The sequence below is a fragment of the Cupriavidus sp. UGS-1 genome, from assembly GCF_021213615.1.
GTDB lineage: Bacteria > Pseudomonadota > Gammaproteobacteria > Burkholderiales > Burkholderiaceae > Cupriavidus.
Map to the genome: position 1 here is coordinate 57,466 of NZ_JAJQJF010000007.1, position 57,671 is coordinate 115,136.

Sequence of the window (57,671 nt, forward strand, 5' to 3'; positions counted from 1 at the left end):
GCATGTGCTGGCGACACCGTACCAGGCCTTTCCGACGCAGGACGGCCACATCATCGTCGGGGGCGCCAACGAGAAGAACTGGGAACGGATCGCGCAGGTGCTGGGCCGGCCCGAGTGGCTGACCGATCCGCGCTATCGGCTGAACTCGGACCGCATGCGCCACCGCGACACCTTGCTGCCCGCGATGGCCGAGATCCTGCGCACGAAGCCGTCGGCCGAATGGCTGGCGGCGTTCGATGCCGCGGGCGTGCCGGCCGGACCGGTGCATTCGATCGGCGAGGCGCTGTCGCACCCGCAGACGCTGGCGCGCGAGATGGTGGTCGAGCAGCAGCATCCCGAGGCCGGGCCCGTAAAGAGCATCGGGCTGCCGATCAAGCTGTCGGAGACGCCGGCGCGGTACGTGCGGCCTTCGCCGCGGCTGGGGGAGGACACGCGGGCGTTGCTGGCGGAATGCGGGTATGGCGAAAAGCAGATCGCGGAGATGCTGCGGGCCGGCGTAGTGAGGGACGTTGCGGGGGCCGAGGGATAACGGGCGTTGTTTGCCCTCTCCCCCGCCCCTCTCCCGCGAGCGGGAGAGGGGAGCAGACCGCAGGGATTCGACACGCTCGAGTTCTCCCTCTTCCCCGCCCCGCTCCCGCAAGCGGTAGAGGGGAACAGACCGCGGGCGTTCGACATGCTCAAGGGGTTGGGGAGAGGGAGGTGGTGTTACAACGACCGTTCAAACCACCGCCGCGTCATCCCGCCGAACCTCCACGGCTTCCCCCTCCTCCTCCGCCGCCTCATCCGGCCAACTGCGGCCAACCATCCATTCGTACAGCGTCGGCAGCACGATCAGCGTCAGCACGGTCGCGGTAATCAGCCCGCCGATGATCACGATCGCCAGCGGCCGCTGCGTCTCCGAGCCGATCGCCCGCGAGACCGCCATCGGGAACAGGCCCAGCATCGCCAGCAGCGCGGTCATCAGCACGGTCCTCAGGCGGTCCATCGACCCGGCCAGCACCGCCTGGCGCAGCGGCAGCCCCTGCTCGCGCAGCTGGTTGAAGTAGGTCACCATCACCACGCCATTGAGCACCGCCTGGCCGAACAGCGCGATAAAGCCGATCGCCGCCGACACCGACAGCGGAATGCCGGTCAGGAACAGCGCGAACACGCCGCCGACCAGCGCGAAGGGGATGTTCGACAGGATCAGCGTCGCGCTCTTGAACGACTTGAATGCCTGGAACAGCAGCAGGAAGATCAGCAGCACCGACAGCGGCACGACGATCGACAGCCGCGCCATCGCGCGCTGCTGGTTCTCGAACTCGCCGGACCAGCCGATCTTGACGTCGTCGGCGCGCACGTTCTTCGCCACCAGCGCCTGCATGTCCTTGACCACGCTGCCCATGTCGCGGTCATGGATGAACACGCCGATCGATGTGGTGCGCTGCCCGTTCTCGCGGCTGATGTTCATCGCACCGGACGCCGCATGGAAATGCACCAGCTGCGACAGCGGCACCTGCGCCCCCTCGGCGGTCTGCATCAGGATGTTCGGCAGGTTCGGCAGCGCGCGTTCGCCGGGCGCCAGCCGTACCACCACGCTGAAGTGCTTCTCGCCCTCCCACAGCTCGGTGGCCGCCTTGCCGGCCAGCGCGGTCTCCATCAGGTCCTGCACGTCGGCCACATTGATGCCGTAGCGCGCCGCCTGGGCCCGGTCGAAGTCGAGCAGATACTGCGGCAGCTCGCCGTCGCGGTCGATGAAGGCGCGCATCACGCCCGGGACGGTCTGCACGTTGGCCAGGATCTGGTCGGCGACGCGCTTGTTCTGTTCGAGGCTGTCGCTCTGCACCTTGATGACGATCTGGCCCTTGATCTGCGAGATGCTCTCGAGGATGTTGTCGCGCACCGGCTGCGAGAAGTTCGGCTCGATGCCGGGCAGCTTGCGCAGGTTCGCGTTGATCTCGCCGATGATGCGCCGCTTGTCGAAGCCGCGCCGCCACTGCGCTTCGGGCTTCAGGTCGACCAGGATCTCGACCGTATTGATCAGCTTCGGATCGGTGCCGTCGTCCGGCCGGCCGACCTTCGAGATGGTCGACTTGACCTCGGGCGTCTGCCGGATCGTCCGGCGCAGCCGCGCCGCCTGCTCGCGCGCCTCGTCGGTCGATACCGAAGCCGGCAGGTCGAAGCTGACCCACATCGCGCCCTCGTCGAGCTCGGGCAGGAACTCGCTGCCGAGCAGCTTGCCGACGCCGGCGGTGACGACCAGCAGCGCCACCGCGCTGGCCACCACCGCCCGCTTGTGGTCCAGCGCCCATGCCAGCATCGGCGCATAGGCGCGCTTGCACAGCCGCACCACCGCGTTGTCGTGGTGCGCGATGTCCTTCTTCAGCAGCAGGTAGCACAGCAGCGGCACCAGCGTCAGCGACACGATCAGCGAGCCGACCAGCGCGCCCGTCACCGTGTACGCCATCGGCGCGAAGATCTTTCCTTCGTGGCGCTGCAGCGTGAAGATCGGCAAGTGCGCGGCGATGATGATCACCATCGAGAACACCGTGGGCCGGCCCACCTCGGTGACGGCGCGCGCGATCGCCTGCAGCCGCGCGCGGCTGTCGCGGATCTTCTGCTCCTTCAGCTCGCCGAGGCGCTTGAAGATGTTCTCGACCACGATCACCGCGCCGTCGACGATGATGCCGAAGTCCATCGCCCCCAGCGACAGCAGGTTGGCCGGAATGCCGACCCAGGTCAGGCCGAGGAACGTCGACAGCAGCGCCAGCGGAATCACCAGCGCAACGATCGCCGCGGCACGGACGTTGGCCAGGAACAGGTACAGCACCGCCATCACCAGCAGCGCGCCCTCGACCAGGTTGCCGAACACCGTGTGCAGCGTCTTGTCGATCAGGTCGGCACGGTCGTAGTACGGCACGATCTCGACGCCGCGCGGCAGGATCTGCTCGTTGAGCTGCGCGATCTTCGCCTTCAGCGCCGTCAGCACCTCGGAGGGATTCTCCCCCTTGCGCATCACCACGATGCCGGAGACGATGTCCTCTTCGTCGTCCTGCGCCATCAGGCCCTGCCGCGGCGCGGCGCCGACGCGCACCTCGGCGATGTCCTTGACGAGGATCGGCGTGCCGTTGACCTCGGACACGACCACGTTGGCGATATCGGCCGAGCTGCGGAAGCTCCCCAGCGAGCGCAGCAGGAACTGCTGCCGCCCTTGCGCGACCGCGCCGCCGCCGGCGTTCGAGTTGCCGCGCTGCAGCGCCTCGAACAGCTGCGCCAGCGAGACATGCGCGTCGCGCATGCGCGCCAGGTTCGGGTTGACCTCGTACTGCTTGATGGTGCCGCCGATCGTCACCAGGTCCGCGACGCCGGGCACCTGGCGCAGGTTCTTCTCGACCACCCAGTCCTGCAGCGTGCGCAGCTCCTGCGGCGTATGGCCCTTGCCCTTCAGGCGGAAGCGGTAGATCTCGCCGATCGCGGTCGACAGCGGGGCCAGGTCGGGCTGCACGCCGTCGGGCAGATCGACGCCGCGCAGGCGCTCGATCACCTGCTGGCGCGCGGTGACATCGGTGGCCTTGTCGTTGAAGGTCACCATCAGATAGGACAGGCCGAACTGCGTGTGCGAGAACACCCGCACCGAATTGGGCGTGCCGGCCAGCGCGGTCTCGATCGGGATCGTGACCTGGCGCTCGACCTCTTCGGCCGCGCGGCCCGGATACAGCGTGATCACGTTGACCTGCACGTCCGAGACATCGGGAAAGGCCTCGATCGGCAGGTTCTTGAAGGCCGCCAGGCCGCCGGCGACGAACAGCGCCAGCCCCATCCAGACGAACAGCTTCTGGTGCAGCGCGAAATGGACGATGCGGGAGATCATGACGCGGCCGGCCTCATCGAGCTTGCTGGCGCAGCGCGGCCTGCGCCGCGCTGGCATCGCGCAGGATGTCCTGCAGATAGAGATTGCCTTCGGTCACCACCTGCATGCCGGGCTCGAGCCCCGACACCACCTCGGTGAGGCCGGGCAGGCTCGCGCCCACCTTGACCTCGTGCCGCTCGAAGCGATGGGCATCGGCGCGCACGAACACATAGTGATGGTTGTCGGCGAGGAACACAGCGCGGGCCGGCACCGCGATGCCGTCGAAGCCCGCCGCCTCGATCCGCGCGGTGACGAACATTTCGGCCTTCAGCTTGCGCTCGGCGTTCGGCACCGACAGACGGACCTTGATGCTGCGCGCGGCCGGATCGACATAGTCGGCGATCTTGACCACCTTGGCGGGGAAGGACTCGCCCGGATAGGCGGCCGAAGTCAGCGTCACGCTGCCGTTCGGGCGGAACAGCGCCAGATCCGCCTCGGCCGCATCGAGCTGCGCCCACAGATCGGACGGGTCGGTCAGCAGGAACAACGGCGCGGCAGGCGGCTGGTCCGGCCGCAGCTGCATGCCGGGGTTCAGGTTGCGTTCGACCACCAGGCCGGAGATCGGCGCGCGCAGCGCGAAGCGATCCGGCGCGCCAACGCCCACGCTCCCCGGCTTGCCCAGTTCGCCGCCGACCTGCCGCAGCGCCGCCTGCGCGCGCTGCAGTTCGGCACTGGCGCGCGCGGCTTCGGCCTGGGCCTGCTCCAGGTCCTTCTGCGCGACGATGCCGGCGCCATACAGCTCGCGTTGCCGCGCCAGCCCCTTGGACGCCAGCGCGGCATCGGCGGCCGCCTTGCGCGCGTCGGCCTGCGCCGCGCCGAAGTCGGGCGAGGACAGCAGCGCCAGCGGCTGGCCCGCGGCGACGGTGGTACCGGGCTGCACCAGGATCTCGGCGACGCGGCCGGCGAACGGGCTGGTCACGCGCACGGTACGGTCCTCGTTCCAGACCAGCCGGCCGGGCAGCGTCAGCACGCGCTCGGCGCCGCGCCGCACCGGCTCGGCGGAAACGCCGGGCAACGACTTGACCGTATCGGGGAAGATGATGGCCGCACCTTCGACGCGCGGCGACTCGGACTCCGGTTCGGCCTTGCGGCCGCATGCGTTCAGGCCCAGCAGTGTGCCAAGCAGGACGATCGTCAACAGGGAACGGAGGGTCATGGCGACGGGGATCGGAAAGCCGGAAGGTGTCCGGCTAGTGGACGGAAAGGTAGGGAGCGACGTCTTGCAGCGGCAGATCGGCGGGGCCGGCCGCGGGCCCGGCGACCAGGTCATCCGCGGTGCGCGTGGCGGCCAGATAGGCGGACAGCGCCTTGGCATAGGTTCCCCGCGCCTGCGCGGCGTCGAGTCGCGTCTGCCGCAGCGCGCGGCGAGCATCGAGCAGTTCGAGCACGCCGATCGCGCCCTTGCCGAACGCGAACTCGGCGTCGGCGGCGACCCGCTCCGCCGCGGGCAGCACCGCCTCGTCGATCTGGCGCAGCGAGTCGCGCGCGGCATCGAGCGCGGTGCGCAGCCGGCCGACCTCGTTGCCCGCTGCCAGCAGCACGCGGTTGCGCTCGTCCAGCGCCGCGTAGTAATCGACCTCGGCGCGCTGCGCCTCGCCGCCATAGCTGTGGCGGACATACAGCGGGATGCTGACGAACACGCCGAAGCTGTTGCCGCTGCCCTGCTGGTTGGTGGCCGACGCCGGATAGCGCTCGGCCTGCGCGCCGACCGTCACGTCGGGCACCCGCTCCGCGCGCGCCAGCTCGCGCGCGGCTGCGGCGGCCTGCAGACGCGCCTGCGCCGCGGCGACATCGGGCCGCGCCTGCAGCGCCTGCTCGTCGAGCGTGGGCACCGGCTCGGCAAGGCCCGGCCACTGCGGCGACAGCGCGACGTCCTGCAGCGTGCCGGGGACGCCGATGCGCTGCGCCAGCTCGGCCATGTCGCGCTGATGATCGGCCCGCGCGTCGCGCCAGTCGGCGCGGGCGCGCAAGGCATCGAGCTCGAGCCGGGTCACGTCGGCGCGCGCCAGGTCGCCGGCCTTGTAGCGGGTCTGGTTGGCCTGCTGGGTGCGCTCGTACAACGCCAGCGTCTGCGTCAGCACGTCGACGCGCTGCTGGCTGACCGCCGCGTCGATGAAGGCCTGCTCCAGCGCGGCGATCTGCTGGACGGTGGCCGCCTGCATCTGGCGGCCCGCGGCCACGTTGGCGGCTTGCGCCGTCTTGACGCGCAGGCCGGCCTTGTTGGCGGTCTCGATGACCTGGTCGATGCGCACCGTCGAATCGACAGTCTTGTTGCGCCAGCTGCCGGCACCGACGCCGGCGTGCGGGTTGATGTTCTCCACGCCCACGCTCAGCACCGGGTTCGGACGCTGCCCGGCGATCTGGATGTCGGCCTCGCTGGCCTGCACGGCGCGGCGTGCCGCGATCAGCTCCGGATTGCAACGCAGCGCAAGCGCGCGCGCCTCGGACAACGTCAGCGTCGCGCCGGCGCCGGGCGCGCGGCATTCGCCGTCCGGCTGCGTTGCGACGGCAGTGGACGGCGGCGCCGCGGCGGCGAAACGGGCCGGCGCGGCCAGCAGCAGCGAGGCAGCGATCGGCGCGAGCAACTGGCGGAGGTGGGTACAGCGATGACGACGGACATGCACGATGACAGGCTCGGTTCAGGCAACGCAGACACGAAGCGCGCCGGCAATGCCGGCGCGACGCGACCGTGCGGCCGCCGCGCTTCGCTCTGTTGGCGTTGTTCGGCGCTATATCGGCGGGCCTGGCACGATCTCCGGCGGCATTGGAGCGAAACGGGATTTCAATCGGCTTTCAAGATCTTGACGATTAGCTTGCAGCGCGCGATTCCGAGGGAATGCCCTGACATCGGCCGTGTGCGCGGTGCGCCCATGTTTTATGATCGATACCTTTGCGCGAGGCGCCGCGGTGGCGCCCGCCACGCCAACCTCGACCGACGATGCCCGATATTCCGCTGCTCCCCGCGCTGTTGACCTTCCTTCTCGGCGGTGCGCTCGGCGCAGTCGGCGGACTGTTCGGCATCGGCGGCGGCCTGATCGCAATCCCCGCGCTGGGGCTGCTCTATGGCATGGACCAGCAACTGGCGCAGGGCACCGCGCTGGTGATGATCGCCCCCAATGTGCTGATCGGCTTCTGGCAGTACCGGCGCCGCGCCGATATCGCGCTGCGTACCGCGCTGGTGCTCGGCCTGTCCGCGGTGCTCGCCACCTATGTCGGCGCGCGGCTGGCGACGGAGATGGACGCGGTGCTGCTGCGGCGGATCTTCGCGCTGTTCATGATCGGCATGGCCGTCTATTTCCTGTGGCGGCTGTTGCCCGGACGCGCGGTCACGGCGCAGCAGCAGCGGCTGTCGCCGCGCTGGATTCCGGCGGTCGGCGTGGTCGGCGGCGCGATGTCCGGGTTCTTTGGCGTGGGCGGCGGCGTGGTCGCGGCGCCGGCGCTGGTCGGCCTGTTCGGCTTTCGCCAGGCGGCGGCGCAAGGGCTGGCACTGGCTCTGGTCACGCCCGGCGCGGTGGTCGCGCTGGCGACCTATGCGCAGGCGCGCCACGTCGACTGGGCCAGCGGTATCCCGCTGTCGCTGGGCGGCATGCTGACGATCTCGTGGGGCGTCGCGCTGGCGCACCGGATGCCCGAACGCCGGCTGCGCGCGTGGTTCTCGGCCTGCCTGATCGCGATCGCGGTGGTGATGCTGGTGCGGGGCTGACGGCCTGGCGCTGCCGGTGCGGTGCTCGGCGAGAGGCCCGGCCGCGTTCGCGCTAGGTCTTGCGGAACACCACGCTGAAGTTGTTCGCCGGCATCGGCACCGCTTCCTCGAAGCGCAGCCCGGCGCTGTCGCCCAGCGCGATCACCGCCTCCATCTCGCGCACGCCCCAGGAGGCATCGCTCGCGCGCAACTGCTGGTCGAAGATCGCGTTGCTCGGCGACGTGTGCTCGCCGTCGCGGCGGTAGGGCCCGTACAGATAAAGCACGCCGCCGTCCGGCAACAACCGCGCGGCGCCCGCGAACAGCGCTTCGGCGGCCCGCCACGGCGCGATATGGATCATGTTGATGCAGACCACGGCATCGGCATGATCGATGCCCCAGTCGGCCTGGCCCACGTCCAGCGCCAGCGGGTCGCGCAGATTCGGCAAACCCGCCTCCGCTTTCCACGCCGCAATCGAACGGCGCGCCGCCGGATCCGGGTCGCTGGGCTGCCAGACCCATTCCGGATTGGCCGCGGCGAAGTGCCTGGCGTGCTGGCCGGTGCCGCTGGCGATCTCGAGAATGGTGCCGGCCGGTGGCAGGACGCGCCGCAGCACCTCGAGAATCGGCTCGCGGTTGCGCTCGGCGGCGGGGGCGATGCGGCGGTGGTTGGGATGGACGTGGTCAGGCGACATGGGTATCAGTCGATCAGGCAGCCGGTTCGAACGGCGAGGCTGACAGCCTACCAGCAACGGTCTCTCCGTCGAGCCGAATCGCCACTGCGATACACTGGCCCCGCCGTTGCCATTTCCCCGCTGTCGCCGCCTTGCCCACGTACACCCTCTCCTCACCCGTCCACGCCGAGCTCGATATCCGCAAGAGCCGCTTTCTCGCCGTTGCCGTGCCGGTCGCCGATCGCGACGAAGCGATGCGGGTCGTGCAGACGCTGCGTGCCGAGCATCCCACCGCCACGCATGTCTGCTGGGCGCTGCTGGCGGGCGGGCAATCCGGCATGTCGGACGACGGCGAGCCGTCGGGCACCGCGGGGCGGCCGATTCTCGAAGTGCTGCGCCATCACGAGCTCGATGGCGTGCTGGCCGCGGTAGTGCGCTACTACGGCGGCATCAAGCTCGGCGCGGGGGGACTGGTGCGCGCCTATACCGATGCGATCGCCGCCGCGCTGAAGACCGCCGAGCGGGTCGAGCGCATCGCGTATGCGAGCTTCGCCGTCGAGGTCGACTATGCCGACGAGGCACGGGTGCGACGCTGGCTCGAACAGACCGGTCACACGTTGGCCGACAGCGCCTATGGTTCGACGGCCCGGCTGATCCTCAGGCTGCCCGCCAGCGAAGTCGAAGCCGCGCAGGCGGCGCTGCGCGATGCCACCCATGGCCGCGCGCAGTTTCCGCGGGTGGATCACGACAACGAGGCGCGCCGATGAGCGAGGTGTCCAGCGAGCCGATGAGCGAGCCGAACAACGCGCCGATGAGCGAGCCGAACGACGCGCCGCCGCTGCGCGTGCGTATCGCCCCCTCGGGGCTCGAGTTCGCCGCCGAGCCGACGCAATCGATCCTGGAGGCCGCCTTGCGCGCCGGCATTCGCCTGCCCAGTTCCTGCCGCAACGGCACCTGCCGCGCCTGCCTGTGCCGGCTGGCGTCCGGCAGCATCCGCTATCGGATCGAATGGCCGGGATTGAGTCCCGACGAGAAGGACGACGGCTATCTGCTGCCTTGCGTGGCCTGCGCGCAATCCGATGTCGAAATCGTCGCGCCCGGTGCGCGGCGGCAGGACTGAGCGAGCCACGCTCAGGCGACCGCGCGCCTTCGTACGGGTGCCGGCGCGACCGCGGCAAAGAACGCCCACGCGATCCGCAGCGCATCGGGTCCCTCCGGATCGGCATAGGCCTGGCTGGCCGCGCCACCGCTCCACGCATGGCCCAGGCCTTCGACACGTACCAGCCGGATATAGAGCCCGCCGTCGCGGCGCCAGTCATGCACCACGACCGGTCGGCGCTCGCCCCGCCGCAGCACGCGCACCGACGGTTGGGCCGCCGCGGCCGGCAACGCGCCGGGCGTCGACAGCGACAGCCATAGCGTCGCGCTGGCAATCGCGTTGTCGTAGGCGACCACACGATCGGCATCGCCATGGATCAACAGCAGCGGCGGCGGTGTCCTGCCGCGCAACTGCAGCCGCAGCGCCTGCAGCTGCGCGGCCGTGTGTCCGTTCAGCGAGCCGCGCATCACGCGGCCTGCCTGGGTCGCATTGCGGGCCAGATGCGGGGCCGCTCCAGAGTGCGAACCCACCGCGACGAAGCGGTCGGGATAGCGCAGCGCCAGCATCAACGCCATCGCGCCGCCGGCGGAGAGACCAAGCAGATGCACCCGCTCGGGCTGCACCGGATGCATGCGGCAGACATGGTCGATCATCCCCATCAACAGGCCGGCCTCCGCCGCGGCCTGCGCCTCGCCCCGAAACCAGTTCCAGCATCGGTGCGCATTGGCGCGCGAGGACTGCTCGGGCAGCAGCACGATGCAACGGCGCGCCCGCGCCAGCGCCGCCCCGCGCGTGCAGGCGGCGAAGCTGGCGGCATCCTGTCCGCAGCCATGCAGCAGGACCAGCAGCGGCGCGGGCCGCGACGCGCCGATTCCTGAAGGGATGAACAGCCGATAGTGGCGCTGGGCCAGCGGCCCGAAGCCCCAGACACCCTCCAGCCAGCGGCCGCCGCCGCGGCTCGCCGGCGCCGGCACCGGCGAGGCGACACCGGACAGCACGCGCCGCGCTTCCTTGCCCTGATGCGCGGCCTGCGTGACGGAATGCGCGACCGTATTGGCGACGGTGCGCGCGACCGATTTGGTGACGGTGCGCGCGACCGCGCGCTGCATCTGCTGCATCTGGCGGGCGGCGGTCTTGCCAAGCTTGGCCCACGGATTGACGGTGCGGCGGCGTTGGGTCGGCATCGGTCAGCCTTGCGAGTTGGCCCATGGCAGGGTCCACGAGTCGGAAGGCCATTATGCGGCATGCCGATACGCGGCCGCGCGCAGGGACAAGGTCAATGCCAGCCGCGCCAGGCCAGATCCGCGCCGAGCAGCAGCAGCCCGATGAAGAACAGCCGCCGGAACAGGGCCGCGCTGATCCGGTTGCGCAGCTTCTGGCCGAGCCACATGCCGGCCAGCGCGGGAATCAGCGTCGCCAGCGAGGCGCCTAGCACCGGCGCCTGCCCCAGCACGCCATGCATCAGCAGATTGATCGCCAACGCCATCGTCGATACCGTGAACGACAGGCCCAGCGCCTGCACCAGTTCCTCGCGCGCCAGTCGCAGCCCCTGCAGATACGGCACCGCCGGGATCACCAGCACGCCGGTCACCGCGGTAATCGCGCCGGTGGCCAGACCGATCAGCGGTGCCAGCCAGCGCTCATGGGCGGCAGGCACGTTCAGCTGCCACGACGACAGACCGACGGCGGCATAGGCGATCAATGCGACGCCCAGTGCCGCCGTGGCCTGCTGCATCGCCGACGGCGGCGCCAGCGCGCCGGCCACCAGCGTGCCCGCCACGATGCCGAGCAGCATCGGCCAGAGCCGCATCACCAGCGCGCCGAAGCGTGGGCCGGCGGCAAGCTGCACCACATTGGTCACCATCGACGGCGCGACCAGCAGCGCGGCTGCCTGCATCGGCGGCATCACCAACCCGAGCAGGCCGACGGCGACCGTCGGCAGGCCCAGCCCAACCACGCCCTTGACGAAGCCCGCCAGCAGGAACGTCAGGCCGATGAACAGCGCTTGAGCAACCAGCGTATGCGAATCCATGCCGGGCCCTCACTGACCGCCAACCGCGGCATCGTGCACGGCACGGCTGTCGCCCGGTGCCTGCTCGCGTCGATGCATGCCATAGTCGCGCAGCACCTGCGCGACCCGCAGCCGGTAGTCGGCGAACACGCCGCCGCGGCCCGCGGCCTGCGCATGGCGGTGCTCGACCGTATTGCGCCAGGCGTGCACGGCCGCCTCGTCGCGGAAGAACGACAGCGACAGCACCTTGCCGGGCGTGCTCAGGCTCTGGAAACGCTCGACCGAGAGGAAGCCGTCGATCGCTTCCAGCGTGGGGCGCAGTTGTGCGGCGATATCGAGATAGGCATCCTTCTGCCCGGGGGCGAATTCGACTTCAAAGATCACGGCAATCATCGGGCTTCCTCAGCAAGATCGTGGGAATCGTGGGGGTCATTGGAATCACGGCATTCGGGCATCACAGGAAATGCGGGATCCGCGCGTTCAGCGACGGCCGATAACGATACGCCCGCGCCAGCGCGGCCGGCTCGATACCGCGCGCCAGCAGCGCGGAGACGGTCGCTTCGGCCAGCGCCGCCGCCACCGCATCGCCGGGACATCGATGCGCGCCATGGCCAAAGGTCCAGGCCCGCTCGCCGCGCTTGGCCAGCGTCGGCGTATTGGCCGAGACATTTTCCACTTCGAGCTCCGATGCGGCGGCCGCGGCGAGCAGCACCAGGATGCCGTCGCCGCGCCGCAGCGGCACGCCGCAGACAAGCGCGTCCTCGGCCATGAAGCGGCGCGTGTTGTGGATCGGCGGATCGGTGCGCAGCACCTTCGCCACCGTGGTGCTCGGATCCTCGGCCCCAGCGGCATCACCGGCAAGCCACAACAGCGTATTGCCGATCAGCCCGGCGGTGGCCTCGCAGCCCTGCACCATCAGGCCCAGCAGATTGGCGGCGATCGCGTCGTCGTCGACACCGGCGGCGCGTGCCTCCGCGCACAACGCCTTCGCCCACGGCGTGTCGGCACGCAGCGGCAGTGTCTGCAGCGATGCCGCCGCGTCGATGCCGGCGTTGATCTCGGCCGGACCTGCCAGCGGCGACATGGCCGCGGCAAAGCTCCCGATCTGCGCGGCGATCCGGCTCGCGGTGACGTCGTCGTCCGCGGCGGTGAAGCCCAGCAAACGCGCGATGGCGATCACCGGCAGCGCACTGGCCCAGCGGTTCGCGGTCGCGGCGTGATCGTCCGTCACCGGCAACAGGCGCGCCGATGCCAATGCGGCCGCGCGCACGTCGTCCCCATCCAGCGTTGCCAGCTGCCGTTGCAGCACGGCCTTCAACGGCGCATGGCGCTGGCCGTCGTTCATGCGGATCAGCCGCGCGAACAACGTCCCGGCGGGCGACTGCGCGAGGGGCGGCGGCACGGGCTGTCCCGGCGGCCGCACCCGGCATGCCGGATGCGACAGCACCGCCGCCACCTCGGCCGGGCCGGCGGCGACCCACAGCATCAGCATGGCGTCGCGGTGAAACGGCTGCTGCCGCGCGAGTTCGCGATAGTACCGATAGGGATCGCGATGCGTTACCGCCGCCAGCGGATCGGGAGGCGGCTTCGTCGGGTCCAGGATCATGGGATGCGCGACAAGGAAAGCAAGGTTGATATCGGCAAGTATCGGCCTATACTGCGATCGTTGTTTCACCGTGGAATGAACTATGGAATACGCTCCCAGCATCAGTCAGTTGGCCGGCCTGCTGGCCGACCCGGGCCGCGCCGCGATGCTGTGGGCGTTAATGGATGGCAGCGCAAGACCGGCCGGCGAGCTGGGGCTGATTGCGGGGCTGTCGGCCTCGTCGACCAGCGGCCATCTGGCTCGGCTGGCCGAGGGCGGCCTGCTGGCGGTCGAGACGCATGGCCGCAATCGCTATTACCGGCTGGCCGCGCCCGAGATCGGCGTCGCGATCGAGGCGCTGGCCGCGGCCTCGCAGGCGAGCCGCCCGCCGCGCCTGCGAACGGTGCCGCCGTCGCGCACCGCGCCGGCGACGCTGCGCCACGCGCGCACCTGCTACGACCATCTGGCCGGCGAGCTGGCGGTCGATCTGTTTGCGCGGATGACGCGTTCGGGCTGGATCCTGGTGCGGGACAGCGCGGTGGAATTGTCCGAGCACGGCACGCACGGCATGGTGCAACTCGGCGTGGATCTGGACGGCGCCCGCCGCAAGCGCCGGCAGTTCGCCTGCACCTGTCCCGACTGGAGCGAACGCAAGCCGCATCTGGGCGGCGCACTGGGCGCGGCGTTGCTCGACGCGATGCTGCAGCGGCGCTGGATCGAGCGCACGCCCTCGTCGCGCGCGCTGCGCGTGACGCCGCGTGGGCGGCGGGAAATCGGCCAGTTGGCGGACTAGGTTCGGGAACCAGATTGGCGGACCAGGCCGGCACACTGGAGCGGCATTCGGAAGCGGGAGGACTGGGCGTGAATGGAGTCATCGACGACGAGTCGCGCCAGGCAGTCGAACGGCTGCTCGGCATGATCAACTTTGACGATGGCGCGATGGTCGAGAAGCAGCTGGCGCTGCTCGACGAGGCGCTGGAGGAAGCCGACGATACGGTGGATGGCACCGAACTGCTGTCGGTGGTGCAAGACGTGATCGACTGGGAAGCGGGCTTCCAGGTCGAACAGCATGACACCGCGACCTTTATCGACTGCCTCAACCAGCTGGCGGCACGTGTGGCGCTGGTGCTGGATTGGGGTGTCGACGATCCCGAGGACGAGGACTTCCTCGGCAGCACCAGCGTGCCCGAACTGATGGAGCAGGCCCACGAGCAGTTGCGCGCGGCCGGCATCACGCTATGGCACTGGGAGATCGGTTCCGGCGTCTACGCGGGCTGGATCGCGCGCGCCGAGGACGATGACGAGATCCTGGCGATCGGCGAAACGCTGGGCGTCGAAATGCGGACCGGCGACCAGCCCTTCTGAGCGGGCCGCGGCCGCGGCTTCAAGCCTTGGAGTCGGCCTTGACGTCGGCCTTGCCTTCCACCTTTCCCGCGCGCCGCGCCCCCCGCGCCGGCGCCGCGGCCCCGACCGTGTGCTCCATCACGTCCAGCAGCGCCCGTACCGCGGCCGGCATCAGCTTGCGCGCGGGCATCAGCACGTAGACCTTCAGCGGCGACGAGGCATAGGCGGGCAGCACGCGCACCAGCTGCCCCTGGCGCACATGTTCCTCGACGAACTTCGGCGACAGGCGCGCGACACCGAGCCCATCGGTCGCGGCCTTCAGCCGGATCTCGGCGTTATGCGTGCGAATGCGCGGATCGACCGGCAGCACGGCCTCCTCGGCGCCGTCCTGCACGAATTCCCAGCGCCGATCGTCGGCATTGCCGATCACGGGCCAGCCGTTCAGATCGCCTGGCGAGCGCGGCAGACCGCGCGCCTGGATCAGCGATGGCGCGGCATAGAACGCGCGCTCGACCAGCACCACGCGCTTGCTGGCAAACGAGCTGTCGTGCAGCGTGGTATTGGTCATCACGAAGGCGAGATCGTAGCCGTGCTTGAGCAGGTCCGGCTGGTCCCAGGTGACGTCGATCTGCACCTTCAGGTTCGGATGCAGGGTCAGCAAGCGCGACAGGCTCGGCGCCAGATGCTGCGAGCCGACCTCGTAGGGCGTGGCGATCCGCAGCGTGCCGCTGACCTGTTCGCTGGCCGAGGCCGCCTCGGCGCTGATCTCGCGCAACGCCGCGAAGTGCGGCGCCACGCGTTCGTACAGGCGCTGGCCCTGCTCGGTCACGCGCACGCGCCGCGTGTTGCGCTCGAACAGCCGCCCGCCGAGCTCCGCTTCAAGCCGGGCGATCGCCGCGCTCGCGGACGACTTCGGCACCTCGGCCAGTTCGGCCCCATGCGTGAAGGTGCCTGCCTCGACCACGCGGCAGAAGATTTCCCAATCCTTCCATTCGATCGTCTTCATCGTCTCGTTCGCCGGCGCCTGATGGATGCGGCGCGCGGGCGGGATTTTCCCACAGCGCGCATGGCCTCGCCGAGGCCGCGCACACGTGCGGTCCGCCGGCCCCGGGCTACTGCTCGAACAGGATCACCGAACGGGCGAGCTCACCGCGCCGCAGCTCGTCGAAGGCCTCGTTGATGCGCTCGAGCGGCAGCCGCTGCGCGATCAGCGCATCGAGCTCGAGCCGGCCCGACAGATAGAAGTCCACCAGCCGCGGCATGTCGATTGGGAAGCGGTTCGAGCCCATCATCGAGCCCTGGATGCGTTTCTCGGCAAGAAAATCGGTGCCCTTGAGCTCGATCTTGACGCCCGGCGGCAGCATGCCGATCACGGTGGCCGCGCCGCCCCGGCGCAGCATCGCAAAGGCCTGCTCGGCCGTGGCCTTCAGCCCGATCGCTTCGAACGCGTGATGCACGCCGCCGCCGGTCAGCGTGCGCACCGCGTCGACCGGATCGGCCGCGCTGGCATCGACCACATCGGTGGCGCCGAAGCGCCGCGCGAGTTCGAGCTTGCCGGGCAGGCGGTCGATCGCGATGATGCGGCCCGCGCCCGCCAGCGCGGCGGCGTTGATCGTGGCCAGGCCAATGCCGCCACAACCGATCACCGCAACGGTTTCGCCGGGCCGCACGCCGGCCGTATGCGTGACCGCGCCGAAGCCGGTGGTCACCGCGCAGCCGATCAGCGCGGCGCGGTCCAGCGGCATGTCGCGCCGGATCGCGACCAGCGCATGCTCGTGGATCAGCATCTGCTCGGCGAAGGCCGACAGGTTCAGGAACTGGTTCATCGCCGCGCCGCTGGCGCGCAGCCGCGGCGCTTCGTCTTCGCGGCGGCGCGTATCCGGCGCGACGCACAGCGACAGATGGCCGCTCAGGCAGTGCTCGCAGTGGCCGCAATAGGCCGACAGGCAGGTGATCACATGATCGCCGGGCTTGACCGTGCGCACCTCGGCGCCGACCTGCTCGACCACGCCTGCCGCTTCATGCCCCAGCACCACCGGCATCGGAAACGGATAGGCGCCGTCGAGAAAATGCAGGTCCGAATGGCAGACGCCGACCGCCGCGGTCCGCACCAGCACCTCGCGCGGGCCGGGCTTGTCGATGGCGAGGTCTTCGATGACCAGCGGGGTTCTGGGCTGATGCAGCACGGCAGCTTTCATGGTGTCTCCTTGTTCCGCTTGTTGGGCTATCGGGGAATCCACTGCGATGTTGCGCGCGCCGGCGCATCGGCCGGGCTGGAGAGCGGCTTACTGCAGCATGCGCCAGTCGCCCTGCGCTTCCTGCGCCTGTCCGTCGGCCTGCAGCTTCAGCAGATGCGCCAGCAGCGAGCGCTGCGCGACCGGCAGCATGCGTGGCGGCACGTCGTCGTAGACCCGCGGCAGCAGCGTTTCGATCGGCGCCGGTCCCAGCTCGCGCAGTGCATTGACGACCTTGGCCTCGCGATGCTGGCGATGGCGCATCAGCAGGCGGATCGCCTCGCGCGGGCGCGGCATCAGGAAGCCATGGCCCGGCGCGAGCCATTCGAGGTCCTCGTCCAGCAGCGCGGCCAGCGAGGCCAGATAGGCGCGCATGTCGCCATCGGGCGGGCCGATCACCACGGTCGAGCCCTGCATCACGTGGTCGCCGGTGAACAGCAGTTTCTCTTGTTCGAGCAGGAAGCACAGGTGGTTCGACGCATGGCCCGGGGTATGCAGCACGCGCAGCGTGATGGCGTCGCCCGGTACGTCGGTGTCCCCCAGCACGATGCGCTCGCCGTGTTCGAGCACGCGGTCCGGCGCGAAGCTCGGGTCCTGCCGCTCGGGCCGGTTTGCCACGCGTCCCAGCACCTGGGCGCCGGTCGCTTCGCGCAGCCGCACCGCGCCCGGCGAATGGTCGATATGCGTGTGCGTGGCGAGGATCCAGCGGATCGGGCCCGGCGCGGCGGCCAGCACCGCGCGCTGATGCGCCTCGTCGTCGGGGCCCGGATCGATCACCGCCCATTCGTTGCGCCTGCCGCCGCCGATCAGATAGGTATTGGTGCCGGGGCCCGTCATCGCGTTGCCGTTGTCGGCGGTCACGCGCCAGACGCGGTCGGACAGCCGCACCGGCACACCCGGTTCGAGGGCGTAGCGCCCATGGCCGGCACCGTCGGGATCGATGCGCGCGATCTCGGCATAGGGAGGCTCGTCGGGCTGCACCGGGCGCACGCCCTGGGGGCCATTGGCCAGCCTCGGCATGATCAGCGCGATCTCGCGCAGCCCTTGCGCGTAGTCGAAGCAGGCCTGCGCGGTCGGGAAATGCGCGATCGACGCCAGCATGCGCCGCGTCACGTTGACCAGCGTCATGCCGCTGTCCGGCGCGATCGCTTCCGACGGACGCACCCAGCGATGGTCGACCGCCTCGACGCCGTCGTGCATCGCGCTCTGGCCCGGCGGCAGCACCGCGACGAAGAAGCGCGTGTCGAAACGCTTGGGCAGGCCCGGCGGCGTCAGCCAGTGGCTGATATAGGCCATCTTGTCCATCGCCAGCCGCAGCTCGAAGCGGCGGCAGACCTCGGCGATGCCGGGGCCGCCGTAGCGCACCGCCTCGCGCAGCCAGGCCAGTTGCGCGTCGTCGAAGCGTTCGAGCGCCACCATCTCGCCGTCGCGCTGGTAGGCGAACAGCAGGCCCGCCTCCTCGCAGCATTCGCGCACCGCGCACAGGTAGAAGTCGAGCCCGCCCGCGGGCAAACGCAGCCGCGCGCTGGCGGCGGCGTCATCGAGTCCCTCGCACAGGCCGTGCAGCTGGTTGTCCTGCGGATCGAGCGTGCCGCCGGGAAACACATAGGCGCCGCTGCTGCGATCGTCCTGGCGTTCGGGCCGACGCACCAGCAGCACTTCCATGCCGGCCGCGCCGTCGCGCAGCACCAGCACGCTGGCCGCATGGCGCAGCGACGGCGCGCGCGGGCGCGCCGCCGGCGCAGCAGATGAGGCGCCGGCAGCGGCGTCCGGGGTGGGATTCGATGGATTCATACGGGTCGGAACGGATAGGCGAGAGGCGCGCGGAAACCGCTTGAATGCGGTGCGGGCCGTCATCGGATCGCCCTAGTGTAAGGGCAAGCGTCGCAGCGGTCATGGCGCACTGCGCCAGGGAAACGGCAGCACTGTGCGGTCACCGGCCGCGGCGGTGGGCCGGTTCCGACGGCTCGTCTTACGCGCGAAGGTGAGGACCCAGCGGCTTTCGCCGACGATCAGAACGCCGGCGACGAAGCCGGCGGCCCGCTGGTGTCCGGGTTGCCGGGGCTGCCGGGTGCGCCGGGGCGGGCGGTGCGCGCCATCCGCGCCCGGTCCTCGGCGGCCTCGCGCTGTTCGGCATCCCGCCTTTCGTTGTCGGCCGCGGCCTCGGCGGCGGCATCGCCGCCGGTCTCCTTGCTGTCGTTGATGCGCTGCCGATAGAAGCGCCGGATGATCTGCTGCGCCACCGGCAGCCGCCCGCCCACCGGCGCGGGGAAACGCACGATCGCATCGAGCCGGTCGGTGCCGACCGGTTCGAACATCACGCGCGGCGCGAACTGCGACAGGTCCAGGAAACGCGTATCGCCATAGCGGCGCAGGCTCTGGCCCGCGGCCTCGAGAAACGGCTCGCAGGCCTGCTGCGCGATGTCGAGCAGCTCCGCCTCGATGCGGTCCGGGTCGCACTGCGCCGCCAGCGGAATGCGCACGGTGTCCAGCGTGTATTTGCCCGCCTGGGAGTGGTTGCGCACCGCGACGGTCAGCAGCAGGCTGTTGGGCACCTGCACCGTGAAGCCGGTGAACTGCCGAGTCGGCGCGACCTCGACCAGCGTGGTCGTCAGCGCGTCCATGTCGATGACCTCGCCGGCGTACTGGCCGATCTCGACCAGATCGCCGAGCTGGAACGGGCGCGCGATCATCCGCATGAACGCGCCGAGGAAGCACATTACCAGCTCCTTGCCGGAGATCATCAGCGCGGCGGCAAAGGCGGCCAGCGAGATCGCGACGCTCTTCAGTTCGGAGACCCAGATGCCGAGCAGCAGCAGGAAGGCCACCGCGCCGATCAGATTGCGCGAGGCCACGGTCCAGGTGCGATAGCTGCGCAGATTGTCGCGGTCCGCCAACTGACGCGAGACGAAGAAGCGGTTGCTCAGCTTGACCAGCAGCACGCCCATCAGGACGATGAGCACGCTCAGCACGATATGCAGCAGGATGCTGTCGTTGAAATCGAGGTTCAGCTTCATGGTGTCGGGACCGCGGCGCATCGGGGCACCGCCAGGCCACGCGGGCAGGGAAGCCACGATTCTACCGAGTTGGCGGCCCGGCTATCCCGCCGGCGGGTTTTCTTATAGGATGCCGCCCCATTGCTGGCCTTCCTGTGTTCACCATGACCGCTTCCCAAGACTCGCGCGGCGCCGGCGTCGGCGTCGACAGCGACACCGCCTCGGGCGCCGCCGCGCCGCGCCTGCAGCGCAAGCTGCGGGCCCGCCATCTGAGCATGATCGCCATCGGCGGCTCGATCGGTACCGGGTTGTTCGTCGCCTCCGGCGCGACCATCGCCCAGGCCGGACCGGGCGGCGCGCTGGCCGCGTATCTGCTGATCGGCGCGATGGTCTACTTCCTGATGACCAGCCTGGGCGAACTGGCCGCCTACATGCCGGTGGCCGGCTCGTTCTCGACCTACGGTTCCATGTATGTCGACGAGGGCTTCGGCTTCGCGCTCGGCTGGAACTACTGGTACAACTGGGCGGTGACGATCGCCGTGGAGCTCGCAGCGGCGCAGCTGGTGATGCAGTACTGGTTCCCCGATACGCCGGGCGTGCTGTGGAGCGGACTGTTTCTCGCGCTGATGTTCGGGCTCAACGCGATCTCGGTGCGCGGCTTCGGCGAGGCCGAATACTGGTGCTCGCTGGTCAAGGTGGTGACCGTGATCGCGTTCATCGCGATCGGCACGCTGATGATCTTCGGCATCCTGCGCGGCGACGTGCCGGCGAGCCTGGCCAACCTGACGCTGGGCGATGCGCCCTTCGTCGGCGGCCTGCCCGCGATGATCGGCGTGGCGATGATCGCCGGCTTCTCGTTCCAGGGCACCGAGCTGATCGGCGTCGCCGCCGGCGAATCGGCCGACCCGGCGCGCAATATTCCGCGCGCGGTGCGGCAGGTGTTCTGGCGCATCCTGCTGTTCTATGTGCTGGCCATCGCGGTGATCGGCGTGCTGATCCCCTATACCGATCCGAGCCTGCTCAAGAGCGATGTGCAGACCATCGGCGTCAGCCCGTTCACGCTGGTGTTCCGCAATGCCGGGCTGGCCTTCGCCGCCGGCCTGATGAACGCGGTGATCCTGACGGCGGTGCTGTCGGCCGGCAATTCGGGGATGTATGCCTCGACGCGAATGCTCTACAACCTGGCGACCGAGGGCCGCGCGCCGCGCGTCTTTGCCCGGCTGACGCGCCACGGCGTGCCGATGCCCGCGCTGCTGGCCACCACCGCGGTCGGCGCGCTGTGCTTCCTGACCTCGCTGTTCGAGAGCAAGGCGGTCTACCTGTGGCTGCTGAGCCTGTCCGGCATGACCGGCTTCATCGCGTGGCTGGGCATCGCCATCAGCCACTACCGCTTCCGCAAGGGCTGGATGCGGCGTGGCCTGGATCTGTCGCGGCTGCCGTACCGCTCGCCGTTCTTCCCGTACGGTCCGATCTTCGCGTTCGTGCTGTGCCTGGTGATCGCGCTGGGACAGAACTACCAGGCCTTCCTCGACGGCAATATTGACTGGTGGTCGGTGGCCGCGACCTATATCGGCATTCCGATCTTCCTGGCGATCTGGCTCGGCTACCGGTGGACGCGCAAGACGCGCTTCGTCAGGTACGAGGACATGCGGTTTCCCGGCATGGAATGAGCGATCGTTCGAACGCCATTTCGTCGTTCCCGCGAAAGCGGGCATCCAGCGACGTTCGAAGCCACTGGGTCCCCGCCTTCGCGGGGACGACAGACGTCAAGCGAGCGCCCAGGGGCCCCGCTCAGTAGACGTCGCGCCGATAGCGGCCGGTCTCTGCCAGCGTCGCCAGCGTCCGCGCGCCCAGCGCCTCGGCCAGCGCGTCGTTGACGCCGGCGGCCATGCCTTGCAGGCTGCCGCAGACGTAGATCGCGGCACCGGCCGCGACCCATTCGCGGATCTGCGGCGCGGCGGCGCGCACCGCGTCCTGCACGTAGCGCAGCGCAGCGCCGTCGCGCGACCAGGTCTGGTCCAGGCGCGCCAGCGTACCGTCGGCCTGCCATGCCTGCAGTTCTTCCCGATAGAAGGCGTCGTGCGCCGCGCTGCGTTCGCCGAACAGCAGCCAGTTGCGCGCATGACCGGCGGCGGCGCGCGCCTTCAGCAAGGCACGCAGAGCGGCCATGCCGGTGCCGTTGCCGATCAGCAGCAGCGGCCGATCGTCGGCCGGTGCGTGGAAGGCACGGTTGGTGCGCACGCGCAGCGCGATGGCGGCGCCAGGCGGCGCGTGCTTGGTCAGCCAGCCCGAAGCGAGACCAAGCCGGCCATCGTCGTGGCGTGTCTGGCGCACCAGCAGTTCGAGACGGCCATCGGCGGGCAGCGAGGCGATCGAATACTCGCGGTGCGGCAGCGGCGGCAGCGCGTCGACCAGGGCCTGCGGGGACAAGCCGCGCATGGCTTCGGCATGCGGCGCGGGCAACGGCATGCGCGTGGCCAGCGCTTGCGCCAGCGGCATCGCCCCGCCATCGCAACGCACCGCTTCGGTTCCGTCGAGGGACAGGTCACGCAGCAGTTGCGCGACCTGCTCGGGCGGCAGGCGCGGGCCGATCTCGGCGATATCGCCGGCCTGCCATTCCAGCGCGGCCGGCGCTTCGGGCTCGAGCGCCAGATGAAAGGCCGGCGCGCCGGCGCTGCCCGGGTTCATCAGCCGGCGTTCCACCAGCCGCCAGCGGCCATAGCGCGGCGCCTCCCAGTCGGCGATCTCGGCGCCGCCGGCCAGCGCCGACAAGTGGTTCTGCCAATGGCGCAGCGCGCCGGTGTCGCCGTTGTCGACCTCGACCAGATCGAACAGCGGCCGCCCCTGCGCCCGTTGCAGCGCCGCGGCCAATGCATGGCCGTAGGCGCAGAAATTCGCGTAGCTGCTGTCGCCCAGCGCGAGGATGCCGTAGCGCAGGCGGCTCAGGCCGTCGCCGCTCGCGGCGGCCAGCTTGCGCGTGAAACCTGCGGCGCTGTCGGGCGCATCGCCCTCGCCCGTGGTGCTGGCCACGAACAGCGCCTGCCGGCAGCGCGTCAGCGCAGACAGATCGAGATCCGCAAACGAGGCGACGCGCACCGGCAAGCCGGCGCGTTGCAGCGCCTGCGCGGTCTGCATCGCCAATTGCTCCGCAAACCCGGTCTGGCTGGCATAGGCGATCAGCGTTGCATCGTCGGCGGTCGACGCGAAGGCCGCGCTGCGCTGGTGCCGATGGCGATGCAGCGCCAGAATCGCGCCGCAGAAACCCGCGTAGGCCAGCGCGACACCGCCCGCGGTCGGCCATTTGCCCGCGCCGGCTAGCGACAGTGCCAGGCCGGATGCGCCCGCGATGCCGCTGAGCGCGCTCGCCAGCGAAGGAAGGCCGAATCGTCGCGGCGCCTTCATGCGAGCATCGCCTCGAACGCCGGCGACATGCGTTCGGCAAAGCCGCGCGGCGTTCGCAGCAGCATCCGCGCCGCGATGCCGCGCTGCGTGGCGAACGCCATGCCGGCCTCGGGACCGAGCACCGTCAGCGCGGTCGACAGCGCGTCGGCTATCAAGCATTGCCGATGCAGCACGGTCACCGACGCGAGCGCGTGGCTGACCGGGTAGCCGGTACGGGGATCGAGCGTGTGCGCGTAGCGGCGGCCGCCGCTGTCGAAATAACGACGGTAGTCGCCGGAGGTCGCGGCCGACAGGCCATGCAGCGCCACCACGGTCTGCTCGGCCGCATCGACAGCGCGGACATCGTCGGCGGCAGGCGGACTTTCGAGTTCGACCCACCACGGCATGCCATCCGGCTTGACGCCCTCGCCGCGCAGCTCGCCGCCGATCTCGACCAGATGATGCGACACGCCGCGCGCCGACAGCCATGCCGATACCGCGTCGACGGCATAGCCCTTGGCGATCGCGCACAGGTCGATCGACACGCCGCCGGGCTGGCGCGCACGCCGTCCTTGCTCGTCGAGCTCGATGCGCGCCCAGCCGCAGCGGGCCCGCGCCGCTTCGACCTCGTCGGCGCCGGGCGGTGCCGCGCGCGGACCGTCGGGGCCGAAGCCCCACAGCGACACCAGCGCCCCCGCGCTCGGGTCGTAGGCGCCGCCGCTGTCGCGCGCGACCGCCAGCGCGGCCTGCAGCACCGAGAAGCAGGCAGGCGGCAACGGCAGCCAGCTGCCGGCTGGCGCGCCGTTGAAGCGGCCGATATCGGAGTCGTCGAGCCAGTTGCTCATCTGCGCGACGATCTGCGCGAGCAGCGCTTCGATGCCGGCTGCGATCGCGGCGGCCTCGCCCTCTTTCCCGTGATCGTCCGCAATCAGGCAACGCACCGACCAGGTCGTGCCCATCGTCTGCCCGCCGCATCGATGCAGCACCACCGCGCCCTCGGGCAGTGTCGGTGGCGCATCGAAGCGCAGCGGCACCAGCACGCGCCGGGCAGCGACTGCAGGCGCGGACGCCGGCGCGGACTGCGTGCGAGGCGCCGCGGCGGCGGACATCGGCAGCATCGGGAAGTCCAATCCGCCGCGCTTACTGCGGCAGCACCTCGAAGGTCGCCATATAGGCCGCGCGGCGTGCCTTGGCGGGCTTCAGCGAGACCTTGTCGTCGCGAACCTCGGCCTCGATCCAGTACATGCCCGGCGACGGCCATTTGACGCTGAACTTGCCGTCGGCATCGGTCTTGACCTTGATCTCGCCAAGCTGGTCGCGATAGCGGTTACCGCCCGGCACCACTTCGACTTCCACATTGGCCGCCGGCTTGCCGTCGAGCAGCAGCCGGAAGTTGGCCGGCTCGCCCGCGAACAGATCGTTCGGATGGGTGACCGGCGCCAGCTCCAGCCCGCGGCCGGTGGTCTTCAACGCCTGCGTGGTCGGCTTGCCGGCGGTCACGAAAGTCTCGAGCCGGCTCTCCGACTGGGTCACCTGCAGCTCCTGCGCGTTGGCCGGCACCTTCTGCGCGAAATCCTCGGCCGAGCCGCGCCAGCGCTTGGTCTGGCCGTTCTCCTTGTAGCTGGCGAACAGGCCATTGTTGACCACGGCCAGCTTGTAGGTACCCGGCGCGGTCAGATGCACGTCGAAGGTGCTGCGATAGCGGCCGGTGCTCTGGTTCTCGGCCTTGGCCGGGCTACCGTCCGGCGCGCTGACGCTGAGGTTGTCCAGCCGCAGCGGGAAATGCTCGAAGTAGAACAGGTCGTTGGACACCGCGGCGTCGACGGTGACCCACGGGTCGCTGCCCGACAGCACGGTGGCCGACGGCAGCAGCCATTGGCGGTGGGCGTGCGCCGACAGCGGCAGCAGCGCAACCAGGGCGAGCGCGGACAGCCTGGCGCAGAGGGACATTGGGGACATTGGGGACATCGCGGAACGGTTCATCGAGGGCTCCAGGGCACGGGATCGGAAAGCGTCGAAAGGAATGCGGCGGACGGCGGCGCAGCGCGCGCCGCTCATGGCTTCAGGCTGACGGTGACGGCGCCCAGCTCGTGCTGGCCCTTCGCCTGCGCGGACCCGGCACCGGATTTGGCACCTTCAGGCGGCCAGGCAAACGGCACGCGCACCAGCTCGCGGCCACCGACTTCGCGCGCGGCCTCGACCACCAGCTGGTATTCGCCGGCCGGCAGCTTCGCCAGCGGCGCCTTGCCGTCGGTGAAGGTCACGGTGTGTTCGCCCGGCGCGCGCGTCGCGCCGGAGATGCCATCGGCCGGCATCTGCAGGTCGCGGCCGGCCTTGCGCCACCACTGGCGCATGTCCTTCAGCCACTTGGTGCCCTCGGCGTCCTTCAGCTTGACGTCGTACCAGACCGACAGCGTCGCGACCGGGGTCTGGTCGGCGCGCTCCAGCCACATCGCCACATAGGGGCGGTGATATTCGGCGACGCTCAGGCGCGGGATCTCGACCTTGACCTGGATCTCCGCGCCCGCGGCGGGCGTGGCGAACGACATCGCGGCCAGGCCGGTCAGGCCGCCCAGGCCGGTCATGGAGACGCTAAGCAAACGACGCATACAGGAACCTCGTCAATGGATAAACAGGATGGCCAGCAGCAGCGGGGCGACCAGCCCCAGGCCGACCAGCGGCCAGGTGGCGACGCGCCCACCGGCGTGCAGCTTCAGCAGGAACAGCCCGGTCACGCAGAACACCAGGCAGGCGAACGCGAACACGTCCAGGAAGAGGCTCCAGGCGCCACCGGTATTGCGGCCCTTGTGCAGATCGTTCAGATAGGAGATCCAGCCGCGCGTGGTCAGTTCGTACTGCGCCTCGCCGCTGTCCAGCGCGACGCTGACCCAGCCATCACCACCGGGCCGCGGCAGCGCCACGTAGATTTCGTCGGCGGACCATTCGGCCTCGCGCCCCTGCGCATCGATATCGAATTCGCGCCGCAGCCAGTCCGCCAGCTCCGCGGGGACCGGGGCCTTGTCCTGGCCGGCCGGCGCCGGTTCCCGGGCCTGCAACGCCGCCAGCACCGGGGCCGGTACCTCGGCAGTGCGGCTGACGACCTTTGGCTCGGCCTCGATCTGGCCGGCATGGTTCAGCGTGAAGCCCGTCACGGCGAACAGCAGCATGCCGATCAGGCAGAGCGCGGAGCTGATCCAGTGCCATTGGTGCAGATGCTTGAGCCAGAACGCCCGGCGTTGCTGCGCCGCGCCCAGACGTGTTTCCAGGGGCGGGTCCAGGCGAGGGTCCAGACGGGATTGGGTCATGACTGTGTTCCGGCGCCACTGCGTGTTGCTTGTCGCCGGGGCAATGCGGCGTGCGGGACGGGGCGCAGCGCGCTGCGCGGACGTTGGCCGTCCTCGTGGACCCGTCGCAACGGGAGTTTCAGGAGACCGAAAGAATAATTGTTCTCATTTGGTCCTGCAATCCAGACATGATTGATCCGTATTACAGCGCATTTCACGCGGTCCCACTTTGTAAGTAAGTGCATGTAACTTTACGCGTACTGACACGATTGTGCCGGCATTTGCACTCATGGAAAGCCCTAGGCCGGTCCCGGTCAAGTTTGTCCGCCGGTCCGCCGTTATGCCCCGGACAAACACAATTTTTACGGTGGACCACGGGGAAACACGATGCTGGAACGTCTTAGCTTGAGAAAGAAATTGCTGCTGCCATTGGTGCTCAGCTGGGTGTGCCTGCTGGCGCTGCTGCTGTGGGACGCCTGGCAGATGCGCAACGTGCGGCTGGACGAGCGCCGCACCGACCTCGTCCACGTCACCGAAACGGCGCTGTCGGTGGTCAAGGCCTACGAGGCCGAAGCGAAGGCCGGCAAGCTGACGGTCGAGCAGGCCAAGGAATTCGCCGTCGACAAGGTCAAGGCGATGCGCTTTGGCAGCGACGGCTATTTCACGCTGATGCGCTCGGACACCGTGGTGGTGATGCACCCGATCAAGTCGGAGATGAATGGCAAGAGCATGGCCGAATTCAAGGACCCGGCCGGCACCTACCTGTTCCGCGACATCGCCGAGATCGGCAAGGGACGGGGCACCGGCTTCGTCCACTACCTGTGGCCCAAGCCCGGCGCGGAGGCCCCGCAGCCCAAGCTCAGCTATGTCGCCAACTTCAAGCCGTGGGACTGGAACTTCATCTCCGGCGTCTATCTGGACGACATCGACGCGGCCTTCCGCGCCTCGCTGTGGCAATCGCTGGGGCTGCTGCTGGTGATCGGCACGCTGATGAGCCTGGTCGTCATCCGCATCGCCAACGGCCTGCACAAACAGCTTGGCGGTGAGCCGGCGCTCACCTCGCATATCGCCAGCCGGATCGCGGAAGGCGATCTGGCCAGCCGCGTCGAGGTCGCGCCCGGCGACCAGCGCAGCGTGCTGTTCGCGATGGCGCAGATGCAGCAACGGCTGACTGGTGCGATCGGCACCATCCGCGGCTCGGCCGATTCGATCGCCGGCGCCGCCAAGCAGATCGCCGCCGGCAATGCCGACCTGTCGCGGCGCAGCGAGGAACAGGCCGCCTCGCTCGAGGAGACCGCCGCCAGCATGGAGCAACTGACCAGCACCGTGCGCCAGACCGCCGACAACGCCCGGCAGGCCAGCCGGCTTGCCGAAGGCGCGTCCGAGATCGCGGTCCGCGGCGGCGAGATCGTCCATCAGGTGGTGTCGACGATGGGCGAGATCAAGGACGCGTCGGGCAAGGTCGTCGACATCATCGGCGTGATCGAGGGCATCGCGTTCCAGACCAATATCCTCGCGCTGAACGCCGCGGTCGAAGCCGCCCGCGCCGGCGACCAGGGCCGCGGCTTTGCCGTGGTGGCCGGCGAAGTACGCAGCCTCGCCCAGCGCAGCGCCACCGCCGCCAAGGAAATCAAGGCGCTGATCGGCAACTCGGCGCAGCGCGTCGAGGACGGCTCGGCGCTGGTCGAGAACGCCGGCAAGGCGATGGGCGAGATCGTCGAGGCGGTCAAGCGCGTCACCGACCTGATCGGCGAGATGCGCGCCGCCACCGAGGAACAGACCGGCGGCATCGAACAGGTGAACCAGGCCGTCACGCAGATGGACCAGATGGCCCAGCAGAACGCCGCGCTGGTCGAGCAGGCGGCCGCGGCGGCGGCTTCGCTGGAGGATCAGGCCGACGCGCTGCACCGGGCGGTGGGGACGTTCCGGTTGGCGGCTTGATCCGCCCAGAGCGTTGGGTCGGCCCGGTACGTTGAAAGAACCGCTGGGTGGCTCTGGATGGCCTGCGGCGTCGTGTGTATAGTCCACGCTCTGCGCTTGACGTGAACCGGTGAACAGCCGGCCCGGCAGGCGCAGGGAATCCAATACGAACAAGGACAGTTGCACACGGCCGCGCGCTCACAAGGCGACGCGAAGCCATCCATCCAGAGGAGCATCATGGCCCGTACCACCACCCTTCACCTCGTCCGCCCGATCGCCGCGCTGCTGCTTTGCGCCGGACTGCTCACCGGCGCAGCCCAAGCTCAAACCGTTGCCGCGCCTGCGGCACCGGCTGCCCCGGCAGCCACCACGGCTCCCGCTGCGACGGCGCCAAGCCAGGCCCGCAAGGCCAATATCGTGATCGTCGGCACCGGCGGCACCATCGCCGGCGCCGGCGCCTCGGCCATCAATACCGCCGCCTACCAGTCGGCGGTGGTGCCGGTCGACAAGATCATCGCGTCGGTGCCGGAGATCTCGAAGGTTGCCAACGTCAAGGGCGAGCAGATCTTCCAGATCGGCTCGGAGAGCTTCAACAACGAGCGCCTGCTCAAGCTGGGCAAGCGCGTGTCGGAACTGCTGAAGCAGCCGGACGTCGACGGCGTCGTGATCACGCACGGCACCGACACCATCGAGGAAACCGCCTACTTCCTGAACCTGACGCTCAAGAGCGACAAGCCGGTGGTGGTGGTGGGCTCGATGCGCCCGGGTACGGCGCTGGGCGCCGACGGCGCGCTGAATCTGTACGACGCGGTGCTGGTCGCCTCCAGCCCCGAGTCGAAGGGCAAGGGCACGCTGGTGGTGCTGAACGACGAGATCCACACGGGCCGAGACGTCACCAAGAGCAATACCTTCAAGACCGAGACCTTCCGCTCGCCGTTCGGCCCGCTGGGCTATGTGGTCGAGGGCCGCACGTTGTACTACCGCCTGCCGGCGCGTCCGCACACCACCGCGACCGAATGGGACATCGACCGCATCGACCGCCTGCCCGAAGTGGCAATCGTCTATGCCTACGGCAACGCGAATCCGGCAAGCGTGGACGCAGCGGTCCGGAACGGCGCCAAGGCGATCGTCTATGCCGGCACCGGCAATGGCAGCGTCGGCGAATACATGGTCGAACCGCTGAAGGCAGCCCGCGCCAAGGGCGTACAGATCATCCGCGCCTCTCGCACCGGCAGCGGCATCGTGATCCGCAACGGCGAGCAGCCCGACGACAAGTACGACTGGGTGGTGGTCGACGACCAGCTGCCGCAGAAGGCGCGCATCCTGGCCGCGCTGGCGCTGACCAAAACGAACGACACGCGCGAGCTGCAGAAGATCTTGTGGAAGTATTGATGCGCTGAGATCCGGATGCTGGACCGTCCGGGGATCGACATCCGCATCCGCAGCATCGGCCATCTCGATCCACCATGCGCCGCCGTCACTCGTCCCATGGGCTTGATGGCGGCGCGAGGCCGATTCCGTTGCGGTCCAGGAATTCCGGCAGCATGTGGAAGCGCAACAAGGGAATCGAGTCTCCTCGCTGGATCAACCGAACTCTGTCGAACACCGCGACACTCGGTTCATTGGCAAACCGCGACGTGAAATAGATACCTTCGATGTGCGGATACGCCTTGTAGATCGCCGAACTCCATAGATTCGGCCCGCGATAGTCCGTCGTTGTCAGCACGCGGTTGTCCATGCCCAGGTGCAGGTGCGGCTTGGTCAGATCAGCCAGGCGCAGCGGCTGGCTCCGCCCGATTGCCAGTGCCGCAATGCTTCGTGTCGATAGCTCTGCTTCATCGAGCAGCAGCGGCAGGAGCTTGCCCTGCAGCCTGTCCCTGATCACTCCCTCCGCCATGCACGCGGCGAAGCTCGGAGAGGCGTACAGCACGCCGAACTCATCGTTTGCGGCGTCGAAGCGATAGGGAATGCCGCCCAGCGACTTTCGGGTGTAGTGAATCGGTCCAAAGATCGACCGGTGAATTCGCCATAGCGGCGTTTTGCCGAGATCCAGCTCGATTTCCGGCATCGAGCGCTCTGCCAGATCCGCCGGAGGCAACGGGCAGTCCAGCTCCTCCGCGGTAAAGGCCGACATCAAGCCGCCCCTTGATCGGCGTTGTACCGGCTGAGCGCCGCCTCGACGACCGCGGCTATCGGCCGGGACGCGTCAAGTATCCACGCCATCGGGCTTAGTCCGCCAAGGCCGTCCAGCGCGTTTTGCATAAAGTTGTGCACTACCCAGCAACTGGCATTGGCTTGGACGAAGGGCGCGAGCACGGCGGCAAGGCGCTCCGGCTCCGCGTCGAACTGCCACTGCGGATAGCGCAGACCCCTTTGCTTGCCAGGAGGCACCAGCGCGTAGAGCCGCCCTTTCAATCGCGCTTCGTTGATAGCGCCGTCCGAGCGGCCCGAGTAGATCGAGGCATCACGCAGTGTCAGGTTGTCCGGCTTTTGCAGTTCAGCGAGGGCTTGATGACGGCCCCGGTCACGAGCCGCTTGCAATGGATCGGAACCGCGTTCGATCAGGGCTTCGGCGGCGGCCCGTAGCCAGGTATCGATTTCGGCGGCGCCCGAGTTGACGGCTTGCTGGTCCGGCTGGATGCCACGACGTTGGGCAAGCGACCGAACCCGCTCAAGGACGGCAACGGCGAGGGCCACATAGGGATCGGAGGTCGCGGTCCGATGCAGTACGCGTACTGTCGTGGAAAATCGCTTCGCGGTGCCAACGTCTCTTGCTTCCGTCTTCGCCCTCACCTTATGAGAGAAGGGTTCATGGCGTGGAGGAAGGCTGCCGGTAACCCGTAGCGGCTGTGCCGCATCCGCGTACATCGCCGCACTCTGGTTGAGTATCAGGACATCGCCATAGCGGAACGGGCGTCCGGCATAGAGGGAAGTGCCGTAGGCATATGGATGCCGTACGTTTTCTGACGGTTCTCCGTGGCCGCTCCTATATCGGGTGCGATAGATCTTCATCGGACAGCCTTTTGATCGGACAGTGACGCTACATATCGGCGATCCTACTTCATGAACTTCATGAAGACAACACGCGCTCCAAGGCACGCCAGACATCGACAGCGTGCTGCAGATGTAACAGTATGTTTCCCCTCATCGATCAATGCTTGTAATGCGATCGATTCTCATTTACTATCGCATCACTGTCTGACGACGCCGACACCTGAGTATCAGGACCGAGGCGCAGACCAGCCGGTGGCGCGACACCAGCGCTTGCCGCAAGAATTCCGCGACGTCGCCTGGCGGCGTCCGACAACCGTCTTTTGTGGGGACCGCTCCGTACCGCGGAGCGTTTGGCAGTAGCCAGTCGCCGGAGGATCAGGGAAGCAACCAGACCCCGCTTTCTTGATCGCCAAACTTCGTCGGCAAGCAAAGCCACCTTTTTATTCCTGGCGCCGTGCCCTGCATGGCGTGTCTTTCCGGGCGCCCGGCCAGGGCGCGGCAGCCGGAACATCCGTCGCCCGGCGCGCGTTCCGCGCCGGCGCATCGAGCGCCCTTCTCTGACTGTCCGCCGCTTCGCATGCCAGCCCACCTGATGGAGCTTCGCGATGGAACGCCTGTTCAAGCCATTGACCGAACTGAAACGCATCCTGGCGCGGCAGTTGCGCGAGCAGCCGGGTTGCCACGATTGCCAGTTGCGCGCGGTGTGCGTGCACCGGCCCGACCATACCGGCTGCAACTGGAGCGCGGAGGTTGATTTTCCCGGTCGGTGCGATGACGATGCCGTGCGCGACCTGCCGCATGCCCGGCAGGTCATCATGCTGGTGCGCGAGCGCTACAACGTTGCCGCCGGTCTTGCGGGACATGGCAGTCGCGAGGCCGGCGCCGCCGCGGCCTGGGCCGCCGGCCGCCAACTCACGCGATGATCGTTCACCGCCCGATCATGGCCGCCCCGCGGCCGGCACCGCCGGCACCGCCGCCGGCCTCAACACCAGCCACAACGCCACGCCGATCAGCGCCCCGCCCACCGCGTGGGCCCAGGACAGCGACTCGCCCAGAAACACGGCGCCCCAGACAATGCCGAACGGCGGAATCAGAAAGGTCACGCTGAGCGCGCGCACCGGTCCGATATCGGCGATCAGCCGGAAATACAGGATGTAGGCGAGCGCGGTGCAGACAATGCCGAGCGCTGCCATCGCCGCCCAGACGCCGGCGCTTGCGGCCGGCAGCGTGTTCTCGCGGACAAGCGCCGCCACGCAAAACGGCAGCAGGAACAGTGTCGCGCCGACCATGCTCCCCGCCGCCACCAGCCTCGCATCGAGCCCGCCCTGCTGGCCAATCCAGCGGCGCGTCAGAAAGCCGGCCAGCCCATAGCAGGCGGTCGCGGCAAGACAAGCGAGAGCGCCGAGGAGCACCTCCATGCTGAACGCGACCGGGCCGGTCCGCGTCAACACCGCCACGCCGGCCACGCCGATCAATACGCCCGCGGCCTTGGCCAGCGTCATCCGTTCGGCAAAGAACAACGCGCCGATCAGCACGCCCATCAGCGGCGTCATCGCGTTGAACACCGCCGAATAACCGGCCGGCAGCCACAGCGCGGCAACCGAGTACATCACGAAGGGAATGCCGGAGTTGATCGCACCCAGCATCATCACGCGGACCCGTTTGCCACGCATATCCCAGCGGATACGCAGTACGGCCAGGATCGCCGCCAATGCAAGCGCACCAATGACCACGCGCACGAAGGCCGCGGTCAGCGGGCCAAGCACCGGCGCGCCGACACGAATGAACAGGAAGCTGGCGCCCCAGATGGCGGACAGCGAGAGCAGACGGAGGAAATCGGCGGCGGTCATGACGGGATCGGCGCTCGTGGCGTCCGGTACAGGCGCGCGGATGTGCGCAGATGGCCGGATTTGACGCGCGTCGCGGCCCAATGGCAAGCCGTTTTCGGACATCCGCATGGTCCCGGCGTCCGCTCTGCCGATGTAACGGCGCAACTGTTGCGCGACGGCATCAGCTTGACCCCACAAAAGAAAGGGTAAATATTACAAGCAGTGACAAAACGCCTTAAGTGAAATTAAACTCTGACCTGCGCCAGAGTTAATTGACCCCTCCGACGCATTCCCGACGAGCCGCCAGGCAACTGGCGGCTTCTTTTTTTGGTGCGGCGGCACGGCGGCCGCGAACCGGCGGCATGCCGGGACAAAACGTACCCGTTTCTGCGGGCGCCGCCGACACGTCGTCGCTAGACGGCCTGTACCGCCACGCCCCGCTCGCAGCGCTCGATCAGCTCCGCCAGCGGCACGCCGGCGCCGAACAGAAAGCCCTGCACCGCGTCGCAGCCCTGTTCCCGCAGGAAGCGGAACTGGTCGGCGGTTTCCACGCCTTCTGCCACGACCTGCAGCCGCAACTGATGGCCGAGCGCGATGATCGCCGCGACCACGGCCCGGTCCTCGCCATTGCCGTCGTCCTCGGCGAGATTGGCGACGAAGGAACGGTCGATCTTCAGCTTGTTGATCGGCAGCCGCGTCAGATAGCTCAACCCCGAATAGCCGGTACCGAAGTCGTCGATCGACAGGCCCACGCCGAGCGCGCGAATGCCGCGGAAGGCGTCGATCGTCTGCGGCGTACCCTCGATCAGGATGCCCTCGGTGACCTCGATCGCCAGATTGCGGGCCGGCAGGCCGCTTTCGCGCAGGCAGCGATCGACCAGCGCGGGGAAGTCCTCTTGCTGCAGGTGCGGCGGCGAGATATTGACCGCGACCTCCAGGTCAATGCCGGTGCGCATCCGCAGCGTCTGGATCTCGCGGCACGCGGTGGCCAACACCCATTCGCTGATCGGCACGATCAGCCCGCATTGCTCGGCGATCGGGATGAACTGGGCCGGCTGCATCGCGCCACGTTCGGGGGTGTGCCACGAGATCAGCGTCTCGACGCCAACGATGCGCTGGCTGGCGGTATCGACCAGCGGCTGATAGCGCAGCGTGAATTCCTGCTCGGCCAGCGCCCGCCGCAGCAGGCCCTCGATGGTGAAGCGGGCCAGCGACGCCTCCTTCATGTCAGGCGAGAAACGGCGCACCTGGCCGCGGCCGCCTTGCTTGGCCGCATGCAGCGCCGCATCGGCCGCCTGCAACAGGTCGGCGACGGTATTGCCGTCGTTCGGAAACAGCGCCATGCCGATCGACGGCACCACCCGCAGCCTGACGCCGCCCAGCCGCAGTTCCTCCGACAGCCGCGCGACGATCTTGGCGGCCGCCAGTTCCGCCTCGCTGTCGTCGGCAATGTCCGACAACACCACCGCGAACTCGTCGCCATCCATCCGCGCCGCCAGATCGGCGCGGCGCACGGCGGCGCGCAGCCGGTCCGCCATGGTGCGCAACACGTCGTCGCCGACATGGTGGCCCAGCGAATCGTTGATGCGCTTGAACTGGTCCAGATCGATCAGCAGCAGCGCGACCCGGCCATTGCGGGCGCCGATCGCCTGCAGCAACGCGTCGGCGCGTCCGCTCAGATAGTCGCGGTTGGGCAGGCCGGTCAGCGTGTCGTGGTGCGCGAGGTGATCGATATAGGCATCGGCGCGCCGGCGCTCCGTCAGGTCATGGGCGATCGCCAGATAGCCGCCGGCACCGTCCTGCCGGGACTGGCCGGACTGGCCGGACTGGCCTGACTGGCCGTGGCGCTTGCCGGCATCGCCGCCCGGGTCGGACAGCGGCAACAGCGTCAATTGCACTGGCAGCGTCGAGCCACCCTTGCGGATGTAGTGCCAGGTGTGCTCGTCGACCAGCCCGAGGCGGGGCTTGGCGATCAGCGCTTCGAAACCGGGGGCGACCGGCTGGCCGAGCTCGGCGGACAAGGCACGGGCACGCGCGGCCAGTTCGCCCGGCTCGTGCAGCGCGCTGTATGGAATGCGTCCGACCAGTTCGTGCGCCTGGTACCAGAGCATCTGCTCGCCGGGCCGGTTGATCGACGTGATGGTGCCGTGCCCGTCGAAAGCGATCACGCAGATCGGTGCATGGTCGAGCAGGCGTGCATGCCGCTGCGCCACCACATCGGCCGACTGCCTGGCGCGTTCGGCGGCGCGGCGCCGCGCGGCCAGATGCCACGCCAGCCAGCCGAGCAGCGCGGTACCGAGCGCGCCGGCCGCGATCACCAGCGGCACGGGCGCACCGGGCCCGCCTTCCTCGAACGCGGCCAGCGTGGTCGCGCGTACGGTCCAGGTCTGGCCGCCGAACGTCAGCTCGCGATCGAGCTGGCGCAGCGGATGCGAATGGTTGCGGGGGGCCGCCTCGCCGCCTGCCCGGGCCAGCAGCAAGGTATCGGCGGCGGAGGGCCGCCCCTGATACAGCGACAGCGACAGCCTGCCGCCATGAACCGCCGCCGCGTCGGCCATCAGGTCGCCGAGCCGGTAGGCCGCATAGACATAGCCGAGCAGGGCCCGCCGGCGCTCCTCCACCGAATTGACCGGCATGCCGTTGCGGTAGACCGGCAGATACAGCACCGCACCCTGCGCCGCGACGCTGCGATGCGCCTCGCGCAGCAGCGCCACGCGCGGCGTCATGCGCGCCTGCATCGAATCGCGCGCCGCTTCCGCGGTGGCCCGGCGTGCCGGATCGGACAGGTGGTCGAAGCCGAGCGCGCCCAGCGTGCGGCCGGCGAAGGGCTCGACATAGACGCCCGGTGCGTAGACCTCGCGCTCGCCCCGAGGGAACACGTCGAAGGCGGGCAGGCCCTCGGCGCGAACCGATTCGACCAGCGCGTCGAGCGCGGAGGCCTGCGTCAACCTGGCATAACCGACCGAATGGATGCCGGGGGGCAGATCGTCGACCTGCGTGGCGAGCATATAAGCCCGCCATTGGTCGCGCGTCGTGTCGGGATCGGCCGCCAGCAGGCCGCTGGCGCCGCGCAGCAGGCGCTCGCCGGTGTCGAGCCGCTGGCGCACTGCCATCACGCTCGCCGACAGCATCGCATCGAGCCGCTGGGCGGCGGCACGTTCGCTCCACGCGGCGGTCTGCACGGCGGCCGCGGCGGTGACGCAAGCGCCGGCGGCCACGACGAGCAAAGCCAGGACGGCGGGAGGAAGCGAAGGCAGTTTCATCGCAATAGCATGGCGGGGCCGTGCGGCCTGGATAGGAGCGGCGCGGCTTGGCGCCAAGGTCGTGACCGGCACCGATGCCGCTGGCGTCCAGGCTCGGATCACGGCTTGGACTATACCGCGCCAAATGCACTTTGCGACAGCGGGACAGGCCGTGTGCCGCGACTCGCACCATGCCGCTCGATGTGATACGGTGACGCCTACGGAACCCGCCGACCCGGGGAATGCCCTTGCGGGCACGCATGAACCGTCCCCCCTTGCTCGACGACTCGCCCAACGCACCGCCGCACGTAGCGCTGAAACGACCGCCCGACACACCGAACGACGATCGCCGCGAGGACCCGGCCACGGCCACGACGCGTCGTCCCCGGTTCGCGCTGTCGTTGACGACGCGCATCGCGCTGGTCACCGCGGGTCTGTCGACCGTGCTCGGCGCCGCCCTCGTGGTGGGCTCGCTGAAATCGGCCCATGACGATCTGCGTGACGCACTGCAGGCGCAACAGGATTCCGTCGTCAAGCTGACGGCGGAGCAGCTCGATTCCGCGGTCAACGATCGCCTGATCCTGCTCGAGCACCTGGCCCCGCAATTCAAGTCGATGATGGACGCGCCGGCCGCGCAGCTGCAGGCCATGCTCAGCCGCACCATTCCGATTCCCGGTACCTTCAACAGCGCCGTCGTGGTCGATGCCAGGGGCATGCTGCTGGCCCGCGACGGCACCCTGGTGTCGGTCGCGGACCGCACCTACTTCCGCGAGGCCGCGCGCACCCTGGCGCCGGTGATCAGCCCGCCGATCCGCGCCCGCGCCGACGGTTCGGTCGGCGTGCTGCTGGCCGTGCCGATCGTCTCGGACGACAAGACCTTCCTGGGCCTGGTCGGCGGCTGGATCGACCTGGCGCGCTCGAACTTCCTGGTGGAAGTGCCGCACAGCCCGATCGCCAGCACCGGCTTCTATTGCCTGGTATCGGCCGGCGCGCAGCCGGTCTACGTGCAACACCGGCTGCAGCAGCAGGTCGGGCGGCCGGCGCGCGCGCAGGGAGAGACCTGCGGCGTGCAGGCACAGCCGGCGACCCTGGAGTTCCTGACACCGCGCGAGCCGGTCATCGCACGCTATCTGATGGCGACCACCGGTTGGGAACTGGTCGCCGTGCTGCCGGCCAAGGAGGCCTTCCAGCCGCTGCACGCGATGCAGCAGCGCTTCCTGTTGTGGTCGGCGGTCGCGGTGGGATTGGCGGCGGTGCTGAACTGGTTCGCGGTGCACTGGATGTTCGCGCCGCTGGCGCAGCTGCGGCGCGTGGTGCGCGACAGCGCGCGCGACCTGTCGGCCTACGAGCGGCTGTCGACCCATCGCCATGACGAGATCGGCGTGCTGGCGCGCGCGTTCGCCCGGCTGATGCGCGACGTGCGCGAGCGCCGCGAACAGCTGCACCGCAGCGAAACGCGCCTGCGCGCGGTCACCGACACGCTGCCGTCGCTGCTGGCCTTCATCGACACCGACGAGCGCTACGTCTTCAACAACCTCGCCTACGAGCGCACCTTCGGCATTCCGCTCGACCAGCTGCGCGGCATGACGCTGCGCGAACTGCTGGGCGAGGCGCGCTACGCCCGCATCCAGCCGTATCTGCAGCAGGCGCTGGCCGGCACCGCGGTCACGTTCGAGACCGAGTTCCACGATCCCGACTACCACTGCACCGAAACCAATTTCCGGCCCGAGTGGAGCGCCGACGGCAGCCGCGTCGAGGGGGTGCATGTCCATGTGCAGGACATCACCGCACGCAAGCTCGAGACGCTGCGGCTCGCGCAGATCTCGCGCCTGGACCATCTGACGCAGCTGCTGAACCGCAGCGCGTTCGAGACGCGGCTGGCCGAGGCGATGGCGCGCAGCCGCTCGCAGGACCGGCTGATGGCGCTGCTGTATCTGGACATGGACCGCTTCAAGGCGGTCAACGACCACTATGGCCACGCGGCCGGCGACCAGTTGCTGCAGAGCTTTGCCAAGCGCGTGCAGCGCTGCGTGCGCGAGCGCGATGCGGTGGCGCGGCTGGGCGGCGACGAGTTCGCCATCGTGATGGAGGACATCGACCGGCCCGATGTCGCGGTGCGCGTCGCCGGCGCGATCCTGCATGCGGTGGGCCGCCGCTTCTTCATCGAGGGCGCCTTCGTCGACGTCAATGTCAGCATCGGCATCGCGCTGTACCAGGGCGCGCCGATGACATGGCAGCAGCTGGCCAAGGAGGCCGATGCGCTGCTGTACCGCGCCAAGGACGCCGGACGCGGCCGCTTCGAGATCGGCCCGCCCGAGCTGGCGAACCGATCGCGGGAGGCGCGCCCGTAGGCCGGCTTGCGCGCCGGCGCGGCGTCGGCAGTCCCGGCGGCGTATCCTAGAAGGCCGATCCGCATCGTTCGTTCACAGGAGCCAGTCATGTCAGACCAGCAGCCCCCAGCGACCCGCATCGAACAGGACAGCCTGGGCCAGGTACCCGTCCCCGCCGACCACCTGTGGGGCGCGCAGACCGAGCGCTCGCGCCAGAACTTCCGCATCGGCAACGAGAAGATGCCGCCCGCGCTGATCGAGGCCTTTGCGATCCTGAAGCTGTGCGCGGCGCGTGCGAACCGCGAGCTGAACGTGCTCGACGCGGCGCTGGCGCAGGCGATCGAACAGGCCGCCGAGGAGATCATCGCCGGCCAGTGGCCCGACGAGTTTCCGCTGTCGGTCTGGCAGACCGGCTCGGGCACGCAGACCAACATGAACCTGAACGAGGTGATCGCCAATCGTGCGATCCAGCTGCTCGGCGGCGAGGTCGGCAGCAAGCGTCCGGTTCATCCCAACGACCACGTCAACGCGAGCCAGTCGTCCAACGACAGCTTCCCGACCGCGATGCATATCGCCGCCGCGCGCGCGGTGCAGCGCCAGCTGCTGCCGGCGCTGGAGACGTTGCAGAAGACGCTGGGCAGCAAGGTCGAGGCCTTCGCCGACATCGTCAAGGTGGGCCGCACCCATCTGCAGGATGCGGTGCCGCTGACGCTGGGCCAGGAGTTCTCCGGCTACCAGGCCCAGGTCGCCGATGCGCAGGCGCGGCTGCACCAGGCCGTGCTGCGCGCGATGCCGGTGCCCCAGGGCGGCACCGCGGTCGGCACCGGCCTGAATGCGCCCGCCGGCTTTGCCGCCGCCTTCGCGCGCGCGCTGGCCGACTACACGGGCCTGCCGTTCGAACCGGCGGCCAACCGCTACGCGCTGCAGGCCGCGCACGACGCGCTCGCCGATCTGTCCGGCGCGCTGAACACCACGGCCTCGTCCTTCCTGAAGATCGCGCGCGACTTCATGCTGCTCGGTTCCGGCCCGCGCGCGGGCTTTGCCGAACTGCAGCTCCCGGCAAACGAGCCCGGCTCGTCGATCATGCCGGGCAAAGTCAACCCGACCCAGGCCGAGGCGCTGGCGATGGTCTGCTGCCGCGTGATCGGCAACCACACCACGATCACGCTGGCCAACGGCCTCGGCACGCTGGAGCTGAACGCCTACAAGCCGGTCATCGTGTACAGCCTGCTGCAGTCGGTTACACTGCTGGCCGACGCGGCGGCCAGCTTCGCCGAACACATGGTGGCCGGCGTCGAAGCCGACCGGGCGCGCATCGCCGAGCTGCTCGAGCGATCGCTGATGCCGGTCACCGCGCTGAACCCGCATATCGGCTACGACAAGGCCGCCGAGATCGCCAAGCTGGCCGTGGCCCGCAACCTGTCGCTGCGCGAGGCGGCAATCGCCTCGGGCCATGTCACCGCCGAGCAGTTCGAACAATGGATCGATCTGAAGGGGATGACGCGCGAGGTGTAGCGTCAGCGCACCGGTGCTGGCGGCCACGTCCACGACGGCGCATGCGGCCGCCCACACATTGAACGACCCATCGACCGGCCCCGCGGCACCGCGGCGGCCGGCGACAAACCCGCTCCAGACGGGCCGACGACGATCGGGGTAACAACGATCGCATTGACGAGATGATTCCTGCTCCCATTCCCGCCGATGACCCGCGGCGCCTCGACGCGCTGTATTCGCTGAACCTCCTCGACACCGCCGCCGAAGAGCGCTTCGACCGGCTGACACGCCTGGCCAGGCGGCTGTTCGACGTGCCGATCGCGCTGGTGAGCCTGGTCGACGCCAGGCGGCAATGGTTCAAGTCCTCGTTCGGCCTGGCCGTACGCGAAACGCCGCGCGAGCAATCGTTCTGCGGCCACGCGATCCTGCGCGACGATCTGCTGATCGTGCCCGATGCGCTGCAGGACCAGCGCTTTCACGACAACCCGCTGGTCACGGGCGCGCCCGGCGTGCGCTTCTATGCCGGCTGCCCGCTCGCGGTACGCGGCGGCGCCAAGGTCGGCACGCTGTGCCTGATCGACACCGCGCCGCGCGAGTTCGACAAGGACGACCAGGCGCTGCTGCACGATCTGGGGCGCCTGGCCGAGCAGGAGCTGGAGTCGGCGCAACTGGCGTCGATGGATGACCTGACGATGCTGTCGAACCGGCGCGGCTTTTCGGCGCTGGCGCAGCATGCGCTGGCGGTCTGCCAGCGCCAGCGGATGCCGGCCACGCTGCTGTTCTTCGACATGGATGGCTTCAAGGCCATCAACGACCGCTTCGGCCACGCGGAGGGCGATCTGGCGCTGACCGCCTTTGCCGATCAATTGCGCCAGGCGTTCCGGCAGTCCGACCTGATCGGACGGCTCGGCGGCGACGAGTTCGTCGTGCTGCTGGTCGACGCCTGCGCCGACCAGTGCGACGCGATGCTGGCCCGGCTGCGGCAAGGCGTGGAGGCACACAACGCGCAGAGCCAGCGCGGCTATCGGCTCGACTTCAGCGCCGGCGCGGTCGCGTTCGATCCCGCCCGCCATGCGGGCATCGCCGATCTGCTGGCGCAGGCCGATCAGGCGATGTACGCCAACAAGCAGGCCCGCAAGGCGGGGACGCCGCCCGCCGGGCGTCAGTAACTCGCGTTGCGGCCGCCGCCGCGCCGTGTTACTGTCCGCCCATCCAGGAGAAAGCGAGCCTGCCGCGACAGCGCGGCGGCAGCGCTGCCGAAGGCGTACCCCCGAAACGCTCAGGTACCGAAGACTGGAGACGACAACGAACTGGAGAGCGCCGCCATCATGATTTGACGATGACGGCCGCCGAAGGGGCAAGCCGGGTCCGGGGCGGACGCGGTGAATCTCTCAGGCAAAAGGACAGTGGGGGCAGCCGGGTTGGCATCGACGATGCCGGCCGGCTGCCCCTTTTTGCATCCTGGAGCCTGAAATGAAAGTCATCGTGATGGGAGCCGGCGTGATCGGCGTGGCCTCGGCGTGGTATCTGTCCAAGGCCGGCCACGAGGTCGTGGTGCTCGAGCGCAATGCCGGCGCGGCACGCGAAACCAGCTTCGGCAATGGCGGCCAGATCTCGGTCAGCCATGCCGAGCCCTGGGCCAACCCGTCGGCGCCGCTGAAGCTGCTCAGCTGGCTGGGACGCGAGGACGCGCCGCTGCTGTTCCGCCTGCGCGCCGACCCGGCGCAATGGTCGTGGGGCCTGAAATTCCTGCGCGAATGTCCGGCCCGGCGTTCCACCCGCAACATGATCCAGCTGCTCAATCTCGGCACCTACAGCCGCGCCAGCCTGCAGGCGCTGCGCGCCGAGACCGGCATCGAGTACGACCACCTGACCCACGGCATCCTCCACTTCTATACCAGCCAGAAGGAATTCGACGCGGCGATCGAGCCGGCGCGCATCATGCGCGAGCTCGGCTGCGAGCGCCGCGTGATCGGTCCCGACGAAGTGGTGAAGCTGGAACCCGCGTTGGCGTCGATCGCGCCGCGGCTGGCGGGCGCCACCTACACCAGCGAGGACGAGTCCGGCGACGTGCATCGCTTCACCACCGGACTGGCCGCGCTGTGCGAGGCGCGCGGCGTGCACTTCCGCTATGGCGTGCGCGTGCAGCGGCTGCTGGCCGAAGGCGGCCGCATGCGTGGGGTCGAGATCGCCGACGAGACCGGCGCCTATACCGTCGAGCAGGCGGACGCCTATGTGCTCGCGCTCGGCAGCTTCAGCCCGATGCTGGCGCGTCCGCTGGGCGTCAAGCTCGACATCTATCCGGCCAAGGGTTATTCGGCCACGCTGCCGGTGCTCGATCCCGAGCGCGCGCCGAGCGTCAGCCTGACCGACGACGAGTACAAGCTGGTGTTTTCGCGGCTGGGCGACCGGCTGCGCATCGCCGGCACCGCCGAGCTCAACGGCTATTCGATGGAGCTGAACCCGGTGCGCTGCGAGGCCATCGTGCGGCGTACGCTGGAGATCTTCCCCGGTGTCAGCCGGCCCGAACTGGCGCGCTACTGGACCGGCCTGCGTCCCGCGACGCCGGGCAACGTGCCGTATATCGGCGCGAGCGCGGTGCAGGGGCTGTACCTGAACACCGGCCATGGCACGCTGGGCTGGACGCACGGCTGCGGCTCGGGACGCGCGATCGCCGAACTGATCAGCGGCCGCGTGCCGGAAGTGGACTTCGGCTTTTGCGGTCCGCTGCCGCAGGCGCCACGGATGGCGCCTCCGCTCGCGCCGGTGATTGCCGCGCGCGCCGCCGCATCGGAGCCGGCCGAGGTTTGATATCCGTCTGATACAGGTCTGAAACAACGACACCGGCGCGGCATGGCATCGCCATGCGCGCCGGTGTTTTCGTTTCATCGCTGCCGCGCATGCATGGGCGCCAAAGCGTACCCGTTTCTGCGCACGGCTTTCGGCGCGCGTACCCGTTTCTGCGGGCCGCATTGGCAGCCGACTGGCAGCCGACTGGAGCCGATTGGCGGCCGCATCGACAGCCCCATGGCCAGCCCTACTGCCGGCCCTACTGCCCGCCCAATTGCCGGCCCAGTTGCCGGCACACAGTGCACCTTGCGGACCAAAGCCAGGCCCGGGCACGGCATGAATCGGGCGGGCCATCCGCACCGGGCACGTGCGAATGCGGGGCCGCACCGTACCCGTTTCTGCGTCGTGCGAACGCCGTCCGATGCCGCGTGGCGTGCCGTGCGTACCCGTTTCTGCGTACACAACCTCAGTCGAATCAAGGGTCTCCGATGTCTCGACGTCTCGCCATCGCCGCGCGGATGCCGCCCGCTCGCGCCCCGGCATCAAGCGATGGTATCGACCACGCCGCCGTCGACGCGCAACGCGGCGCCGGTCGTCGCCGATGCCTGCGGCGAACAGACATAGACCACCATGTTGGCGACTTCCTCCACCGTGGCCGCGCGCTGGAGGATCGAGCTGGGCCGATGCGCCTTGACGAACTCGGCGGCCGCTTCCTCGATCGACAGCCCTGCCTTGTCGGCATCCTCGCGCAGCATCTCGCGCAGGCCGTCGGACAGCGTTGGCCCTGGCAATACCGCGTTGACCGTGACGCCGGTACCGGTCAGCCGTTTGGCGAGGCCGCGCGACACCGCCAGCTGCGCGGTCTTCGAGAAGCCGTAGTGGATCATGTCCTCCGGCGTGTTCAGCGCAGACTCCGACGAGATGAAGACCACGCGGCCCCAGCCGTTGGCCGCCATCGCGGCCGTATACGCCCGCGCCAGCCGCACGCCGGACATCACGTTGACATCGAAGATGCGGGCCCAGTCCTCGTCGCTCAGTTCGTAGAAATCGCGCGGACCGTAGATGCCGGCGTTGTTCACCAGAATGTCGACCGCCGGCTCCGCGGCCACGATCGCATCGCACCCGTGGGCGCTGCCCACGTCGGCCGCGACGCCGCGCACCGTGGCGCCCGGCACCTCGCGCACCACGTCCGCGATGGCGCCTTCGACGGTGTCCTGCTTGCGGCCATTGACGATGACCGCCGCGCCGCTGCGCGCCAGCCCGATGGCGATGGCCAGCCCGATGCCGGCTGTCGAGGCGGTGACCAGCGCGGTCTTGCCGGTGAGATCGATTTGCATGGGTACCTCCTGAAGCGGGGTGAGATCAGCGAAGGGGACGCAAAGGTTCGGAAAGTCCGAAAGGGTCGGTCAAGCGAGTACGCAGAAACGGGTACGCTTTTCGACAAGAACGTGGCGGCGCGTGAAGGCAGCGGCCTAATCGCGGCCCGTGCCTGACGCGTTGGCGGCCTCGGGAAACACCACCCGCACGCGCAGCCCCGGCTCGTTATCCTCGAGCGACAGCGTGGCGCGATGCACCTGGGCGATCTCGTCGACGATGGCCAGGCCCAGGCCGCTGCCGCCGCTCGGCGCATCGGGCAAGCGATAGAAGCGGTCCAGCACGCGGGCGCGCTGTTCGGGCGGGATGCCGGGACCGTTGTCGGCGACGATCAGCGCGACCCGGCCCGCGTCGCCGCGCTGCACGCGCACGTCGACCTTGCCGCCGGCCGGCACATAACGCAGCGCGTTGTCGATCAGATTGGTCAGCAGGATGCGCAGCGCGTCGGCATCGCCCTGCACGGTCAGCCCGGCCGCGTCTCCAGCGCCAGCATCGCCAGCCTGGCGACCATTGCCACCATCGTCGCCGTCGCCGCTGGCGTCGAGCCCCAGGTCGATATTCCGGTCCAGCGCGGCCTGCGTCATCTCGCCGACCACGGCCGCGGCCAGTTCGCGCAAGGCGACCGGCTGCTGGCCCGCGACGGCCGCGCCCGGCTCGTGACGCGCCAGCGTCAATAACTGCGTCACCAGATGCGTCAGCCGCTCGAGGCCGTCGCGCAGATTGCCCACTGCCTCGCGGCGCGCCGGCTCGCTGTCGGCGCGTTCGACCAGCTGCGCCTGCAGCTGCAGCGCCGTCAGCGGCGTGCGCAGCGCGTGCGCGGCATCGGCGATGAACGCGCGCTGCGTGTCGATCGCGTCGGAGAGCCGCGCCAGCAGCAGGTTCAGCGCCTCGGTCAGCGGCGCGATCTCGGCCGGCATCTCGGCGACCGCCAGCGGCGACAGCGCGTTGGCATCGCGTTTGCCGACCTGCCGCGCGATCTCGCGCACCGGCCGCAGCCCGCGGCCGACCGCGAGCCAGACCATCCAGCCGAGCAGCGGCAGCAGCAACAGCAGCGGCGCGACCGTGCGCAGCGCCATCCGTGCCGCCACTTCGCGGCGCGCGCTCATCGGCTGCGCGATCTGCACCACCGCCGGCCCAAGCTGCACGCTGTAAATGCGGAACTCGCCGTCGTCGGTGCGGACGTTGGAGAAACCCAGCTCGGCGCGCGGCGGCAGCGACGGCCGCGAGTGCGACAGATAGAGGCTGCGGCCGGTACCGTCCCAGATATGGATCACCACATCCTCGTCGGAGCGAAACAGATTGTCGGTGCCGGGCGGCAGCGGCGGCGACAGCGACGGCAGCGCCGGGCCGCTGAACTGGCTCGGCAGCGCAAGCGCGACCTGGCGCATCTGGTAGTCGAACAGCGCGTTGGCCTCCTGCCGCGCCTGGCCGTAGATCAGCGCGGTGGCGGCGGCGATGCCGGCCAGCAGGCCGAGGGCGAGCCACCACAGCAGGGTCCGCTGGATCGATCGCATCAGCGCACGCCCCCTGCCGCGGGATCGGCGCCACCTGGCTCGGCGCTCTCCTCGAGCTTCGGACAGACATAACCGACGCCGCGGATATTGCGGATCAAACCCTGGCCGAACTTCTTGCGCAGCGCGTGGATATAGACCTCGACCGTATTGCTGCCGACCTCGTCGTCCCAGCCGTACAACTTCTCCTGCAGCTGCGGCACCGACCAGACCTTGCCGGGCCGGGCCAGCAACGCCGCCAGCAGCGCGTATTCGCGCGCCGACAGATGGACCGGCTCGCCGGCCAGCGTGACTTCGCGCGTGGCCGGATTGAGCACGATCGCGCCATAGCGGACCAGCGGCTCGGCCCGGCCCTGCGCGCGTCGCGAGAGCGCATGGATGCGCGCCACCAGCTCCTGCAGGTCGAACGGCTTGACCAGATAGTCGTCCGCACCGGCGTTCAGGCCGGCGACCCGATCGGCGACCGCATCGCGCGCGGTCAGGATCAGCACCGGCGTGGCGACGCCGCGCGCGCGCATGCCGGCCAGCACGTCGAGTCCCGAACGGCGCGGCAGGCCGAGATCGAGCAGCACCAGATCGTGCTGCCCTTCGGCGGCGCCGCCGGCGGCGATGCCGGGCGGCTGCGTGGCGGCCGACAGGCCGGCCTCGCCATCGCGCACCCAGTCCACCGCGAAGCCTTCCTGCCGCAGCGCGAGCCGCACGGAATCGCCGATCATCGTGTCGTCTTCGATCAGCAGCACGCGCATCGCTTCGCTCCGTTGGTTCGCAATCCGCAAGGCCCGCGGCGGCTCATCGCCGATCGACCGCTTCGGCCAGCGCGTGTGCCAGCCCCGGCAGCGCGGGAAACTGCGCGGTGATCACCTGCACCGGCACCGGTTCCAGAAACGCGCGCATGCGTCCCTTGTCGATGAAGCGCGCATTGAAGCTCGACGCCGCCAGCGCCTCAACGAAGCGCGGCACGATGCCGCCGCCGATATAGACACCACCGCGCGCGCCAAGGATCAGCGTCACATCGGCCGCGACCGAACCGAGCAGGCCGCAGAACACGGCCAGCGCACGCTGGCATAGCGCGTCGCCGCGCTGCAGGGCACCCTCGGTGACCTCCGCCGCGGTCAGCGGCACGCGCACGGGCGTACCCGTTTCTGCGGCGAGCGCGGCATGCGTGTGCGACAGCCCCATGCCCGACAGCAGCCGTTCGGCCGACACGCGGCCGTGGTCACGATGCGCGGCATGCCAGGCGATCCACTCGTCGTCGGTGGCCGGCATCAGTTCGATATGCCCGCCCTCTCCGGCCAGCGCCACCGGCGCGGCACCGTGGCGGCCGGGGATCAGCCCCGACACGCCGAGCCCGGTGCCGGGGCCGATCAAGGCCAGCGGCGAGCCGGCGGCGGGCGTGCCGGCGCGCACCGGCGCCAGTTCGCTGGGCCGCAGATACGGCAGCGCCAGTGCCAGCGCGGTGAAGTCGTTCAGCGCCAGCAGCGTCTCCAGGCCCAGCGCCTGGCGCACCGCCTCGATCGAGAAGGCCCAGGCATGGTTGGTCAGCTTGACGCGATCGCCAGTGACCGGATTGGCGAGACCGATCGCCGCGTGGCGGGGTTGCGGGCCGGATAGCTGCGACAGGTATTGCCGCATCGCCGCCTCCAGCGACGGATAGTCGGCGACCTTCAGCGCGGTGACCGGTCCGATCGCATCGGGCGCGGTCTGCAGGGCGAAGCGGACATTGGTGCCGCCGACATCGGCGAGCAGGCGTGGGTAGGTAGTCATCGCAAGGCGGGAAACATCGGGCAAAATTCGGGCGCTCGTGGCAACGCGCGCACTGCAGCGAATACGTCAGGCGGAGAACACGTCGAAGCCATGACGATGCCGGCTGGCCACAAGTCCCACCGGCAACGCAGGCCCCGGCTCCTGCAGCGCGCGTTCGAATACGGCGGCCTTGGTCGCCCTGGCAAATGCCAGGAAGACGCGCTCGGTCGCCAGCAACGCGGCCAGGTTCAGCGTCACGCGCGCATGCGGCGCGCTGGCCGGGCGCGTCACCACATAGCAAGGCGTATCGCCATTGAGCGCTTCGCCGAGCTCCGGCGCATCGGCGAACAGCGAGGCGGTATGGCCGTCCTCGCCCATGCCGAGCACCGCCACGTCGGGCTGGCGAAACGCGGCATTGAGTGCGCCATTGAGGCGCACCACCGCCCGCGCGGGCTCGGACGCCTCGAGCGCATCGGCGATCAGTGGCACGAAGCTGGCCGCGGCGGCGGCATCGCGCAGCAGGTGTTCCTGCACCAGCCGCGCATTGCTGTCCTCGTGCCCGGGCGGCACCGCGCGCTCGTCGACCAGCGTGATCGTGACCGCGTCCCAGCGCACCGGCCGATAGCGCAGCCGCTCGAACATCGGCACCGGCGAACGCCCCCCCGAGACGGCAAGCACCGCGTGTCCGCGGTCCTGAATGGCAAGGTCGAGCGCGTGGCTGATGGAGGCAGCCAGCGCTTCGGCCTGGTCCAGCGGCGAAGGATGTTCGAAGCGGCGCATGGCGATTTCCCGGATGTGGATTCGTTGCAGCGGACCGGCGGGGCGAACCGGTGGGTAGGCGGAACGTCAGACCTCCTCGTGCCACAGCGCGCCGTCGCGCGACAGCAGCGCGGACGAGGCCGCCGGCCCCCAGGTGCCCGCGGTATAGGGCTTGGGCGGCAGCGAGCTCTCCGCCCAGGTGTCGATGATCGGCTCGACCCAGCGCCATGCCTGCACCTGTTCGTCGCGGCGCACGAACAGGCCCAGCCGTCCGCGTATCACGTCGAGCAGCAGGCGTTCGTAGGCGCCCGCGCGGCGCACCTTGAACGAGTTGGCGAAGTCCAGGTCCAGCGAGGTCGGCGTCAGCGCGACCGTGTCGCCCGGTTGCTTGACCAGGAAGTACAGGCGGATGCTTTCCTCGGGCTGCAGGCGGATCACCAGCCGGTTCTGCGGCGACAGCGTCAGCGGGCGCGGAAAGATCGCATGCGGCACGTCGCGGAAGTGGATCACGATCTCGGCCACGCGCGACTGCATCCGCTTGCCGGTGCGCAGGTAGAACGGCACGCCGGCCCAGCGCCAGTTGGCGATCTCGGCCTTGATCGCGACGAAGGTCTCGGTGCGGCTGTCCGGCGCGATGCCAGGCTCCTCGAGATAGCCCGGCACCGGCTTGCCGGCGATCGCGCCGGCGCGGTATTGGCCGCGCACGGTCTTCTCGGCGACTTCCTGCGGCGTGATCGGCCGGAGCGCCTTCAGGATCTTGATCTTCTCGTCGCGCACCGCGTCTTCGGTCAGGCTGGTGGGCGGCTCCATCGCGACCATGCACAGCAGCTGCAGCAGGTGGTTCTGCACCATGTCGCGCAGCGCGCCGGTCTGGTCGTAGAAGTCGCCGCGGCCTTCGACACCGAGCTCCTCGGCGATCGTGATCTGCACGTCCTGCACCCACTCGCGCCGCCACAGCGGCTCGAACAGCGCGTTGCCGAAGCGGATCGCCATCAGGTTCTGCACCGACTCCTTGCCCAGGTAGTGGTCGATCCGGTAGATCTGCTCCTCGGCGAAGTAACGGGCCACTGCCGCGTTGATCGCCTCGTTCGAATCCAGGTCGTGGCCCAGCGGTTTTTCCAGCACCACGCGCACGTTGGATTGGTTCAGGCCGGTGCGGCCGAACTGCTCGCAGATCGGCACGAACAGATGCGGCGCGGTGGCCAGATAGCAGACCACGACCTCGGGCTGGCGGGACAGCACCTTGCGCGCCAGCGCATCGAAATGCTCGGGTTGGCGGGCGTCGGCCTGCACGTAGCACAGCCGCGCGACGAAACTGGCCCAGTCGCCCGGCGGCGCATGCTCGAGCCCCGGCCGCATGCCCTGCTCGAGCGTGGCGACATACTCCTCGGTGGTGGAAGGATGGCTGCCCGTGGCCAGGATGCGCGCCGCGGGATGCAACAATCCGGCGCGATGCGCGTCGAACAAGGCCGGCAGCAGTTTGCGCCTGGCCAGGTCACCGGTGCCGCCAACCAGCACCATGTCGAAATCGGGCATGCTCACCCTGACCTCCTTGTCGCTTGATAGAGACCCCGAAGCGCGGCCGTTGCGGCCAGTTTACGTGAGTCGCGGGCGCTTTGCGAGCCACGCGGCAGCCAGCGGCAAGGGGTCGCGGCGCGGCAGGCATGCTCCATGCAAGCCTCGATGACATGCGCTAGGCTGAACTGCGACATCACCTGCGACATCCAAGAATCCCGCTGGAGAGAGCCCCATGCCCCATCCCGTACTCGAACAAGTGACGGCCCGCATCGTGGCCCGCAGCGCGCCGACGCGCCAGGCCTACCTGTCCCGCACGCAAGCCATGGCCGGCAGCAAGGTGCAACGCGCGCAGCTGTCGTGCACGAACCTGGCCCACGGCTTCGCCTCGATGCCCGAGCCCGCCAAGATCCGCCTGAAGGCCGAGGAACGGCCCAACGTGGCGATCGTTTCCTCGTACAACGACATGCTTTCGGCGCACCAACCGCTCGGAGAGTTCCCCGCCTGGCTCAAGGAGACCGCGCTGGAGGCGGGCGCCACCGCGCAGTTCGCCGGCGGCGTGCCGGCGATGTGCGACGGCGTGACACAGGGCCAGGACGGCATGGAGCTGTCGCTGTTCTCGCGCGACGTGATTGCGCAGGCCACCGCGGTCGCGCTGTCGCACCAGATGTTCGATGCCGCGCTGTATCTGGGCATCTGCGACAAGATCGTGCCCGGGCTGGTGATGGGGGCGCTGTCGTTCGGCCATCTGCCCGCGGTGTTCGTGCCGGGCGGGCCGATGCCCACCGGCATCCCCAACGAGGAAAAGGCGCGCATCCGCCAGCTGTACGCACAGGGCAAGATCGGCCGCGAGGAGCTGCTGGAGGCCGAAAGCCGGTCCTACCATTCGCCCGGCACCTGCACCTTCTACGGCACCGCCAATTCGAACCAGATGCTGATGGAGATCATGGGGCTGCATCTGCCCGGCACCGCCTTCATCAACCCGTACACGCCGCTGCGCGAGGCGCTGACGCGCGAGGCCGCGCGGCATGTGCTGCGGCTGGTGCACCAGGGCGAGCGCTATACGCCGATCGCACAGGTGCTCGACGAGCGCGCGTTCGTCAACGGCATCGTCGGCCTGCTGGCCACCGGCGGCTCGACCAACCACACGCTGCATCTGATCGCGATGGCGCGCGTGGCCGGCATCATGCTGACCTGGGACGATTTCGACGAGCTGTCGGCGGTGGTGCCGCTGCTGGCGCGCGTCTATCCGAACGGCCAGGCCGACGTCAACGGCTTCCAGGCCGCAGGAGGCCTGGCGCTGGTGATCCGCGGCCTGCTGGCGCGCGAGCTGCTGCACAACGATGTCACCACCGTCGTCGGTCAGGGCCTGGAGGACTACACGCGCGAACCGGCGCTGCGCGACGGCAAGCTGGTCTGGCTCGACGGGCCGACCGAATCGCTGGACACGTCGGTGGTGCGCGGCGCGGGCGAACCCTTCGCGCCCGACGGCGGCATCAAGGTGCTGGACGGCAACCTGGGACGCGCGGTGATCAAGACCTCGGCGGTCAAGGCCGAGCATCAGGTGGTACAGGCGCCGGCGCGCGTGTTCCATCATCAGGACGACATGCTGGCCGCCTTCAAGCGCGGCGAGCTGGAGCGCGATTTCGTCGCGGTGCTGCCGTACCAGGGGCCGGCGGCCTGCGGCATGCCGGAGCTGCACAAGCTGACGCCGACGCTGACGGTGCTGCAGGACCGCGGCTTTCACGTGGCGCTGGTCACCGACGGCCGCATGTCGGGCGCGTCGGGCAAGGTGCCGGCCGCGATCCACGTCTGCCCCGAGGCGCTGAAGGGCGGCGCGATCGGCAAGGTCCGCGACGGCGACATGATCCGCGTCGATGCGCCGGCCGGCATCCTGACCGCGCTGGTGCCGCAGGCCGAGTGGGAGGCCCGCACGATCGAGCGGCCCGACCTGAGCCGCCATCGCCATGGCGTCGGCCGGGACCTGTTCGGTACGTTCCGCCGCAATGTCAGCACGGCCGAGGAAGGCGCCTGCACGCTGTTCGCGGACGAAGGCTGATCCACATGCGTTGTCGTCCCCGCGCAGGCGGGGACCCAGTGGCTGGTCCAAGACGCTGGATTCCCGCTTTCGCGGGAACGACAACCCGGCAGCCCGTTTTCCGCTTTCGCGCTAGGCGCGCCGCGGCGTACCGATGGTCGAGGGCGGCGACGAAGCCGGCGAAGCATGCGCCGTATGGTGTAGCACCAGCGCCGTCGACTCGCCATTGCCCGGCACACGCAGCTCCTGCACCGGCACCGCGATGTCGATGCCGACTGCCTGCAGCTCGCGCTTGACGCGCTCGTAGAAGGCGAAGCGCAGGTTCCAGTAGTTGTCGTTCGAGGTCCAGCAGCGCAGGTTCAGCGTCACGCCCTCGCTGGTGAAGTTGACCACCATCGCCTCGGCCGCCGGCACCTCGAGCACGCGCTCGTCGTCGGCCAGCATATGGCGCAGCACCCGCAACGCGGTCTGCACGTCGGCGCCGAACGGCACCGTGACCTCGATATCGAGCCGGCGCGTCGGATTCTCGCTGTAGTTGGTGATCGCGCTGCCCCAGATCTTGTTGTTCGGCACGCGCAGGCAGACGCCATCGAAGGTCGTCAGCTCCGTCATGAACAGTCCGGTCTCGCGCACGGTGCCGGCAATGCCTTGGGCGTCGATGTACTGGCCAACGCGAAACGGCCGCAGCAGCACCAGCATGATGCCCGCGGCAATATTCTGCAGCGTGCCCTGCAGCGCCAGGCCGATCGCCAGGCCCGCGGCGCCGAGCATCGCGATGATGCTGGCGGTCTGCACGCCGAACTGCGACAGCACCAGGATCACGGTGACGACACGCACCACCCACTGCGTGACGCTGCCCAGCATCGGCCGCAGCGTCGCGTCGACATGGGGGCGGTCGAAGGCGTGCAGCACCGCGTTGCGCGCGCGGCCGCTAAGCCACCAGCCGACCAGCAGGATGGCGAGCGCGGCCAGCACGTTCAGGCCCTGGTGCACCGCCAGCTGCAGCAGATAGGCCCAGGTGGCCTGCAGCTTGTCGGCGTCGATGAAATTCAGATCCATAAGGTTCATTCCGGAAGGGATGTCATCAAGCGCGGCATCAGGACGCGCTGTCGCGGCGCGTATGCACCAGTTCGCCGGCATCGGGCAGCGGTGTCTCGCTGCGCGTCAGCTGGCGCGGATCGAGCTGATGGGAGAAGCCGGCCACCGAGCCCATGCGGCGCTGGCGGTCCTCCGGCAGCGTCGGCCCGCTCTGGATATAGACGGTCAGCAGCTCGGCCAGATTGACCAGCACGTCCAGATGGGTCCGCTCGTAGCCATGCGAGGCATCGGCACCGAAGCACAGCAGCGCGGTGCGCACGTCGTGGCCGGCGCTGACCGCCGCGCCGGCGTCCGAATGGTAGAAGCGGAACACGTCGCGATGGCTGGGGATGCCATGCTCGTCGCACAGCCGCAGCAGGCGCCGCGTCAGGTGATAGTCGTGCGGGCCGGCCGAATCCATCAGCGGAATCGTCACGCCCTCCTCGCGCGCGCCCTGCCCCGGCGCGACCGGACCGATGTCGATGCCGATCACCTCGCTGACATCGTCCTCGATCACCGCGGTCGCGCCGGAGCCCACTTCCTCGGTCAGCGTGAACACCGCATGGCAGTCCATCGGCACCGAGGCGCCGCTCTCGCGCACCGCCTTCAGCGCGGCCAGCACCGCGGCGACGCCGGCCTTGTTGTCCAGATGCCGCGAGACGACATAGCCGTTGTCGAGAATCTCGGGGTTGGCGTCGAAGGCGACGAAGTCGCCGACCTGGATGCCGAGCGTGCGCAGCTGCTCCGGCGTCGCCGCCGGCTCGTCGAGCCGCAGTTCGAGCTGGTCCCAGTTGACCGGTTGCGTGTCCACCGCCTCGTTGTAGACGTGGCCCGAGGCCAGCAGCGGCAGCACCGAGCCGCGATGCCGGCCATGCTCGGTAAACAGCGTCACGCGACCGCCTTCGGCCCAGCGGCTGGACCAGGTGCCGATCGGCGCCAGCGCCAGCCGGCCGTTGGGCTTGAGCTCGCGCACCATCGCGCCGAGCGTGTCCAGGTGCGCGACGATCGCGCAGTCGGGCCCCATGCCGCTGTTGGCGCGATTGCCGCGCAGCGTCGCGCGGATCGTGCCGCGCCGGGTCAGCTGGTAGGGGATGTCGAGACCGTCCAGCACGTTGGCGGTGTAGTGCACGATCTCGTCGGTCAGCCCGGCCGGGCTCGGGATCGCGAGCAGCTCGAGCAGCGCGGTCTTCAGGTACAGCCGGTCGATCTTCAGTTTCTGCATGGATAACGATGCCGGGTGCGGCGCGCCCGGCAAGAATTCAGGATGTAAAGGGGAAGAGCAGATCGACGAAGCGCTCGGCGGTCGGCTGCGGCTCGTGATTGGCCAGGCCCGGCCGCTCGTTCGCTTCGATGATCACGTACTCGGGCTGGTCGGCGGCCGGCACCAGGAAATCCAGGCCGACCACCGGGATGCGCAGCGCCCGCGCCGCGGTCTGCGCGGCCTCGCGCAGCACCGGATGCAGCTGGGCGGTGACGTCGTGCAGCGTGCCGCCGGTATGCAGATTCGCCGTCTTGCGCACCGGCACGCGCTCCCCGGCGGCCGGCACCGATTGCAGCGTCAGCCCCTGCGCCGCGAGGCAGCGTTCGGTCTCGGCATCGAGCGGAATGCGGCTCTCGCCGCCCGTGGCCGCGCTGCGCCGCGCGCTGTGGCGCTCGATCAGCGTCTTCAGGTCGGCCTGCCCATCGCCGACCACCTCGGCCGGCTTGCGGATCGCGGCCGCGACGACCTCGTAGCCGATCACCACGATGCGCAGGTCCTGGCCCGGGCAGAACGATTCGAGCAGCACGGTGCCGCCCTCGGCGTGCGCGGTCTCGATCGCGCTGCGCAAATGCTCCTCGGTGCGGACGTCGACGCTGATGCCGCGGCCCTGTTCGCCGAAAGCCGGCTTGACCACCACCGAGCCGTGCTCGGCGAGAAACGCCAGGTTCTCGGCATCGGTGCCGATCTGGCGCTGCGCGGGCACCTTCAGGCCAACCTGCTCCAGCCGCTTGCGCGTCAGCGCCTTGTCCTGGCACCAGGTCATCGCCACCGCGCCGGTCAGCTCGGACAGCGACTCGCGGCACAGGATCTCGCGGCCGCCGTAGCGCAGGCTGAAGATGCCGGCATCGGCATCGATGATCTCGACGCCGATGCCGCGCCGGCGCGCTTCCTTGACGATCAGCGCGGCATACGGATTGAGGTTGTCGCATTCGCTCGAGCCGGCGAACAGCGGCTCGTTGATCGCGTTCTTGTGCTTGACGACGAAGCCGTCGACCTGCACGAAGCCGAGCTTGTGGTACAGCCCGATCGCATGCTGGTTGTCGTGCAGCACCGACAGGTCCAGGTGCTTGCGTCCGCGCGCGGCGAACAGCGCGATCAGCTCGCGCACCAGCGCCTGGCCGACGCCGGCCAGATGCGTCTGCGGATCGACCACCAGGCACCACAGGCTGCTGCCGCCGCGCTCGTCGCCGAAGGCCAGCAGATGGTCGACGCCCATCGCCGAACCGATGATGTCGCCGGTCGATTCGTCCTCGGCGATCAGGTAGACCACCGCGTCGTGGTCGCGCTGGCGCCAGACCGTGGCGGGATCGAGCGGCACCATATGTCGCGAGGCGTAGAGGCGGTTGATCGCGGCGATATCGGCTCGGGTCGACAGGCGGCGGATCGTCACGCCCGCGGCGCCGGTCGCTACCGCGGCATCCCCGTCCTCCAGCGTGCGGCGGAACAGCAGCGACGGATCGAGGAACAGCGTCTGCGGCGCCTCGGCCAGCAGCAGCTGCGGCGCTTCGACATAGAGCGCGATATCGCGGCGGCCCGGCGCTTCCTGCTGCAGCTCGGCGGCCAGCCGCGCCGGCGATTCGAACGACGGCGCGAACATCAGCCGGCCCCAGCCGCAGTCGAGCATCGCGTTCGGGCGGGCGGACACCGGCGCCGGTGCCGGGCTTGGCTGCATGGCGGGATCCTGCTGCACCGGCGCGCCGCCCGCGTCGTGCATCACGGCACGGGGCGCCTGCCCCGCGGCATCGACGGGTGCGCCGAGATGGAGGGAGTCGGCCAGCATCGCCGGCTTGTTGGGACGGACTTCCGCATTGACGGTCGACATTCGATCTTTCTCCTCGTTGTTGTCCGCGTTCTGGCTTCTGTCGTTGCCGACAAGGGACTGCGGCCGCGCGCGGCGGCCGTTGGCTTCATCGTCGGGTTGGGGGGCTGCCGGTTTGTCGCCAGTCATGGCCGGCCTCACAGGCCATGCGACTGCATCCACCCCTCGAGCAGCGCTACCTGCCACAGCTTCGAGCCCTTCAGCGGGGTGATGTGGGCGTCAGGGTCCGCCAGCATCGACTCGACCACGCCGGGCCGGTACAGGCCGCGCTGGCGCGCCGCATCGCTGTCGACCAGACCGCGCACGTAGTCGAGGAAGGGGCCGCGCAGGTACTTCAGCGCCGGCACCGGGAAATAGCCCTTCGGGCGGTCGATCACCTCGGCGGGAATCACCTGGCGCGCGGCTTCCTTCAGCACGTGCTTGCCGCCGGCGGCGATCTTGTGGCGCGCCGGCATGCGCGCGGCCAGCTCCACCAGACGGTGGTCGAGGAAGGGCACGCGGGCCTCCAGCGCATGGGCCATCGTCATGTTGTCGACGCGCTTGACCGGGTCCTCGACCAGCATCACGGTGGTATCGAGCCGCAGCGCGCGGTCGATCGCGCTGTCGGCACCCGGCATCGCGAAATGCGCCGCCAGGAAGCGGCCGCTCGGATCGTCGGCCAGCCATTGCGGCGACAGCAGCTCGGCCATCTCGGATGGCGTGCGGTCGAAGAACACCTTGCGATAGGCCGCGACGCCGCCGTCGGCATCGGTGTTGGCGGCCAGCGGCGGATACCAGTGGTAGCCGCCGAACACCTCGTCGGCGCCCTGCCCGCTCTGCACCACGCGGCTGTGGCGCGCGACCGCGGCCGACAGCAGATAGAAGGCCACGCAGTCGTGGCTGACCATCGGCTCGCTCATCGCGTGGATCGCATCGGGCAGCGCCTCCAGCAGATCGGCCGCCGGGATCATCATCTTCTCGTGGCGCGTGCCGAAATGCCGCGCCACCAGGTCGGAATAGTGGAACTCGTCGCCGGCCTCGCCGCCGGCCGCCTCGAAGCCGATCGCATAGGTGCGCAGGTCGGGCGTACCCGTTTCTGCGAGCAGGCCGGTGATCAGGCTGGAGTCGACGCCGCCCGACAGCAGCACGCCGACCGGCACATCGGCGACGGTGCGCAGGCGCACTGCGTCGCGCAGCGCGGCCAGCGTCATGTCGCGCCATTCCTCGAAGGAGCGCGCCTCGTCGGCGGCGTCGTGCACGAACTCGAGCCGCCACCAGGTCCGCGTTTCGGTGCGGCCGTCCGCGTGCACCGTCATGTGCGTGGCGGGCGGCAGCTTGCGCACGCCCTGCACGATCGTATGCGGGGCCGGCACCACGGCATGCAGCGTCAGATAGTGATGCAGCGCGACCGGGTCGAGCGCGGTATCGATGTCGCCGCCAGCCAAGAGCGCCAGCAACGTCGAGGCGAAGCGCAGGCGCCGCGCGTCCTGGCTGTAGTACAGCGGCTTGATGCCCAGGCGGTCGCGCACCAGGTGCGTGATGCCGGTGTCGCGCTCCCACAGCGCGAACGCGAACATGCCGGCCAGGCGATCGAGTGCCGCGGGGCCCCAGGCATGCCACGCCTTGATGATGACCTCGGTGTCGCCGGTCGACGAGAAGGTATAGCCGCGCGCGCTCAGTTCCTCGCGCAGCGCGTGGTGGTTGTAGATCGCGCCGTTGAAGACGATGCCCATCCCCAGCGCGTTGTCGATGAAGGGCTGATGCGCGCGCTCGGACAGATCCATGATGCGCAGGCGCCGATGGCCGAAGGCGCGCCGG

The 57,671-nt window shown here is 69.3% G+C and carries 46 protein-coding genes and 1 riboswitch (2 of these 47 only partly in view); of the genes, 15 read left to right on the top strand and 31 right to left on the bottom strand.

From position 1 onward, the window contains the following. Positions 1-529 carry the end of a CaiB/BaiF CoA-transferase family protein gene (locus tag LRR16_RS11550; protein ID WP_232205918.1) on the top strand. Its footprint begins 704 nt before the window's first position, so 529 of the gene's 1,233 nt are visible here — the last part of the coding sequence; its start codon lies off the left edge, out of view; its stop codon occupies positions 527-529. A 189-nt stretch (positions 530-718) separates the two neighbouring features. Here LRR16_RS11550 and LRR16_RS11555 read toward each other — a convergent pair whose 3' ends face one another. Genes LRR16_RS11555 through LRR16_RS11565 form a run of 3 tightly spaced genes read right to left on the bottom strand, consistent with a single transcriptional unit; the run spans position 719 to position 6,513 of the window. Then, complete coding sequence (locus LRR16_RS11555) at positions 719-3,850, bottom strand: efflux RND transporter permease subunit (RefSeq protein WP_064576843.1); 3,132 nt, start codon at positions 3,848-3,850, stop codon at positions 719-721. A gap of 13 nt (positions 3,851-3,863) precedes the next feature. Next, on the bottom strand, positions 3,864-5,045 hold the full coding sequence (locus LRR16_RS11560) for an efflux RND transporter periplasmic adaptor subunit (RefSeq protein ID WP_232205919.1): 1,182 nt from the start codon (positions 5,043-5,045) through the stop codon (positions 3,864-3,866). Positions 5,046-5,079: 34 nt separating this feature from the next. Further along, positions 5,080-6,513: a TolC family protein gene (locus tag LRR16_RS11565; RefSeq protein ID WP_370646793.1), complete on the bottom strand. Its 1,434-nt coding sequence runs from the start codon at positions 6,511-6,513 to the stop codon at positions 5,080-5,082. Positions 6,514-6,827: 314 nt separating this feature from the next. Between LRR16_RS11565 and LRR16_RS11570 the strand changes: the two genes are divergently transcribed. Beyond that, positions 6,828-7,592, top strand: coding sequence for a sulfite exporter TauE/SafE family protein (locus LRR16_RS11570; protein WP_064576810.1), 765 nt, complete (start codon positions 6,828-6,830; stop codon positions 7,590-7,592). A 52-nt stretch (positions 7,593-7,644) separates the two neighbouring features. Here the strand turns inward: LRR16_RS11570 and LRR16_RS11575 are convergent, their stop codons facing one another. Then, the gene (locus LRR16_RS11575; RefSeq protein WP_232205920.1) at positions 7,645-8,265 is read right to left on the bottom strand and encodes a DUF938 domain-containing protein; all 621 of its coding nucleotides are present in this window, start codon (positions 8,263-8,265) and stop codon (positions 7,645-7,647) included. Between the two features lie 131 nt (positions 8,266-8,396). Here LRR16_RS11575 and LRR16_RS11580 point away from each other — a divergent pair, with 131 nt between their 5' ends. Both LRR16_RS11580 and LRR16_RS11585 read left to right on the top strand, forming a co-directional pair. Then, positions 8,397-9,011, top strand: coding sequence for a YigZ family protein (locus LRR16_RS11580; protein WP_232205921.1), 615 nt, complete (start codon positions 8,397-8,399; stop codon positions 9,009-9,011). After that, positions 9,008-9,364 carry a 2Fe-2S iron-sulfur cluster-binding protein gene (locus LRR16_RS11585; RefSeq protein WP_370646794.1) on the top strand — a complete coding sequence of 119 codons (357 nt, stop codon included), beginning with the start codon at positions 9,008-9,010 and terminating at the stop codon, positions 9,362-9,364. The genes LRR16_RS11580 and LRR16_RS11585 overlap by 4 nt, the downstream gene beginning before the upstream one ends. An 11-nt stretch (positions 9,365-9,375) precedes the next feature. On the opposite strand, the gene LRR16_RS11590 is transcribed toward LRR16_RS11585, so the two are convergent. The 4 genes from LRR16_RS11590 to LRR16_RS11605 form a co-directional block, all read right to left on the bottom strand. Further along, positions 9,376-10,527 (bottom strand): PHB depolymerase family esterase, encoded by a 1,152-nt coding sequence (locus LRR16_RS11590; protein WP_232205922.1) that lies wholly within the window; start codon positions 10,525-10,527, stop codon positions 9,376-9,378. Between the two features lie 92 nt (positions 10,528-10,619). Further along, positions 10,620-11,375, bottom strand: a complete 756-nt coding sequence (locus LRR16_RS11595; protein ID WP_232205923.1) for a sulfite exporter TauE/SafE family protein — start codon at positions 11,373-11,375, stop codon at positions 10,620-10,622. A gap of 9 nt (positions 11,376-11,384) precedes the next feature. Next, positions 11,385-11,747, bottom strand: coding sequence for an antibiotic biosynthesis monooxygenase (locus LRR16_RS11600; protein ID WP_232205924.1), 363 nt, complete (start codon positions 11,745-11,747; stop codon positions 11,385-11,387). Positions 11,748-11,808: 61 nt separating this feature from the next. After that, complete coding sequence (locus LRR16_RS11605; protein ID WP_232205925.1) at positions 11,809-12,960, bottom strand: cytochrome P450; 1,152 nt, start codon at positions 12,958-12,960, stop codon at positions 11,809-11,811. A gap of 82 nt (positions 12,961-13,042) precedes the next feature. Between LRR16_RS11605 and LRR16_RS11610 the strand changes: the two genes are divergently transcribed. After that, on the top strand, positions 13,043-13,732 hold the full coding sequence (locus LRR16_RS11610; RefSeq protein WP_064576803.1) for a helix-turn-helix transcriptional regulator: 690 nt from the start codon (positions 13,043-13,045) through the stop codon (positions 13,730-13,732). Positions 13,733-13,800: 68 nt separating this feature from the next. Further along, positions 13,801-14,304, top strand: coding sequence for a hypothetical protein (locus LRR16_RS11615; RefSeq protein WP_043437812.1), 504 nt, complete (start codon positions 13,801-13,803; stop codon positions 14,302-14,304). A 19-nt stretch (positions 14,305-14,323) separates the two neighbouring features. Here the strand turns inward: LRR16_RS11615 and LRR16_RS11620 are convergent, their stop codons facing one another. The 4 genes from LRR16_RS11620 to LRR16_RS11635 form a co-directional block, all read right to left on the bottom strand. Beyond that, the gene (locus LRR16_RS11620; RefSeq protein WP_023263719.1) at positions 14,324-15,289 is read right to left on the bottom strand and encodes a LysR family transcriptional regulator; all 966 of its coding nucleotides are present in this window, start codon (positions 15,287-15,289) and stop codon (positions 14,324-14,326) included. Between the two features lie 106 nt (positions 15,290-15,395). Beyond that, complete coding sequence (locus tag LRR16_RS11625) at positions 15,396-16,481, bottom strand: Zn-dependent alcohol dehydrogenase (protein ID WP_023263718.1); 1,086 nt, start codon at positions 16,479-16,481, stop codon at positions 15,396-15,398. An 87-nt stretch (positions 16,482-16,568) separates the two neighbouring features. Beyond that, entirely contained in the window at positions 16,569-18,311 is a 1,743-nt protein-coding gene (locus tag LRR16_RS11630; RefSeq protein WP_232205926.1) for an MBL fold metallo-hydrolase, read from the bottom strand. 218 nt (positions 18,312-18,529) lie between these two features. Beyond that, a complete protein-coding gene (locus LRR16_RS11635) occupies positions 18,530-19,534 on the bottom strand; it encodes a mechanosensitive ion channel family protein (protein WP_232205927.1) in 1,005 nt (334 codons plus the stop codon). A 143-nt stretch (positions 19,535-19,677) separates the two neighbouring features. Between LRR16_RS11635 and LRR16_RS11640 the strand changes: the two genes are divergently transcribed. Next, the gene (locus tag LRR16_RS11640; protein WP_232205928.1) at positions 19,678-21,183 is read left to right on the top strand and encodes an amino acid permease; all 1,506 of its coding nucleotides are present in this window, start codon (positions 19,678-19,680) and stop codon (positions 21,181-21,183) included. A gap of 121 nt (positions 21,184-21,304) precedes the next feature. On the opposite strand, the gene LRR16_RS11645 is transcribed toward LRR16_RS11640, so the two are convergent. The 5 genes from LRR16_RS11645 to LRR16_RS11665 form a co-directional block, all read right to left on the bottom strand. Further along, positions 21,305-22,915 (bottom strand): sulfite reductase flavoprotein subunit alpha, encoded by a 1,611-nt coding sequence (locus LRR16_RS11645; protein WP_232205929.1) that lies wholly within the window; start codon positions 22,913-22,915, stop codon positions 21,305-21,307. Next, positions 22,912-24,012 carry an FAD:protein FMN transferase gene (locus LRR16_RS11650; RefSeq protein WP_232205930.1) on the bottom strand — a complete coding sequence of 367 codons (1,101 nt, stop codon included), beginning with the start codon at positions 24,010-24,012 and terminating at the stop codon, positions 22,912-22,914. The genes LRR16_RS11645 and LRR16_RS11650 overlap by 4 nt, the downstream gene beginning before the upstream one ends. A 22-nt stretch (positions 24,013-24,034) precedes the next feature. Continuing rightward, entirely contained in the window at positions 24,035-24,877 is an 843-nt protein-coding gene (locus LRR16_RS11655; RefSeq protein WP_370646795.1) for a DUF4198 domain-containing protein, read from the bottom strand. Between the two features lie 71 nt (positions 24,878-24,948). Then, complete coding sequence (locus LRR16_RS11660; RefSeq protein ID WP_232205932.1) at positions 24,949-25,503, bottom strand: DUF2271 domain-containing protein; 555 nt, start codon at positions 25,501-25,503, stop codon at positions 24,949-24,951. A 12-nt stretch (positions 25,504-25,515) separates the two neighbouring features. After that, positions 25,516-26,199 carry a PepSY-associated TM helix domain-containing protein gene (locus tag LRR16_RS11665; protein ID WP_232205933.1) on the bottom strand — a complete coding sequence of 228 codons (684 nt, stop codon included), beginning with the start codon at positions 26,197-26,199 and terminating at the stop codon, positions 25,516-25,518. A 366-nt stretch (positions 26,200-26,565) separates the two neighbouring features. Here LRR16_RS11665 and LRR16_RS11670 point away from each other — a divergent pair, with 366 nt between their 5' ends. Continuing rightward, on the top strand, positions 26,566-28,119 hold the full coding sequence (locus LRR16_RS11670; protein WP_232205934.1) for a methyl-accepting chemotaxis protein: 1,554 nt from the start codon (positions 26,566-26,568) through the stop codon (positions 28,117-28,119). A gap of 216 nt (positions 28,120-28,335) precedes the next feature. Then, the gene (locus LRR16_RS11675; RefSeq protein ID WP_232205935.1) at positions 28,336-29,490 is read left to right on the top strand and encodes an asparaginase; all 1,155 of its coding nucleotides are present in this window, start codon (positions 28,336-28,338) and stop codon (positions 29,488-29,490) included. An 85-nt stretch (positions 29,491-29,575) separates the two neighbouring features. On the opposite strand, the gene LRR16_RS11680 is transcribed toward LRR16_RS11675, so the two are convergent. After that, entirely contained in the window at positions 29,576-30,232 is a 657-nt protein-coding gene (locus tag LRR16_RS11680; RefSeq protein ID WP_232205936.1) for an RES family NAD+ phosphorylase, read from the bottom strand. Next, positions 30,232-31,110 carry a hypothetical protein gene (locus LRR16_RS11685; RefSeq protein ID WP_232205937.1) on the bottom strand — a complete coding sequence of 293 codons (879 nt, stop codon included), beginning with the start codon at positions 31,108-31,110 and terminating at the stop codon, positions 30,232-30,234. Before LRR16_RS11685 ends, LRR16_RS11680 begins: the two co-directional genes overlap by 1 nt. 587 nt (positions 31,111-31,697) lie before the next feature. On the opposite strand from LRR16_RS11685, the gene LRR16_RS11690 reads away from it, so the two are divergent. Then, a complete protein-coding gene (locus LRR16_RS11690; RefSeq protein WP_023263658.1) occupies positions 31,698-32,015 on the top strand; it encodes a hypothetical protein in 318 nt (105 codons plus the stop codon). Between the two features lie 15 nt (positions 32,016-32,030). Here LRR16_RS11690 and LRR16_RS11695 read toward each other — a convergent pair whose 3' ends face one another. After that, positions 32,031-32,942 carry a DMT family transporter gene (locus tag LRR16_RS11695; protein WP_232205938.1) on the bottom strand — a complete coding sequence of 304 codons (912 nt, stop codon included), beginning with the start codon at positions 32,940-32,942 and terminating at the stop codon, positions 32,031-32,033. A 392-nt stretch (positions 32,943-33,334) separates the two neighbouring features. Beyond that, the gene (locus LRR16_RS11700; RefSeq protein WP_232205939.1) at positions 33,335-36,139 is read right to left on the bottom strand and encodes an EAL domain-containing protein; all 2,805 of its coding nucleotides are present in this window, start codon (positions 36,137-36,139) and stop codon (positions 33,335-33,337) included. A gap of 284 nt (positions 36,140-36,423) precedes the next feature. Between LRR16_RS11700 and LRR16_RS11705 the strand changes: the two genes are divergently transcribed. From LRR16_RS11705 to LRR16_RS11720, 4 genes are all read left to right on the top strand, one after another. Further along, entirely contained in the window at positions 36,424-38,514 is a 2,091-nt protein-coding gene (locus tag LRR16_RS11705) for a diguanylate cyclase domain-containing protein (RefSeq protein ID WP_082928628.1), read from the top strand. 87 nt (positions 38,515-38,601) lie between these two features. Beyond that, on the top strand, positions 38,602-40,008 hold the full coding sequence (gene fumC, locus LRR16_RS11710) for a class II fumarate hydratase (protein WP_006578465.1): 1,407 nt from the start codon (positions 38,602-38,604) through the stop codon (positions 40,006-40,008). 161 nt (positions 40,009-40,169) lie between these two features. Further along, on the top strand, positions 40,170-41,156 hold the full coding sequence (locus LRR16_RS11715) for a diguanylate cyclase (RefSeq protein ID WP_064576792.1): 987 nt from the start codon (positions 40,170-40,172) through the stop codon (positions 41,154-41,156). Positions 41,157-41,287: 131 nt separating this feature from the next. Next, positions 41,288-41,404: riboswitch (glycine riboswitch) on the top strand. 56 nt (positions 41,405-41,460) lie between these two features. Continuing rightward, positions 41,461-42,798, top strand: a complete 1,338-nt coding sequence (locus tag LRR16_RS11720; protein WP_232205940.1) for a D-amino acid dehydrogenase — start codon at positions 41,461-41,463, stop codon at positions 42,796-42,798. Positions 42,799-43,319: 521 nt separating this feature from the next. On the opposite strand, the gene LRR16_RS11725 is transcribed toward LRR16_RS11720, so the two are convergent. The 6 genes from LRR16_RS11725 to zwf form a co-directional block, all read right to left on the bottom strand. Beyond that, positions 43,320-44,114, bottom strand: a complete 795-nt coding sequence (locus LRR16_RS11725) for an SDR family NAD(P)-dependent oxidoreductase (RefSeq protein ID WP_006577936.1) — start codon at positions 44,112-44,114, stop codon at positions 43,320-43,322. Positions 44,115-44,249: 135 nt separating this feature from the next. Next, the gene (locus LRR16_RS11730) at positions 44,250-45,665 is read right to left on the bottom strand and encodes an ATP-binding protein (RefSeq protein WP_232205941.1); all 1,416 of its coding nucleotides are present in this window, start codon (positions 45,663-45,665) and stop codon (positions 44,250-44,252) included. Further along, the gene (locus tag LRR16_RS11735) at positions 45,665-46,408 is read right to left on the bottom strand and encodes a response regulator transcription factor (protein WP_006577934.1); all 744 of its coding nucleotides are present in this window, start codon (positions 46,406-46,408) and stop codon (positions 45,665-45,667) included. The genes LRR16_RS11730 and LRR16_RS11735 overlap by 1 nt, the downstream gene beginning before the upstream one ends. A 43-nt stretch (positions 46,409-46,451) precedes the next feature. Further along, positions 46,452-47,426: a glucokinase gene (gene glk, locus LRR16_RS11740; protein ID WP_232205942.1), complete on the bottom strand. Its 975-nt coding sequence runs from the start codon at positions 47,424-47,426 to the stop codon at positions 46,452-46,454. Between the two features lie 66 nt (positions 47,427-47,492). Further along, entirely contained in the window at positions 47,493-48,185 is a 693-nt protein-coding gene (pgl, locus tag LRR16_RS11745; protein WP_232205943.1) for a 6-phosphogluconolactonase, read from the bottom strand. A 66-nt stretch (positions 48,186-48,251) separates the two neighbouring features. After that, the gene (zwf, locus tag LRR16_RS11750) at positions 48,252-49,700 is read right to left on the bottom strand and encodes a glucose-6-phosphate dehydrogenase (RefSeq protein ID WP_232205944.1); all 1,449 of its coding nucleotides are present in this window, start codon (positions 49,698-49,700) and stop codon (positions 48,252-48,254) included. 214 nt (positions 49,701-49,914) lie between these two features. On the opposite strand from zwf, the gene edd reads away from it, so the two are divergent. Further along, positions 49,915-51,738 carry a phosphogluconate dehydratase gene (gene edd, locus LRR16_RS11755; RefSeq protein ID WP_232205945.1) on the top strand — a complete coding sequence of 608 codons (1,824 nt, stop codon included), beginning with the start codon at positions 49,915-49,917 and terminating at the stop codon, positions 51,736-51,738. Between the two features lie 111 nt (positions 51,739-51,849). Here the strand turns inward: edd and LRR16_RS11760 are convergent, their stop codons facing one another. The 4 genes from LRR16_RS11760 to LRR16_RS11775 all read right to left on the bottom strand — a co-directional run. Further along, positions 51,850-52,776 carry a mechanosensitive ion channel family protein gene (locus LRR16_RS11760; RefSeq protein WP_023264483.1) on the bottom strand — a complete coding sequence of 309 codons (927 nt, stop codon included), beginning with the start codon at positions 52,774-52,776 and terminating at the stop codon, positions 51,850-51,852. A 37-nt stretch (positions 52,777-52,813) separates the two neighbouring features. Continuing rightward, on the bottom strand, positions 52,814-54,016 hold the full coding sequence (locus LRR16_RS11765) for an osmoprotectant NAGGN system M42 family peptidase (protein WP_006577928.1): 1,203 nt from the start codon (positions 54,014-54,016) through the stop codon (positions 52,814-52,816). A 37-nt stretch (positions 54,017-54,053) separates the two neighbouring features. Further along, complete coding sequence (gene ngg, locus LRR16_RS11770; RefSeq protein ID WP_232205946.1) at positions 54,054-55,877, bottom strand: N-acetylglutaminylglutamine synthetase; 1,824 nt, start codon at positions 55,875-55,877, stop codon at positions 54,054-54,056. Positions 55,878-56,011: 134 nt separating this feature from the next. Further along, positions 56,012-57,671: the 3' portion of an N-acetylglutaminylglutamine amidotransferase gene (locus tag LRR16_RS11775; protein WP_232205947.1), read on the bottom strand. It continues 122 nt past the right edge of the window; the window shows 1,660 of its 1,782 coding nt (coding positions 123-1,782); its start codon lies off the right edge, out of view; it ends in the stop codon at positions 56,012-56,014.

What these genes read in the sequence shown, in the direction of transcription:
- LRR16_RS11555 (WP_064576843.1), bottom strand. Translation starts at nt 3,850, where the DNA reads ATGATCTCCCGCATCGTCCATTTCGCGCTGCACCAGAAGCTGTTCGTC.
- LRR16_RS11560 (WP_232205919.1), bottom strand. Translation starts at nt 5,045, where the DNA reads ATGACCCTCCGTTCCCTGTTGACGATCGTCCTGCTTGGCACACTGCTG.
- LRR16_RS11570 (WP_064576810.1), top strand. Translation starts at nt 6,828, where the DNA reads ATGCCCGATATTCCGCTGCTCCCCGCGCTGTTGACCTTCCTTCTCGGC.
- LRR16_RS11575 (WP_232205920.1), bottom strand. Translation starts at nt 8,265, where the DNA reads ATGTCGCCTGACCACGTCCATCCCAACCACCGCCGCATCGCCCCCGCC.
- LRR16_RS11585 (WP_370646794.1), top strand. Translation starts at nt 9,008, where the DNA reads ATGAGCGAGGTGTCCAGCGAGCCGATGAGCGAGCCGAACAACGCGCCG.
- LRR16_RS11590 (WP_232205922.1), bottom strand. Translation starts at nt 10,527, where the DNA reads ATGCCGACCCAACGCCGCCGCACCGTCAATCCGTGGGCCAAGCTTGGC.
- LRR16_RS11595 (WP_232205923.1), bottom strand. Translation starts at nt 11,375, where the DNA reads ATGGATTCGCATACGCTGGTTGCTCAAGCGCTGTTCATCGGCCTGACG.
- LRR16_RS11600 (WP_232205924.1), bottom strand. Translation starts at nt 11,747, where the DNA reads ATGATTGCCGTGATCTTTGAAGTCGAATTCGCCCCCGGGCAGAAGGAT.
- LRR16_RS11605 (WP_232205925.1), bottom strand. Translation starts at nt 12,960, where the DNA reads ATGATCCTGGACCCGACGAAGCCGCCTCCCGATCCGCTGGCGGCGGTA.
- LRR16_RS11610 (WP_064576803.1), top strand. Translation starts at nt 13,043, where the DNA reads ATGGAATACGCTCCCAGCATCAGTCAGTTGGCCGGCCTGCTGGCCGAC.
- LRR16_RS11620 (WP_023263719.1), bottom strand. Translation starts at nt 15,289, where the DNA reads ATGAAGACGATCGAATGGAAGGATTGGGAAATCTTCTGCCGCGTGGTC.
- LRR16_RS11625 (WP_023263718.1), bottom strand. Translation starts at nt 16,481, where the DNA reads ATGAAAGCTGCCGTGCTGCATCAGCCCAGAACCCCGCTGGTCATCGAA.
- LRR16_RS11630 (WP_232205926.1), bottom strand. Translation starts at nt 18,311, where the DNA reads ATGAATCCATCGAATCCCACCCCGGACGCCGCTGCCGGCGCCTCATCT.
- LRR16_RS11635 (WP_232205927.1), bottom strand. Translation starts at nt 19,534, where the DNA reads ATGAAGCTGAACCTCGATTTCAACGACAGCATCCTGCTGCATATCGTG.
- LRR16_RS11640 (WP_232205928.1), top strand. Translation starts at nt 19,678, where the DNA reads ATGACCGCTTCCCAAGACTCGCGCGGCGCCGGCGTCGGCGTCGACAGC.
- LRR16_RS11645 (WP_232205929.1), bottom strand. Translation starts at nt 22,915, where the DNA reads ATGAAGGCGCCGCGACGATTCGGCCTTCCTTCGCTGGCGAGCGCGCTC.
- LRR16_RS11650 (WP_232205930.1), bottom strand. Translation starts at nt 24,012, where the DNA reads ATGCTGCCGATGTCCGCCGCCGCGGCGCCTCGCACGCAGTCCGCGCCG.
- LRR16_RS11655 (WP_370646795.1), bottom strand. Translation starts at nt 24,877, where the DNA reads ATGAACCGTTCCGCGATGTCCCCAATGTCCCCAATGTCCCTCTGCGCC.
- LRR16_RS11660 (WP_232205932.1), bottom strand. Translation starts at nt 25,503, where the DNA reads ATGCGTCGTTTGCTTAGCGTCTCCATGACCGGCCTGGGCGGCCTGACC.
- LRR16_RS11665 (WP_232205933.1), bottom strand. Translation starts at nt 26,199, where the DNA reads ATGACCCAATCCCGTCTGGACCCTCGCCTGGACCCGCCCCTGGAAACA.
- LRR16_RS11670 (WP_232205934.1), top strand. Translation starts at nt 26,566, where the DNA reads ATGCTGGAACGTCTTAGCTTGAGAAAGAAATTGCTGCTGCCATTGGTG.
- LRR16_RS11675 (WP_232205935.1), top strand. Translation starts at nt 28,336, where the DNA reads ATGGCCCGTACCACCACCCTTCACCTCGTCCGCCCGATCGCCGCGCTG.
- LRR16_RS11680 (WP_232205936.1), bottom strand. Translation starts at nt 30,232, where the DNA reads ATGTCGGCCTTTACCGCGGAGGAGCTGGACTGCCCGTTGCCTCCGGCG.
- LRR16_RS11685 (WP_232205937.1), bottom strand. Translation starts at nt 31,110, where the DNA reads ATGAAGATCTATCGCACCCGATATAGGAGCGGCCACGGAGAACCGTCA.
- LRR16_RS11690 (WP_023263658.1), top strand. Translation starts at nt 31,698, where the DNA reads ATGGAACGCCTGTTCAAGCCATTGACCGAACTGAAACGCATCCTGGCG.
- LRR16_RS11695 (WP_232205938.1), bottom strand. Translation starts at nt 32,942, where the DNA reads ATGACCGCCGCCGATTTCCTCCGTCTGCTCTCGCTGTCCGCCATCTGG.
- LRR16_RS11705 (WP_082928628.1), top strand. Translation starts at nt 36,424, where the DNA reads ATGAACCGTCCCCCCTTGCTCGACGACTCGCCCAACGCACCGCCGCAC.
- fumC (WP_006578465.1), top strand. Translation starts at nt 38,602, where the DNA reads ATGTCAGACCAGCAGCCCCCAGCGACCCGCATCGAACAGGACAGCCTG.
- LRR16_RS11715 (WP_064576792.1), top strand. Translation starts at nt 40,170, where the DNA reads ATGATTCCTGCTCCCATTCCCGCCGATGACCCGCGGCGCCTCGACGCG.
- LRR16_RS11720 (WP_232205940.1), top strand. Translation starts at nt 41,461, where the DNA reads ATGAAAGTCATCGTGATGGGAGCCGGCGTGATCGGCGTGGCCTCGGCG.
- LRR16_RS11725 (WP_006577936.1), bottom strand. Translation starts at nt 44,114, where the DNA reads ATGCAAATCGATCTCACCGGCAAGACCGCGCTGGTCACCGCCTCGACA.
- LRR16_RS11730 (WP_232205941.1), bottom strand. Translation starts at nt 45,665, where the DNA reads ATGCGATCGATCCAGCGGACCCTGCTGTGGTGGCTCGCCCTCGGCCTG.
- LRR16_RS11735 (WP_006577934.1), bottom strand. Translation starts at nt 46,408, where the DNA reads ATGCGCGTGCTGCTGATCGAAGACGACACGATGATCGGCGATTCCGTG.
- glk (WP_232205942.1), bottom strand. Translation starts at nt 47,426, where the DNA reads ATGACTACCTACCCACGCCTGCTCGCCGATGTCGGCGGCACCAATGTC.
- pgl (WP_232205943.1), bottom strand. Translation starts at nt 48,185, where the DNA reads ATGCGCCGCTTCGAACATCCTTCGCCGCTGGACCAGGCCGAAGCGCTG.
- zwf (WP_232205944.1), bottom strand. Translation starts at nt 49,700, where the DNA reads ATGCCCGATTTCGACATGGTGCTGGTTGGCGGCACCGGTGACCTGGCC.
- edd (WP_232205945.1), top strand. Translation starts at nt 49,915, where the DNA reads ATGCCCCATCCCGTACTCGAACAAGTGACGGCCCGCATCGTGGCCCGC.
- LRR16_RS11760 (WP_023264483.1), bottom strand. Translation starts at nt 52,776, where the DNA reads ATGGATCTGAATTTCATCGACGCCGACAAGCTGCAGGCCACCTGGGCC.
- LRR16_RS11765 (WP_006577928.1), bottom strand. Translation starts at nt 54,016, where the DNA reads ATGCAGAAACTGAAGATCGACCGGCTGTACCTGAAGACCGCGCTGCTC.
- ngg (WP_232205946.1), bottom strand. Translation starts at nt 55,877, where the DNA reads ATGTCGACCGTCAATGCGGAAGTCCGTCCCAACAAGCCGGCGATGCTG.